This is a genomic window from Phormidium sp. FACHB-1136 (genome assembly GCF_014697375.1).
Taxonomy (GTDB): Bacteria; Cyanobacteriota; Cyanobacteriia; order Phormidesmidales; family Phormidesmidaceae; genus Nodosilinea.
The window spans coordinates 1-57,671 of sequence record NZ_JACJRS010000024.1 but is presented as its reverse complement, the minus strand read 5'-3'; the positions used below and the strand labels follow the sequence as shown (position 1 = coordinate 57,671).

Here is a 57,671-nt window from a genome sequence, read left to right as displayed (position 1 = left end):
CCGTGTTAACCTGCAACACCTGTGGTCAGCACTACTTTTCCCACACCGTCGCCGACTTTAAGCTCACGGAGAAACATCCCTCCGGGGGCCAAGCCCACGGCGACCTCACCCTCTGGGAACCCCTCTCCGCCGAACTAGGGGGTGATCGCGTCCTGCTGGTGGATGGCCTCATCACCCAAGACGACAGCGACGATGGCGACGATAGCCCCCGCCCCTATCCGCGCTCGGTCTATCCGATCCAGTTTTGTCGAGCCTGTGGCACCCTCCACTCCGACCCGGTGGAACGCTGCGGGGGCTGTGGTCGGCTGGGGGGGCTGGTGCCGTTGCTGGCGGTGCGCCAAAAGCCTAAACATCCCGGACAGTTAACCGCCTGTGTGGCCTGCCAAGCCACGGGCCGCAACGTCTTTGGCCGCTACCGAGAACCCGCCCGCCCCATCCGCGCCACCACCGTGGCCGATGTCCATGTGTTGGCCCAGAACATGCTGCACCATGCCGAGCGGCGGCGGCTGTTGGTGTTTGCCGACAACCGCCAGGATGCGGCCTTCCAAGCGGGCTGGATGCAAGACCACGCCCGTCGCTATCGCCTGCGGGGCCTCATGTACGACTACATCAGCGCTGGCCCCCTCTCCATCGGCGACCTCACCGCCCACCTCGATAAACGCCTAGAGGCCGACGACGACCTCAGCCGATCCCTCATTCCTGAGGTGTGGCAAGTTCACCGCAAAGAGGCCGAGGGCACCCAACACGCCGAAGAACGCAAGCGCTTTCTCCGCATCCAAGTGCTGCGCGAAATTACCACTGGGGTCAAACAACGCATTGGCCTAGAACCCTGGGGCCGCCTCCACATCGACTATGGCGGCCTCACCCCCGACCTCGCCGTTATCCAGCACTGGGCACCCCGGCTGGGCCTCTCCCCCACCGACCTGGTCAATGGCGTGGCCGCCCTGCTCGACATCGCCCGCCGCAACACCATCCTGCTAGATCGCGAAGGGCGAATTTTCTCGAAAAAATGGAAAGACGGCGACTTTGAGATCCAGCGGGGCTATCTGCCCCTGTTGGAAGGGGTACCCAAGGGCCTCAAGCTCACCCGCGAGGCAGGCGATGTGACCCGTGTCCAGCAATGGCTGAGTGCCAAGGGCGACACCGTGGCCCGTCAGGCCGCCCGTCGGTGGGGGGTTCCCCCAGAGCACATGGAGGACTTTTTCACCGACCTGTGGCACTGCCTCATCAACGAGACCCAGCTATTGGTGCCCAGCGTCCTCAAAAATGCCTGGAACAAGACCCTAAAGGGCTGCGAAGGGGTGTATCAAATTGATGCCGATAGGCTGAGAATTGCCCCCGGTCGAGGCGTATACCGCTGTGGCGTTTGCCGCCGTGCCCATCCTCGGCCCACACCGCGCTTGGCCTGCACCACCTGGCGCTGCGGGGGCACCCTCGCCTTTGAAGCCGAAAACCCTGATGATTACGACCTACGGGTGCTGGATGACCAGTTTGCCATGCTGCGCCCCGAAGAACACTCGGCCCAGGTGCCCCAAGATAAGCGGGATCGCATCGAGCGCATCTTTAAGGGCGAGGGCGAGCTGATCAACGCCCTCGTCTGCACCCCCACCCTCGAAATGGGCATCGACATTGGCTCCCTCGATTCGGTGCTGATGCGAAACGTGCCGCCGCTTCCGGCCAACTATTGGCAGCGGGCCGGACGGGCGGGCCGTCGTCATCGCATGGCCGTCAACCTCACCTATGCCCGAGGGGCCAGCCACGACCGATCCTACTTTGCCGAACCCCTGCGCCTGCTGGATGGCGCGATTGAACCGCCCAAGCTCAACCTCCGCAATACCCTGATGGTGGGCAAGCACGTCCGGGCCACCGTGCTCACCCTATTGCACCAAATGGCCCGTACCGGGCAGGGGCTCCCCCAGGGCGACCGCGACGAAATTCAGGCCGTCCTAGCCACATGTTTCCCCCACCAGGTGAAAGACTACCTCTTCAACGACAACGGCCTGATCCGCGATCAGCCCCTAGAGGTCAGCGCCCTCACCCAACTCATCCAAAAACACGCCCCCGCTCTCTATGCCCAGGTCGATCTCGCCTTTGCCCAGGCTTGGCCCACCGAGGATGCCATGGCCGTTAAGGAAGAGGAACTCAAGGGCCACATTGCCGCCATGGGCGACCAACTCACCAAAGTTATCCATATCCTGTGGAAACGCCTTCAGTGGGCCATGGGCCAACTCCGCCGACTGAGCGAAGAACGTATCCTAAAGGGCACCCTAGAACCCGAAGATGACGCCCTGTTTCGCCGCTGCGATCGCCTTGTCAAACGCCTGAAAGGACAAACCTACCGCAAGGGCAACGAAGCCGAAGGTCTTGATGACACCATCACCTACAGCGTCTTAGCCGCTGAGGGGTTTCTCCCCGGCTATGGTCTAGAGGGAGGCCAGGTGAAAGGGACGGCCCAAATGCCCCGCAGCATTACCTGGATGGCTGACTTTGACCTGCCCCGGCCCCCCAGCGTGGCCCTGCGGGAATATGTGCCCGGTAATTTGATCTACGCCAACGGCCAGCGCTTTGTACCCCGCTACTTTCACCTAGAGTCGGAGAAAGAACCCATCTATTTCGAGGTTGATGCTGCCAGCGCCGCCATTAAGGAAATCGGCAGTGGGCGGCAGCTTTTGTCGGGGTTAACAAAAACGGCCATCAAAGCCGTCCCCATGGACGATGTGGATCTGTCCCACCAGTCCAATATCTCCGACGAAGAAGATAACCGCTTCCAAATGCCCGTCACCATCCTGGGCTACGAACAAGGACGACACAGCGGTGGCCTTGCTTTTCAATGGCATGATCAGGTCGTTCACCTGCGTCGGGGGGTGCATCTGCGCCTGGTTAACGTTGGCCCCGCCAACCTGGTACGCACCGGAGACCTGGGCTACACCGTTTGTCTGGTCTGTGGCCGCAGCCGTTCCCCCTTCACCTCCGAGCAAGATTTGGAAGCCTTCACGAAGGATCATGAAGATCGCTGCCGCACCAAAATCACCCCCGTCGGCTTCTTTGCCGATGTCATCGCCGATGCCCTCAGCCTTCAGGATTGCGAAAACCGAGAAGTGGCCTACAGCGTCATGGAGGCCATCCGCCATGGGGCCAGCAACGTTCTAGAAATGGAGCTAGAGGATTTGCAGATTCTCACCCTGGGCCATTCCGGCAGCGAACGGGTAGACGTACTGCTCTACGACCCCATGCCCGGTGGGTCTGGCCTCCTAGAACAACTCTTGGCCAAGTGGCCCACGGTGGTTGCAGCGGCCCTTTCCGTCGTCAACGATTGCAAATCCCGCTGTCAAACTGCCTGTATCGACTGCCTGTTTAACTTCCGAAACGCCTACTACCACCGCCACCTCAATCGCCATACGGCCCTGAAAAAACTGCTGGAGTGGGGCGATATCCTCACCCAAAGCCACTCCATCCCCGCCAACTTGCCCAAAGCCGAGAACGATGACGATCATCGCCCCGTCAACCAAGCCGAAGCTCGGCTCCAAACGATGCTGCGGCGAGCCGGATTCCCTGACCCCATCTGCCAACAGGCCATCGACCTAGGTCGTCCCCTAGGCACCACCACCCCAGACTTTTTCTACCTCGATCCCACCGAAATCAAAGAAGGCATCTGTATCTACCTCGATGGCATGAGCCGCGCTATCCACGGCAACGCGGATCGCCAAGCCAAAGATCAGGCCATTCGCGATGAACTGAGCAACGAAGGCTATGAGGTCATGGCCATCCCCGCAGGCGACTTAGAGGATCGCGACCGTATGGCCAAGCATTTCTTCCGTCTGGGCCGCATCCTCCTCGGCAAACCCAAAGCCGCCGCCATTCGGGACTCCTCCGATTGGTTTGTGGCCCAGGCCGAAGTGTAGGTGGAGAATGACTTTGGCTAGCCTTGACATTTTGGGTAGCCTGAAGCTAATCATAGTTTAGTTCCCACTCCTCTGGGTTGGTCGCCCAGGGAGAGTGAAGCGGTCATCGACCGAGAATAAGGAGGACCACCCAATATGACGACCCAAGATCGGGGTGCCCAAATTCAGGCACCTTCAGCACGGCCATCGGTAGATTTAGCCAAACTGATTGAGCTTTTGGCAGAGTCCATCACGGTAAGCCAAGATCCATCCGAATCCCCTGATCCCAAGCAGCGATCGCTGTTTCTTTTCCAGGCTAACCCCGATACGCAGAAAACTCGGCTCCGGCTTTGTACCTCAGGGGTGCTGCTCCGGCTGTTTTCCCATCCCAAGTTTCGGGAGATGTTCAAAGCTTCCGAAGGCAGTGGATTGGTTCGAGACTTCCAGGCTCCACCCTTTGGGTTCATAGCCAAGCTCGGTGGGGAGTTACCGGAGGGCAGCGCCGCTAGGTTGCCAGGGCACCTCGACAACCTAATGGCGGCCATAGATCGGGCTTTGGATGCGATGCTGGGTGAGGACTCAGACCTCGCTCAACTGCTGCTAGCCCATCCAGCCCAACAGCTCCAAGCCCTAGCTTCGGCGGTGAAGGTGCCGTTCAAAGATCAGGCTTACCGGGCGAATCTTCAGGCCCTTGCCTTTGACACGAGCGATCAGAGCACCGCAGCGGTGGCCAAAGTGCTGGTGGCGGTTGAGCAGGTGGAAGCTGAGGACTATTTTGGCCGGATGAAGGCGGCGATTGCGTCCCGATTGGAGCAACGGGGCTGCGATGACGACGACATCGATACCGCCATCGACAGTCTTGAGGCTGAACAAGAGCGTGCCGATAGCCAAATTCAGCGATTCCTGAACTTTTTAGATGATGCGGCGCTGTCCCGCGTGCGGCTGAACGTTACCTTTAGGATTATGGAGGCTGTGGCGGATCAGGCTCGCGCCAGCATTCAACGCGAGAACCAATGTCTGGTGGAGTACATCGACCGAGTTCTCGCGCTAACGGCCTTGGTGAAGCAGGAAGGCTTTGCCGTTGATCTCACGGCCCACTATGGCCAGAGTGCCGATTTCGACCTCTCTGCTTACCTGAACAAGGCCACCTTCTATACCTGTCTAGCGGTATGGCCCGAATGGGAAACTCAAATTTTTGAGGAAAAGGTGGGGAATCAAAATAGCTATGGCGTCCAGCGAGGGGTGAGCTACCGCTTTCGCATCAATGGCCAGAATCCTGAGAAAAAGAAGCCTGCCTTTGATGCCCGCCTTGAGTTTATTCATGAAACCCTGTTGGCAGAAGACCTGCTCAGCGTTTCGCCTGCCAAACGACTGGCTGAACTCGTGGTGTTGGATGCCGTGGTACCTAGGCTATCGGGTGAGGTGGTAGACATCTCGCCAACAACGATGCGCCAAACCCTGCAAACCTGCCTAGCCACCCTGCAACGGGATGGACGCGAGGGCATTCAAACCCTGATCCAAGACCTGAAAGATCGGGCGGGGGCTATGAAGATGGTGGCGCGGGCGTTAATTAAACTGCTGCAAGACAAAAGCCGCAAGATTGTATCCCAGACCCAGCGCCGCACGGCTCAGCAGTTTATTTGCGTCAAGCGAGACATTGTGGCTTGGAATCGATTAGAAGGGGCAGAACGTGGGGTGAAGGATCTGCTGGTCAGTGCTCCCAATCCGGCCCAAGAATCGGTGGCGTGGTTCGAGCAGATCGACATTTCGGGTACGCCGGATGTGCCTCAACTGCTGTTTTCCGCCAAAGTCACCACCGAACTGACCGAGCATACGCTGGTTCTCAAGGAGGACGCGCCTCAGGTGATGCAGGCCCAGCGGCTCTTTCCAGAGCAGATGCTTCAGGTGGTTTGGGTGCCTTTCGAGTCGGGCCGAGCACCATCCAACCAAACCCCGTTCTATCGACCGACCCCAACGGCAAAAGAGGCGAACGTCTGGGCATTGTCGGCGGCGGTGCTGGTGGAATACGAGCTACGCACGTTAACCCGCAATGAGAAACAAAAGGGACAAGCCGACGCCCAGCAGTGGTATGCCGCCGCCGTAGCCGCTTTTCCGGTGCTGGTCTACTGCGGTCTGTGGCGCATCCTGCAACGGTTGCGTGAGGGGGCGGCAACCGATTTAGAGGCCTCCCAAAACTTTACGACCCTGATGGTACGGCTCCAACAGGCGGGTAAAAGTCGCGATTCTGAGGCTGAAGCCTATGTGTATGGTGCCGCCCAAACTATCGAGACCCTGCTAGCCCAAGATGGCCCCGTCCGAATGCAGGGCATTACTCTGGATAATCTGGCCTCTGATTCCAGGAAGTATGTGAAGTCCGGCGCGTTTGATGCCTTGCTCAGTGCCTTTCCCCTGGCGATGACCACCCCGACCCCGCCTGCTCTTGAGAAAATTGGCCTGATTTCCTATGCTACCCGCCCCTGTGACGAGACACCGGGCCTCACGGTTAGCCATCAAAATCACCTGTTCTCCACCCAAAGCTACGTCGCCTCAGCGATTACTCAGCCCTTTTGCGGCTATGCCCTCCGGCCAGAACGCACCCAGTCTGACATAGTTAAATCCGCAGAGGAGATGCAGAAACAGCGTCTTGTGCGGGAGGAAATTGGTCATCTAAGACAGCTTGGTTGTCAGCACATCATTTTGCTGTCCCATGCCTATGGGGGGCGACATCTCAACCGCGTGGCCGACCACAATGCACCGCTAACCCCAGTCACCTTCCTCGAAGAGGTCTTTCAATCCTTTCCAGATCTGACCCTTTATCCCCTACTTCGGGATGTGTTTCCGGCTACCCGACTGCGGAATCGGACACAAACCGAAGCCGCTTTTGAAATTTCAACCGTTGGCGACCATGTCAATTTTCTTCGCAATACGGCCATGGAGCAGGTACGAGACATCATCCCGGCCTACACCTTTGCCACGCTGCATGTCGTTGATGCCGCCAACCGCCCCCAGTCTGGGTTTTGTGCCTACTTCCTCGTATCAGAACAGCGAGTCAGTAACCTGAGCTGGACAGAGCGGGCTCGCCAGCACTTGCTTAACCCAGAGGGTAATTCCCCCATTCATCCCTGCCTAACGGCGGTATTGCGTGGGTTGCACTTTATTGAAGCGGAGCGTGGGGTCAAGGCTGGACAACTGATTCCTGTGCTAGATCCCTTTCGCTGGATTTCTCCCACGACCAGGGAGGCGGCTGGGGAGGTGGAAATTTTGCATTCTCGCCGCCGAGGTCGGGTGTATCTCAGCTATCCGGCTCTGCTCACCCATGTGTCTCAAACGCTGCACCGGAGGCAACCCTGATGGAACCCGATATTCTGTTACAGGCATCAACCTGGGGACGGGTCTTTGAGATTGCGGTTCAGCGCGGTGTCATCGCTTACTTGGTGCAGCATAACCATCTGTCTTTGGGGCATCCTGCTCTGGTCGGGTGGCAGTCCCACAGGGTCGCTGATGTCACCCAAGGCGTTTTGCGGCAGCTTAATATTGCGGATCAAAATCTCAAGGAGTGGGTAGAATCCCATATCCGGCACCTGTTGGTCTTTGGCTATGGGCTGGGGTGGAGCACCCTGCGCGAATACCTCACACGCAACGCCACTAAAGACCACCAACTTGAGGCGCTTTGGGTGCCGTTAACCTTGCCCGAAGTTGAAAAAAACTCGGTGGAAGCCAATGAAGCGACCGCCCGCGCCTTCAATCAAGCCTTTAACCTACCCGGCCTAGTGGATCCAGCCTTACTACAACGTGGACAACCGGGACGCGCTGACTTTCTGCTGTGGTTAAAGGCGAATCCGGCGACCCCTCGACGCAGGCGCAAACATCCCGAAAATCTCATCCTTTGCCTTGAGTTTTCCTATAACGCCCCCCCTAAGCTGGCCGACTTCAGAACCGAATCCCCCCACTGTCGGGAGGTTCATCGCTATGCCCGCTATATCGAATCACGGGGTGTCTTTGCCCGCGTCTGTGCTGAGGTAGAGGGCAGCGGCTTCACCCTCAGCCAACGGTTGTCGGATCACCTCATGGTCTTTAGCGGCAAGGACAAGCCCCTGTTTAAGCTCTGTCAGGCTTCCTCCTACATGGAGCGACTCGTCAACCTGCTCACCCAACAGGGACGACTCACCGGAGCCTGTCGGGCCAGTGCCATGGCCATCACCTCCAACGGGTTGGAAAGCCTTACCGCCGAATTTGATTCTGGGAACCCAAGGGACGATCCTCGCGGGCAATTGATGGTCTCCCTTGGCAAAGCCTACCGCAAAGTTCACAAGCTCGAAGAGGGTAGCCAGGACGACCTGAATCACGAAATTCGGCTGGTGTTCAAGAAGCTAGTACAAGCCCTGCCCTCCGGCCTCCGCCAGCAGGCCAAAGTCATCCGCGAAGCCCCTGGTATCGGGCAATCCCTTCACCTGTCGCTGACGGAAACGGTCGAAGATTTTTTCACCCCCACCCAACCCTTGACGGTAGAAGAGGCTCTTGCCGCCATCGAACCGACGGAGGCCCTAGAGGACTTTTTTGGCGGTGCGCCCCAACCTGCCCTGGCCACTGAGCTGCAACAGCGGCTCTTGGCCACAGGAGAGATAAACCTGAGGGATGCCCATGGGGCGGCGGTGGTGGCAGGGCTTCAGGCAGCCCAACCCGGCAGGCTGAATGTAATCGCCCTAGAGGGAAATCCCGGCATCGGCAAAACCACGGCAGTCACCCGATTCCTGGGCCAACAGCAGGAGGGTTATGCCTTCCTCTACGTCAGCCCTCGCGTGGTGATTAACCGCGATGTGACCGCCAAACTAGCCCACGATGAGGAGGGGCAGCCCAGCGGCATTCTCACCCTCACCTCCAACGCCAAGCTCATCAGCGCCGCCGCCCCTTGGTATGCCCAAAAGGTAGCCCAAACGGGCGACCCGTCCCCTCCCCAGAAACAACACATTGACAGCGCTGTGGTGGCCGATGGGGTGGAGAATCTACGCCATCCCCCCTGCAATATCCTCTTTGTCACCCCCCAGGAAGAGCAGGCCATTGACACCGAAATTGTCACCTCCAGGCGCTACAAACGTGCCCGTACAGAACGGGAAGATAGTATGCAGGCCAAGACTCAGCCGGGTGTGCTGCGTACCCTGGCCAGTGCGGCCCGCAAGCTACTGGATGCCAACCCTAAGGTCAACCGTTTGGTGCTCACCGCTGCGATTCAGGGCTATCGCTTGCTCCGTAACCAAACCACGGTGGATGCCCTCAGCCAGCTTTTTCGGCACAGGGCCAACACGGTGCAAGGGAAGCAGGAGCGGCGCACCTTTGCCCAACGAATCCCAACCATCATCGCCATGGTGGATGAGGTAGCTGGGGATGGGGCGGGGGCGCTCTTTTGCCATCGGCTGGCGGAATGGCTGACTCAGCAGTTCATCGAACCCTTTGAGGGAGAACCCTGTCCCTTCCGGGTGGTGCTGATGATTTCCGATGCGTCGCTGAGCAATGACGTGGTGCTCAACCGCTATCTCAATGCGGGCGACCGTGCCCCCGACAAGGTGTTGATTAGCCCCACCACAGGCCGTAGCGCTTTTCGAGTGACAGGGACGAGGATGCGGGTCAGCCCTGGCCTCCATCCCACCCTGCACATCATGACTAACAGCTACCCAGCCTCTACCCTGGATATCCGCTACAGCCTGCGACTAGCTTCCATCACCCCCGGTCTCACCAGCGATGGCCAGCCCCAGCCCATTCGACAGGCCGTGCGCGAACAGTCTGCCGATGAGTTGATTAGAAATGCCCAACTCGAAATTGAAGCGGCGCTGAACCAGGGGGCAGAGCAGGTGATCTTTTTCGCCCAAGATAAGGCATTCCTGCGGCAACTACGGCACACCCTCACGGCTGGGGAATCGCCTCTACTCGGTCTGAATGACGTGAAAATTTTGGATCAAAGTGTGCGGGAAGACCAGCGCCTCCAGCTCGTGCAAGCACCCCAGCGGGATCAGGTTCGGGTTTTCCTGATGACCTCCTCCGGGGCCAGGGGTGTTTCCTTTCCAAAAACCGACTGGATTATTGCCGCTATCCCTCGGTTTAACATCGAAGCCGCCCTCATGGAAGTGGCCCAGCTCATCTATCGCGGGCGAGGCTCCTACCCCGACCCCACCACAGGCCAACCCGTATCGGGGGACGACAAAGCCCGTCACTTGGTTATGCTAATTAACGACTTCTTGATCGTCGATGACGCGGAAGATCGGGAGCGTCGTTGGCTACGACAATCGACTGACCTGCTGACCCTTTTGCTCATGCTCCGATCCACCATCCACACCCGTATCAAGGGTGATGCTGGACTGCGGCGGCAGCGCATTGCCTTTGTCCCGGTAGGGTTTGTGGGAGATGAAGAACTCCTCAGCCTGATGTCAGACGACCTCCGCAACTTTCTGCGGGAGGCCCAGGTGTTTCTGTGCGATGACCACAGCCCGGACGACAAAGCCCTGGTGAAAAAAGCCCAGCAACTGGTGGAACAGCTCTTTGCCCATTTCCACCTTAAGGGGAGTTCCCCAGCCATTGGTACCCCCTCCTACGTGGACTACACCACCGTTGAGGCCCTGGCGAAAACTATCTCACGTCCCACCAGTCATCTCCTCGGAGCCTTGACCGAACCACCCTTAGCGATTCCCCCAGAACTGACTTGCATTGGCCCATTTTGGCTAGAAGATTGGCGAGGACGAACCGCTGAAGAACGGTTTAGCTTCGAGACCTGGCGAACGGAGGTGGGCGAGGGTAGCTCTAACCTGCTGGGGATCCTCAACACCATTGCCAATGACACCCGCCTCCCTCCAAAACTGCGACAACCTGCTAAGGAACTTCACCGCCTTCTGATTCGAGAAAAAGAAGCAGCGGCTAGGGAGTATTCCACCTTGCAAGACACCAAAACCGACAACATCATGGTGGCTTTGCCGCTGGATTATCCCCATTTTTGGAAACCCCAATCGGTCGAAGGCAGAACACAACAGCTTGAAGACCCCACCACCTGGCGCGATGCCTTAGGGACGGCACTCACCTCCCATGGACTGGTGATGCCCGTTTTGCCACGGTACCAAGCGTTCCCCTGGGCAGCAGTGGTGGGGCAACGAGCGATCCACCAGCTAGAACCCGTGTTTGATAACCGCTATTTCATGGCCTCAAGTGAACTGAATCTGCTGAACACGATTCTCCTGGAGGATCACGATGAGGTGGACTAGCTAAGTTGTGAAGCAGTCTGCTGAGAACTAGTTGCGGCGGTTGTCACTGAGCAGTAAGTGGTTTAAATCCCTTCAAACCTTGAGGCAAGCTGCTTGGCTTTGCGGCGATGTTCTTGAACCCATGCGTCAGGGGCGAGAAATTGAGCCTGATCGAGGTGCTTGTATACCCAGAAACTAAATTCAGGTAAAGACCGGGAAGGCAGATCGACATGGTAGTCCACATAGGAGGGTGGCTGTCCTCGCGGTTTGGGTTCTGGCTCAAGGCGTTGGGTGGGATGCCTCAATTCTCCTTCCACAATAAAGGGAACCACCTCTGCGAAAAAACGCACCGTGACATGGGTCAAGGCTTGCTTGCCAGCGCGTTCTAGCTTTTGTTCTTCCGCCGTTCCTAGGGCCAGACCCCACCCTCGGCGGCGGAGGGTATGGGCGGCTTCCATACTTTGATATTGCAAGTCAAGGCTGCGTTTGTGGTTGGGGAGAAGCCTAAAATGGCCACTGAATCGATCTAGGCGACGGAAGGCCAGCCTGCCACTGTCAATGTCTTCGCATAGTAAATACCAGGCGATATCTGAATAGACTAATTGCAGGGGCCAAACCTTGAAATAGCCCAGTTCGCTGGTGGCAAAGGCTTGCCGATCCCGGTGAATTTCAATACCTTGTCCATTTAGAATGGCCGCTTCAATCTGTTCCAAATGCTCAAAGAGGGTGCGGCGGTAGCAGCGTTTGTGCATCATTTCGGCGGGGTCGGTATACACCACCGACTGATTGATGTGGGAGCGCACGGGATAAATAAAATTCTCTGAGTCGGGCTGTAGCCCCAAGCGGCGCACAATCTTGTCGTAGAGGTTGCTAATCAGAGGATCTTGCTGGTATATCGCCAAAGACCGGAGGGCATTGAGGGCGGTTTTGAGTTCGGGCCAGGTCAGCCCCCCTGTGCCGAGGTAGTAGCCCCACTGGTAGCGCCGTTCTGCCATCACCCCATAGCGTTTGAGGGTTTTGAGATCTTTCCGCAGGGTATGGACAGAATCATATTTGAGGGGAATGCCCTGCTCCTGGGCGGTTTCCTGGAGGCGCTGCCGCACCTGCTCCATGGTGTCGTGGGCTTCATCGTCGGCAGACAGGGGATCAGAGGCTCCAACCCCAGGATGACGCAGCAAGGTAGCGACCAACAGAATCAATCGGTCGAAGGCGGACTGAGCCGCGTAGCCGTGGTCTGGTTTACGGGCAGGCATCGCAACTTAAAATATTTTTCAGCAAAACTTTATGGTTCTAAATCCTTGCAATACAAAGCTTAACTCGCTTTTGGCTCTGTCCTTATCAATACCATAACTTCTTAGGAGAGAGTGGGGTGTTGAGGCTATAGTGCCTAGGCGCTAGGGCGATGGTGATGACAGAGCGGGGGCAACCTTTTATGCAGCGGTGTTTAGTACTTCAGGTTTTAGGGAACAGCGACGTTCAAGGAGACTGGAACAGGAAGCCCCACGAAAAAGGCTCAGAGCTATTGGGGGCCATCGGGAGCTACAGCCTGTCGGAACTCAAGGAGGCCATGGGGTTAATGGAGGGGTAGTCCTATTTCGTACAGGCTAGAGAATAATCAGGCGACCCTAGAGACCTTACGGCAGTAGATTGCTGTTTTTGGCTGTTTTTTTCTCTGACCCGTAGATTAATGCACTACCAATGGAGGAAACCGTCAGCAATGGCAGTAGCTCCATCAACTTTCCGCTCATTGACCGCCTACGCACCACCCTGGGGCAGCAACTCCAGGGCGATTGGGAGATCCATTGGGCCATTATTTTGACCGATCAGATCACCTGGATGGAGCAACAGACGGATCGCGATGCCGAGGGATGGAAGGACATTGTGGCATCGGATGGGGCTTGGTGGAAAAACCTCCTGGCAGACTGGCTCACCCAACGGCAAATCCCGTATACCTTTATTCCGTTGGTGGTGGATCCCCAGATCAAGGATGGAGCCGCAGATTGGGATGGGATCGCTGAAGTCCTTGCGCCGCTGCTGAATCAGTTTTTTCCTGGATCGGGCAAATCGGTTCACTTCAACCCCGCCCCCTCCCTCAATCCGTCTGCCACCGAGGCATTCGACCGGGTGGTGATTCAACACAGCAGTGGCACCCCCGCCTTGAGCAGTGCCCTGTACCTCTGGGGGATTGAGCAAAAGCTGGCGGGTCGGGCCTTTGATTTTGCCTACCTGTCTATCAATGAATCCAACGCCCAGCCGGAGACGTTTTCCCACGAAGGGAAGCATTGGCAGTGGCGGTTAAAGAAGCCCCAGGTGCTGAAGCTGCTGGGACTACAAGACTTTAGCGGCGCACTGCAACTCTTGGGGGACGATTGCCCCGACCAGGCGTTGGTGCAGCGGCTTCAACGGTTAGATAAGGCGGCGGCTTTTAATATCAACGCGCTTCAACTAGATCTAACCCCCAAGGAGGACGTAATTGAGCGCATTACCATCGCCCTTTGGACAGAAAAAGCGCTGCGGTGCAATGGGCAGTGGATGAACTGGTATCTCAGGGTGGCGGGGGCGATGGAGCTAACCCTGCTGTGTTTGGTGGAAAAGCAGGGGGAGATCTACTTTTCAGCGAAGCAAGAGGCAAATCGCTATGAGTGGAGAACGACGCCCCTAAAAACGATTCTGCATCATCCAGATAATCCCCATACTCACTTGGGTTTTACGGTTTCCATCAAGGATGTTGTGGAAAACCTACTGAGTGAAGGAAGCGTTAGCCAATACAACAAGAAAAGACAGGGAAACGTCACTTTCAAGGTGCAGCAACTCTATAGGACAGGGCAAGAGTCTGAGCAATGGAAACGGTTCAAGGAATTTTACTGCGGTAATCGCTGGAGGCTCAGCGATCAGTACTCCGATAGCTTTGTGTTTATTCGCAATAACCTTTACCACTCCTTGTCGGGGGATCGGTTGGATACGGTACTTGATGAGCAAACGAAAGTTTTGAAGTCAGTCGATCATCCTGACCATCCTGCATTTATTGCGATTGGGCACCTGCGATTTCTGCTCGATTTAGCTGACTTAACCGAGTCGGTCAAAGACCGGATGGCTTTTTATCGTTCCGAAATGGAACACGTTCACCATGATTTGGAGGCTCTAGCATGAGTCAGCACGATTGGTTGATGGCCCAACGCCAGCTCTATCCCACCCTGCCCGAAGACACCCCGGCCAATGTGGCTATCCATCCGGTGAGTGGAACCTGGCAGGAGGGAACGCCCCATCTGCAAAGCCAGTTTTGGTGGGGCGGTGGGGCCAGCCAAGAAGCCCTGCGCCAGTTGCCGGATGCCTTGCCCCAAAATGCATCCTTGGCGGTGATGACCTTTGGCCCCGTCCAGACTTTTTTGGGGGCGGGGCAGCGGCTGCGCGATTGGGCGGTGGCCTCTTGGTTGTGCCATTACCTGGCGGCGGTGGTCATGCACCATTGGGAGGAAAACGGGGGGCGGGTGCTGCTGCCGTGGCATCAATTGTCGCCGTTGATGGTGTGGCTGAGGACGGGGCAATGCCCGGATAATGAGCGCTTCTGGCGGGCGGAACTGCCCAATGTGTTGACGGGGCTGGTTCCGGCCCAGGGGGAACAGGCGGATCGGTGGATGGCTGATCTGGATCAAACCGTGACCCGCGAATGGAGCCGCCTGGTAGCAACCCTGGAATATGCCGTCATTGCCCATGAGGCAGACAAGCTGAACAAGCGCGGGGGCGGCAAAAAGCTGCTGGACGGTGTGGGCTGGCGGGTGATTCACCGAGATCACCAATCGCTGTGGTCGGTCTATAGCGAACATCAGCCCCTGGAACCGGAACGGGTGATGGAGATTAGCCGCGACCTCCATCAACGGATTGAGGGCCGCAAGGTGGGGCGCGATTGGGCTGGCCCTTGGTGGGGCGGCAAAACCAGCCCAACGGCAGGCAGTTTATCCATTTGGCAGCCCGGTCTGCGTCCGATTGATCAGGGCGGCACCTGGGGAATACCGGAGGATCAGCTCGATAACTGGTGGAAACGGGCGGCCCAAAGCAGCGTTTTTCAGGGGTTGTTTGGCACCGAAGAACGGCTGAACAGCCTGGAATTGGTGAAGCGGCTGGCCTCGGTGCCGGAGATTATCGAGGCGACGTTGCAGAGTCTATGGGGCTATTCCGCCCCAACTTGCCCCTGGGAGCGGTTTCCCGATCAGACGGCGGTGGCCGCTGCTTGGGTGCCGTCTAAAGTGGAAGCTACCCTCTGGAATCAAACGATTTCAGGGATCAGCAAGGAATTTCAGCGGGATGGTCGTAAGCCGTGGGGCATTCCCCTGGTGGACGACAACGCCTCCTATGCCCACCCAGAAATCCTCGAACGGCGCAACCTCAAAGCCTGGAACCCTGGGGCCGACGACAGCGAGATCCAGGGCTTGGAGGAATACTGGGAACTCGCGGTGCCTGCCACCTGGACAACCCCCATTCAGTGGCTGGTGGGCTGGCGAGGGGATGGCGACAACATGGGCCAGTGGCTATCGGGGGAACAGTACCACAGGCAAAATCTTCCCTGGAGTCGGTGGCACCCGGATGCGGAACAAATTGCCGCCCGTGGCCTAGGGATTGACCCGCCCCAAGCGCCCCCTGGCCAACCTCGGCGGCTGGAGTTGCCCCACATGCTGGATTTGTCGGTGTTGTTTGACCGTTGGAATCAGCTTCTTGATCCCCTAGTGGAGCAGCAGCATAGCGGCAAGGTGATTTTTGCGGGGGGCGATGATTTTCTGTTGCTGGGGCCATTGCCGGAGGCCGTTCCCCTGACCACGCGCCTCCATCAGCTTTGGTCGGGGGAGGCATCGCCCCTGACGCAGCCGCTGGATCCTCCGGTGGATGGCTGGGTGCAATACCAGGGCACCCCCTACCCGGTACCCGGAAAACGGATGCAGTTTAGCCTGGGGCTGGTGATTGCCCAGCGTCGGGTGCCCCAGTCGCTCTGGCATCGGGGGCTGAACCAAGCCTACAAGGCGGCTAAGGCGGCGGGTAGAAACCGGGTCTGTGTGCGGGTCATCTTTAACAGTGGCCAAACCCTGGACTGGATCTGTCCTTGGCCCCTCTGGGAACGGCTGATGACTTGCAATCCTTGGGTGTTGGCCCCTGGCACAGACCCAGACCACCCTCCCCAGCGCAACCCCGCCGATGGCAAAACCGCCCTCAACCGTTGGGAAAAGCTGCTGGGCTACCTGGAGCGGGTGCGCCAGAACCAGCCCGATCTCACCACGGCGGAGAAGTTGCTGACCACCCTTTGGCAGAGCGTGGGCCTGGATCTGACCTGGGCAGAGGTTTACGCCATTGCCAAGTTCGACTTTCGGGACGAAATCCGAGATTGGGATTGGTGGCTGGGCTGGGTGAGCCTACGCGGTTTTCTGGCCCGCCAAGACCGAGATCGGGAACAGTGGCTATCCCAATGGACGACTCAATCGGGAGGTGAACGATGACCGGATGGTATAGCATCACGCCAACGGGGCCAATTACCCTGGGCAATTTGGTGGCGACGGGGCAAAACAGTGGCCAGGTGGGATGTCGTTGGCCGCCCAATGGGCATCACTTGGCGGCGGCCTTAGATCTTCCGTCCCATTGCCAGTTGTGGGGGCCATTTTGGTTTGACGACCGGAACCTGCATGTGCCCATACCCCATACGGTGTATACCGATCAGGCCGTAAAGGGGAACGACACACCGAAGGCCATCTACCGGATGCAGTGGCAGGCGGGGCAGTGGCAGGTGCAGGAGGCGCACCAGGGCAAATCCATCGAGCAACTGGCGGATCGGTTTTTGCTGCGTACCCAGGATTTAGAGCAGCTTTGGTCGGCCCAAAAGCTGACGAGTACCAGTAATCTTCAGCCCATCCCCTGGGAGACCCTCACCCTCAACCACAACCAGCGGAAGGATTACCAGGTGACGGAGGAGGGGGGCTTCTTTGCCGAAATGACCACGCTGATGAATCCGGGCTGGTCAATTTTGGTGCGAATCCTGGGCAGTTTTACGCCACCCACCCACAGCCGTTTGGGGGCTGGGGGCACTCCGGTGGTGATTCAGCCAGTAGCCCCTGGGCTAAGCCAGCGCTGGGATAGCCTAGGGGCCGATTGCCCTGGGGCGACGGGGGCCGTGTTGTTGACGGGGGCACTCTGGAGTGACCCGACGACGAAGCAATCGTTGCCCTATCCCCCGCACCCAAAACCCTGGGCCTATGGGGCTGGGCTGGGGGTGCCGTGGCAATCGTTTAAGTTCATCCGCCATCCCAAGTCTGGGGAGCCGCGCCGTGTTCTCACGCCGGGAGAATGGCTGACTCCGGCGGGGGCGGTGTATCTCTGGGATGACCTCGCCCCCAGCCAACGGTCGGGGCCACTGACTGACCCCTTCCATCGACATGTTTTAGGCTACGGCCACCTATGGTTATTTAAGGAGACAACGCTATGAGCACTGCAACTGCATCCCTGGCCGGAAATGCCTGGTTGGTAGCCCGCGAACCCATTCACATTGGCGGGGCCGATAGTGAGAACCGGGGGAACAATAATCCCATTTTTCGCCTGCCGGATCGAACCCCCGTTTTGCCGGGAAGTTCGTTGCGGGGGGCGCTGCGAGAACACGCGGAGGCCGATCCGACCTATAAGGGCGATGTGCAAAATTGGTTTGGCGGCAACCCCACTGAGTCGGCCCCTGGTCGGATTTCGTTGGGTTGGGGTTGGCCGGTGTGGTGGCCCGTGCATGTGTTGGGCTATGGCAACTGGTGGGTAAGCTGCCCCACTTGGCTCCGTCGCTATGGCAAGCTAACGGGCCAGTCGGTGTCTTTTGCGGCCAATCCGGTGTTGATTACTGACCCGGAGATGGCAGGGCAGACGGTCTTTTTGCGCTGGGTGAAGCTGGAAAATGTGACCTACCAAGACCCGGCCCCTCTGCCCCTGCCCCCGGAGTTGAACGACTATCGCCAGCGGTTGCTGGTGGTGCCCGATGACAGCATTACGGTGCTGGTGGATATGGGCCTGGTGCGACAGCCGAGGGTGAGCCTGAAGAGTGTTGAGGAGTTTGATCAGGAGAATGAGAAAGATCCCGATAAGGCAGACAAGAACACCCTGGTACGAAATCTGTTTGCGGTGGAGGCAATTCCGCCCGGAGCGGCGTTTTTGCTGAGCTGGTCTAGCCGCACGGAGGTGAAGAATCTCCCGGCCTGGGAGCAGTTTTTGCACCAGGAGCACTATGTGGGGGGCCTGTGGAGTGTGGGCTATGGCCGAGTGATTGTTGAGGGGATTTAGGGAGGTATTTTGCGATGGCGATTAAACATTACGAGCTAGACCGTTGGGTCTTTGAAGGGTTGATTGCGGGGGCCACCAGCAAGGATCAACTCAAAAATTGGCAGGGGGCCGCTAGTGGCATTGCGGAGTTTGTGTCGAGTTGGGGGATGGAGCGGTTTTGGGCGATGTCGTTGTCTCCGGTGGTGTTGGGGGGTGGTTTGCCCGATCCGAATGCGGGAACGGAGGATCAACGGCGATATTTTGCGTGGCAGGTGGCCCGTGTGGTGTTGTGCCGCATTGTGGGCCAAGATTTACAAATTCGAGCGAATATGACGACTCTGGAGTTTCAGGATCGGTTTCAGGCGCTGAATTTTAATCAGCAAATGCTGCTGACGGATTTGTTGCTGGAAATTGGCGATACGATTCAATTCTGGACGATGCGCCTGAAGGATACGCTGGAGGCTGGCCAACCCGCCACCCAGGTTTGAAATCGGGTTCTTCCAACCCACGTCACGACCTTCTCCGGAAGGTACAGGTGCTGCGACTTAGTGCAGTTGTGTCTGCGTAGCTTTAGCCCAGTTTGGGCATATTGAGCGAGTAGTTTCATGGTTGTGCCATGCTTCGTTTTACCGTTTCGCTAATCATCCTGGGGTTGGTTGGTTGTGCCACTAGTCCCGACACTGCTTCTATCCCAACACCGCCCCCAACCCCAACACCTACGCCAACCCCTCAGGCCGTTGCCACTCCAGAACCACCCCCTACTCCCGTCTGGAAGCCCACGGGGGATGGTTGGCGAAGTCAGAGTGACCAAGACGGACGCCCTGTCTACTTTCGCAAAATCACGACGGGGGATTGTGGGATCTACGACTACTGCCTTAACTATGAGGTCACGACTGAGCAAGGCTGTAGCACACTCTACGTGCAGGCCAGTTTGACCAATGAGGCAGGGCAGAATGTGGATTGGACGAATGATACAGTTCAGGGGTTGAGGCCCAAAGAAACAGGGGTGATTTCCCTTGGGGCGACCGAGTCGGGCAGTTTTCGCCTAGACGAGGTAAATTGTCGGTGAGCACTCCCAGTCACGACCTTCTCCGGAAGGTATAGGGGCTGCGACATCAGTTCCAACTGAGCGATGAAGTGACGGAACCACGTCACGACCTTCTCCGGAAGGTACAGGGGCTGCGACAGACGTGCAGTCATTTTACCGTTGTTACCTTTTTTGGTCACGACCTTCTCCGGAAGGTACAGGTGCTGCGACTCTTCTGCAAACACCCGAAGCTCGAGCATTTCTGCCAGTCACGACCTTCTCCGGAAGGTACAGGTGCTGCGACCATATGTTGTGTATCTAAGAGTCATTAGATTACTAGTCACGACCTTCTCCGGAAGGTACAGGTGCTGCGACTTAATAGGAGTCATCGTTTCGACTCCCTTAACTTTCTTAGTCACGACCTTCTCCGGAAGGTACAGGGGCTGAGACAGGTTAGATGCAACGTTGTTCCAGCCGATGTTCTTAGGTCACGACCTTCTCCGGAAGGTACAGGTGCTGCGACCTAGCTTCCATTGCTACAGCTACAGCGTGAGTCTGGTCACGACCTTCTCCGGAAGGTACAGGTGCTGCGACTTATCACAGAACTTTTTCGTATCTTCAGCGAAGATGTCACGACCTTCTCCGGAAGGTACAGGTGCTGAGACTTGCCTGTCCCCGCGTACCCTTGCAGCCGAAAAAAGGGAGTCACGACCTTCTCCGGAAGGTACAGGTGCTGCGACACCGTACGACTCACGTTGTACTGCTCGACCGCAGTAAGTCACGACCTTCTCCGGAAGGTACAGGGGCTGCGACATGATGTCGAAAGTTAGCATCCACGCCCATACCTCGTCACGACCTTCTCCGGAAGGTACAGGGGCTGCGACAGGATTGCCTGCTGAACCTTGACGGCCTTGTTGATGGGGTCACGACCTTCTCCGGAAGGTACAGGTGCTGCGACCATTCGTATCCGGCCTTGAAGCACTCGGCGGTGAATGTGTCACGACCTTCTCCGGAAGGTACAGGTGCTGCGATCCTATGGCGTCGGGGTCTAGTTGGTTGGGGTATTCATCAGTCACGACCTTCTCCAGAAGGTATAGGTACTGCGACGGCAGATCGATCTGTTCAGCGACTTTTTCGGCGCGTTGGCCACGACCTTCTCACGAAAGTACAGGGGCTGCGACATACCAAGCTCAGGGTCTTGAACCTTAATGTCGTACAGCGTTTATTCACACATCACTGAAAATATTGGAGACATCCCATGGCCTCACTCCCCACAACCCAACCCCTCTGGTATCAAATTGATCCAGACCGCCCAGAAAGAGGTTGGATCCCCAAAACAGAACACATCATCATCAGCCCCCAAAAGCCCGAAAACAAAGTCATCCGAGAAGCCTGGTACGCCAAAAACCAACTCGCCTACGCCCCACCCTCCAAAAAAGCCACCCTCACCGCCCAAATCCTCACCCCCATCCAAGTCGGCGGCATCAGAGTCACCAACGAAATGACCCTCCCCGCCCAAATCGGCGGCTATCCCTGCATCCCCGGCTCCAGCCTCAAAGGCGCACTTCTCTCCTGGCTGCGCCGCCAACACCCCACCATGCCCCCCGAAGAACAAGCCTTCTGGCAAAGCCTCATCGAACCCAACGGGCAAGGCTGGAAACCCCGCGCCATCCGCTTTGAAAGCACCCCCCTCAAAAACCTAGAACCCTACCCCCTCAACCCCCAACAATCCTGGCAGGTCTTAAACAACCAAGAAGACCGCACCAGACTCGCCATCCAATGGCAAGCTGGCCCCCAAGAGCCCCCCAGCACCAACCCCGACAAAATCGCCTTCCAAGTCAACCTGCGCCACAGCCCACCCCCCCAACAAAAAACCTGGCTCACCCAACGCCTACAAGAAACCCTCCTACATCAAGGCATTGGCCGTGGCAAAGCCTCCGGCTTCGGACGCCTCGGCAAAACCTCCCAAGGCACATGGACAATCAAACTCGAAGGCATGAAACCCGCCATCCAAACCCGAAACCTCAAAGACGGCATCAACGGCCAATATCGCTGGTCTCCCCAAGTGCTGCGGGCACACCTGCGGGGCTGGTTCACCCGCATCGCCCTCTCCCAAATGAACCAAGCCAACGCCATCAACCTCACCAATCAAGTCTTCGGTGGCCTGGGGCGTCCGGCCCGCCTCAACCTCACCAGCTTTAGGGCCTACGCCGGACGAACCCTCGGCACCAACGGTCAGACATCGAAAACCTCAGACAACAACGGCTACGCCAACATCCTGCGCCAAGACGCCGAAGAAACCTGGAAAATCGAAGCCCTCTGCAACAGCGACTTCATTCCCCTCGTCGATGCCCTGCTAGAACTCAGTCAACGCCTCGGCGGCATGGGGCCAGGTTGGCGACGCCCACCCCACAGCTTCCGCAACGGCACCGTCTATCGCGGTAGCCAATTCACCACCACCACCCAAAACAGCCACCAATCCCTCCCCGACCTCATCGCCAGCCTCCAAGCCCAAATTCAGTACCTCGCCCGTCAATACCACCTGCCCATCGCCCCACCCAACCCCCTCCCCCAGGGCAGCATCCACAGCATCTGGCAAAGCACCAACCCTGACCAGTGGCGCGACATCGTCCACGGCGTCTGTAGCAGTAGTGCCCCAGACCGACCCGCCTGGTGTGGCAGCTCCCAAACTCGTCCCTCCGGCTACACCGTCCGCCAACACAAAGGCGACCAGCCCCAAGATAACTACTGCCTCATCACCCTCTTCGAGGCCACCATCGCACCAACCCTAGGGAGACAGGGGTTTACCCAAATCTGGCCAGTCTAGCCTCCTGCCACTAACCCAAAACAGCTAGGACATCCCCACGGCTCAACCCCAGATCGGGCCGTGGGGTGTTTTCTGCCCATACCCAAAACAGTGCAGCAGAGTCAGCATCAGGTTGCTTTTCCGAAAATTTATTAGTACTCTAGAACTATATTGCGATCAAGGTATCCTATGGCTCAAAAAACGATTCAATGCCGCCTGGTCGCCCCTGCTGAGACCCGTCAATACCTGTGGACACTCGCCGCCGAAAAAAACACGCCGCTGATTAACGCCCTCATCCAAGGCATCGTCACCCACGAAGACTTTGAAACCTGGCGGATTAAGGGCCGACATCCCGCCGATGTTGTGACCCAGCTCTGCAAAAGCCTGAAAACAGAAGCCCCCTTCTCCGGTCAGCCCTCCCGGTTCTATGCCTCCGCCGAAAAAGCCGTCAACTACATCTTCAAATCCTGGTTTACCCTGCAACGCCGCCTCCAGCAGCAAATCTCTGGCAAACAAACCTGGCTCACCATCCTCAAAAGCGATGACGAACTGGTTGAGCTATGTGGCCATGATCTAGAAGACATCCAAGATAAAGCCGCCCAGATTTTGGATGACGCTGAAACGGCCATTGAGGATGCAGGGAACTCAGGCCAATCTAAGCCAGCCGCCATCAGGGCACATCTGTTCAAAAAGCACGACCAGGCCAAACAACCCCTGATCCGTTGTGCCACCGCCTATCTCCTCAAAAACGGGGTCAAGATTCCCGACCACCCCGAAGACCCCGACAAATTTGCCCACCGCCGCCGCAAAGCCGAAATTCAGGTGCAGCGCCTCCAAGACCAGCTCGAAGCCCGCCTTCCCAAAGGCCGAGACCTCACCGGACAAGCGTGGCTCTCCACCCTGCTCACCGCCACCACCACCGTCCCCAAAGACAACCGCGAACATAAGCAGTGGCAAGACAGACTGTTGGCCCAGCCCCGCACCATCCCCTTCCCCATCCTGTTTGAAACCAACGAAGACCTCGTCTGGTCGCGGAATGCCTCCGGTCGTCTCTGTGTGCGCTTCAACGGCCTGAGCGAACATCGGTTTCAAATCTACTGTGACCAACGACAACTGCCCTGGTTTCAGCGCTTCCTCGACGACCAAGAAACCAAGCGGGCCAGCAAAAACCAGCACTCCAGTGCCCTCTTTGCCCTGCGTTCCGCCCGCCTCTCCTGGCAAGAATGCGATGACCACCAAGGCCACCCCTGGGATGTCCACACCCTTACCCTCTCCTGCACCGTCGATACCCGCCTCTGGAGCGCCGAGGGCACCGACGACGTGCGCCAGGAAAAAGCTGCCGATGTCGCCCAGATACTAGACTTAATCGGAATTAAAAAAGCAGTCAATTCTTCATCTGGAATCGAATGTTCCTGCCGTTAATGCGTGTATTTACATGAAGAACAATTTATTACCGATAAGGTCTACTCACCCGCCTCAACGAGAAAGGTGACTTATCCAAAACCCAGGCAGGCTATGCCAAACGCCTCACCTCCACCCTAGAGCGCCTCGATAGCTCCTTCCATCGCCCCAGCCGCCCCCGCGACCAAGGACAAGCCCACATCATCGCTGGCCTCAGCCTGGGCTGGGATGTCCCGCTTACCCTAGCGATTTGGAACGCTAGCACCCAGGAAGTCCTGACCTATCGCAGCCTCCGGCAACTCCTGGGTGAAGACTACAGCCTCTTCCTCAAACACCGCCGAGACCAACAGCAGCAGTCCCATCGCCGCCACAAGGCCCAGCGCCAGGGCAAAGATAACCGCTTTGGCACCTCCAACCTGGGAGAACATCTTGATCGCCTACTGGCCAAGGCCGTCGTCGCTGTGGCCCAGCAGTATGGAGCCGGGAGCATCGCCATTCCCACGCTAGACAACATTCGCGAAACCCTTCAGGCCGAAATTCAGACCAAAGCCGAGCAAAAAGCGCCCGGTTCCATCGAAGGCCAGAAACGCTACGCCAAGCAATACAAAATCAGCATCCACCAATGGAGCTACAGCAGACTACTCGATCAAGTAGCCAGCAAAGCCGCCCAGCAAGGACTCGTCATCGAAACCGTCAAACAACCCTGGCGGCAAAATCCCCAGGAGCGAGCAAAAGCCGTAGCCATAGCCGCCTACGAGGCCCGACAAACGGTAGTACCTTAGAACCAAAAGACCAGGCTATAATGGGCAAACAGCTTTGAACCCGACCGTTGAACCTAGACAACCGAATGCCTCAATCGCGCCGCGACTCATGCGTTAGCCTCTGAGTCGTGTGAAATAAGGGTTAGTTTGGCTGTTGGAAAACAGCCGTGCTTTCTGGCCCTGGTAGCTACTCGCCCTGATGCTGTCGGACGAGGGGCTTCGGCCTCTCCGAAGAGATTAAGTCGTAGTTGGTGGGCTTGCAACTCCAATTATGGCGTAGGTGCGCTCCCAGCAATAAGGGTGCGGATGTACTGCTGTAGTGGCTACCGAATCACCCCCGACCAAGGGGGAACTCGCTCCAATACTGGGGTTGAGGGTCTTCGGAAGGATGAAATACGCCTTCTCGATCCGCGCTAAGGCCAAACGACCCGTCACACGGTTGTTTCGAGTCTTTGCCCAAGTCAAAAGGCCCCCAACCTCACCAGTACCGCCAGGATGGATGAGGCGATCCGCGCAAACACCTTCTGAAAGCCTTATCTTGAGCTCCTTTCAGAAGCCTGCGTCACAATCAACCACCCTGCACCGCTTAGTGATGCCCGAGCGTTACTACGAGATTCTTTATCAACTCTTCTCGTCACAATCAACCACCCTGCACCGCTTAGTGATGCCCTTTTTGAAGAATATAAGGGGCGCTTCACGCGATTGTCACAATCAACCACCCTGCACCGCTTAGTGATGCCCGGCCAGGTCATGCTACGCCTGCAAGCCCCAGACGTCACAATCAACCACCCTGCACCGCTTAGTGATGCCAACGTATGTTCCAGGGTCAATAAGCTTTGGATTTGTCACAATCAACCACCCTGCACCGCTTAGTGATGCCCGAGTCGGGCGGGGTCATTGACGCTAACAGGATTGGTCACAATCAACCACCCTGCACCGCTTAGTGATGCCCTTCTTGCTGAGTAGCGTGGACGGCTTCAGGGGTGGTCACAATCAACCACCCTGCACCGCTTAGTGATGCCCGATCAGCCCCACCCAATACCGCAAGGTGGCGGCGGGAGTCACAATCAACCACCCTGCACCGCTTAGTGATGCCCGAGCGGTTCGGCTTTGATGTGACTGCGGCTGAAATCACAATCAACCACCCTGCACCGCTTAGTGATGCCCATCACAATGGGCCGTAACTCCATGCCCTGCACGATGTCACAATCAACCACCCTGCACCGCTTAGTGATGCCCGACGGGTGCTGACCCCCTCACCATTGCAACAAGCCGGTCACAATCAACCACCCTGCACCGCTTAGTGATGCCCGCAATAAGAATATGGGATTCATATGCATCCCGATATCACAATCAACCACCCTGCACCGCTTAGTGATGCCCGTAGCCCAGGACGGGCTGGGCACTCTAGTAGTGCGTCACAATCAACCACCCTGCACCGCTTAGTGATGCCCCGGGGACGCCTCCACGGGCCGCACAGGGGCCGCAGGTCACAATCAACCACCCTGCACCGCTTAGTGATGCCCTTGAAAAATTGGGCATTGTCTGAGCATCCCCTCGATATCACAATCAACCACCCTGCACCGCTTAGTGATGCCCTCTTAGGGTGCCCTATCGGAGGGGCTGTGTATCGTCACAATCAACCACCCTGCACCGCTTAGTGATGCCGGATGAGGCCAGAAAGCGTAAAGATACCAACGAACGTCACAATCAACCACCCTGCACCGCTTAGTGATGCCGGAGGATTCGAGTAGCTGTCGGTAGCATTTCAGCACTCACAATCAACCACCCTGCACCGCTTAGTGATGCCGGGTTTCTTCTTGGATTTCGATCACGTTGCTGGTGGTCACAATCAACCACCCTGCACCGCTTAGTGATGCCGATTGGGGACGGCATTTTCAATTAAAGGGAAGATCGTCACAATCAACCACCCTGCACCGCTTAGTGATGCCGGAGGCCTGGGTATTTTTGCCCGATTGGTGCGATTGTCACAATCAACCACCCTGCACCGCTTAGTGATGCCGGGGTAGAAATCAAGCCAGATGGCGAGGTGCCAGCCCTCACAATCAACCACCCTGCACCGCTTAGTGATGCCGGTCCAAGGGCGTCCATCAGCAGTAGGCGACGTTGAAGTCACAATCAACCACCCTGCACCGCTTAGTGATGCCGGAGCAGTTGAGCCTATGGGCTTAGGGAACCCTACCACGTCACAATCAACCACCCTGCACCGCTTAGTGATGCCGGACAGGAATTGTTTAGGGAAGCGGCCCGAACAGGCGAGTCACAATCAACCACCCTGCACCGCTTAGTGATGCCGTTGACGTATCCCAGGCGTTTATCTCGCTATCCATGTCACAATCAACCACCCTGCACCGCTTAGTGATGCCGCCTAGAAGATCTAATTGATGCCCTGTGGGAGTGGGAAGTCACAATCAACCACCCTGCACCGCTTAGTGATGCCGCTGATGTGGTAGGTCACAATCAACCACCCTGCACAGGGGAGGTTGAAAGAGGAGGGAGTGTGCCCAGTTCACCATCAATGGTCGTCACAATCAACCACCCTGCACAGGGGAGGTTGAAAGTTTTCATCGGTGAAGTTGTAGCGCGAACAATTCAAGTCACAATCAACCACCCTGCACAGGGGAGGTTGAAAGATCCCGGAATTTTAAGCAATCCGTAATATAAGGCTAGTCACAATCAACCACCCTGCACAGGGGAGGTTGAAAGTACGCCCTACTGGGCAGTCCTCTCACGGTCTACGGAGTCACAATCAACCACCCTGCACAGGGGAGGTTGAAAGAAATCTCGTAAGCTTTAGTAGGCGATGGAGGCCTAGTCACAATCAACCACCCTGCACAGGGGAGGTTGAAAGAACGACGATCTTCTTTTTATTGGTTGGTATGCCGTGTCACAATCAACCACCCTGCACAGGGGAGGTTGGCGGGAATTGTCTGGGTATTATGCCGACCAACCAGACGCAATGAGTTACTCTGTCTATCGCTGAAGACTTCAGCGGGGAAAATTATTTAGCGAGTTGAAAGGTAGAACGTCAGCTTCCTTTGCATGAGTTGATCTCAATACTGGCCCTAAGAAGCTAAACGACATTCAATGTGTCACCAGTCGTTTGACGACAAGATTTTGGCCCGATGACACTAATATGGCCTCGACGACACCAATCTGTCACTGATGACAAATAACGTGTCACTGTACATAGGAAAAGCGGGTGATGAGACTCGAACTCACGACATTCAGCTTGGGAAGCTGACGTTCTACCACTGAACTACACCCGCAAGGTGCGCTGGCCTGTAACCAACGGATACCTATTATAGGGCTATTTGCGAGCTATTTACTCAGCGTGTACTCCTTGGGGGGGATTTCCTGGGGGGTGGGGGGTGTCGGGGTGGAGTCGCCCCCGGTGAGGCGTTGGATCAGGTTGCTGATCATGCTGTTGAGGCGGTCGATGTAGGTGTAGAGGACGGGCACCACGACCAGGGTAAGCAGGGTGGAGGTGGTGAAGCCGCCGATGACGGCGATGGCCATGGGGCTGCGGGTTTCGCCGCCTGCACCGAGTTCTAGGGCGATGGGTACCATCCCGGCCATGGTGGAGATGGAGGTCATCAGGATGGGGCGAAAACGGGTGACGCCCGCTTCCACGACGGCATCGCGGCGAGGTTTACCGCGTTCCTTGGCCATCAGGGCGTAGTCCACCAGCAGGATGGCGTTTTTGGTCACCAGGCCCATCAGCAGTACGATGCCGATCAGGGCGAAGAGGCCGAGGGGTTTTTGGAAAATCAGCAGGCCCAGCAGTGCGCCGCCGACGGAGAGGGGCAGGGAGGCCATCACCGCTACGGGGTAGATGAAGCTGTTGTAGAGCAGCACCAGCACGGCGAAGATCATCAGCACGGCGGTGGCCAGGGCTAGGCCAAAGCGGGTGAAGATGTCGCGCATGATTTCGGCGTCGCCAGCGGGTTGCTGGGTGACGGTGGGAGGCAGGGCTTGTAGGGTGGGCAGTTCGTCCACGAGGGCCAGCCCTTGGCCGAGGGTGAGCCCTTGCAGGTTGCCGCCGATGGTGACTTGGCGGGATCGATCAAAGCGGTCGATCTGGGCGGGGCCGCTGCCAAAGCGCACTTCGGCGACGGCGGAGAGCGGTACCAAGGCTCCGGTTTGGCTGGGGACGCGCAGGGTTTGTAGCAGGATGGGGTCGTCGCGGAATTCCGGGGCGATTTGGACGCGGATGGGGATTTGGCGGTCGCCCAGGTTGAAGTCGGCCAGGTTGGCGTCGGTGTCGCCGAGGGTGGCCAGGGAGGCGGTTCCGGCGATGGCTTGGACGGTGACACCCAAGTCGGCGGCGCGTTCCCGGTCGGGGATAATCTGCACCTCAGGCCGCACCAAGCTGGCGCTGGAACTGACATCCACAAAGCCGGGGAGGGCGCGCATTTCGCGGGTGAGGGCGTCGGAGGTTTCCCGCAGGGCGATGGGGTCGTCGCTTTTCAGCACCACCGTCAGGTCTTTGCTTTCGCCCCCGGCCCCCTGGCTTTGGAAGGTGACGCGGGCACCGGGGACTTGTTCAAACAGAGGGCGGATGTCCTGTTCAAACTGGCGTTGGGAGACATCGCGCTCGTTTTTGGGCAGCAAACGCACGTAGAGGGTGGCTTGGTTAACGCCATTTTCACCGCCCTCGGTGGCTAGCACGGCAGAGACAGCGGGGTTCTCCAGCAGTCCATTGGTAACTTGGGCCGTGGCACGCTGGGTGTCGGCTAGGGTGGCACCGGGGGGCAGTTCCACGGTGATGGTGGAGAGGCCGGAGTCGCTGGCATCGAACAGGTTGGTGGGAATGTAGGGCACCAGGCGCAGGCTACCGATGAAGAAAATCAGGGCTAGGGCCAGGGTGAGGACACGGTGGCGCAAGGCCCAGCGCAGCAGCCGTTGATAGAGGCCGGGGCGGCGGCGGGTGCCGTTGCTGTCGAAGCTTTCCAGGGGATCGTCGCCGAAGACGGTCTGGGGTTTGGATTTCAGCAGGTAAGCGGCCATCATCGGCGTGACGGTGCGGGCCACGACGGTGGAAAACACCGTTGCTGTGGCCACCGTCACCCCAAAGGGCTGGAAGAACTGCCCCGGAATGCCGCCCATGAAGGCCACGGGCAGGAACACCGCCACAATCGTCGCCGTGGTCGTTACCACCGCTAGGCCCACCTCAGCGGTGGAATCTAGTGCCGCCTGGAAGGGGCGTTTGCCCATGCGGATATGGCGTTCCACGTTTTCGATTTCCACGATGGCATCGTCCACCAGGTTGCCCACCGCCAGGGTGAGGCCCAGCAGGGTCATGCTGTTGAGGGTGTAGCCAAACCACTCCAGCACCAGGAAGGTGGGAATGATCGACAGGGGCAGGGCGGTGGCGGTAATGAGGGTGGCCCGCCAGTCTCGCAGGAACACGCCGACGACGACCACCGCCAAAATGCAGCCGAGGATTAGGGAATCAATGGAGGCTTGGTAGGAATCGCGGATTTCCGTGGCGCGAGTGAAGATCAGTTCTAGGCTGACATCCTCCGGCAGGGGTTGCCGCAGCCGTTCCACCGCCGCCGTCACGCCATCCTCCACCGACACCAGCACGCTGCCTGTGCTGCGGTAAATCTGGAACGCCACCACGGGTTCGCCGCTAAGCTGCGCCGCCTGCCGCACCTCGCCATAGTCCAGCGACACTTGGCCCAGGCTGGTGAGGGGCACCGTGGCACCATTGGGCAGCATGATTCTGGCGGACTGAATTTCCTCCACCGTCGCCGCACTGCCCAGGGTGCGGAAGCTCTGCTCTTGGCCGCCCAGGGTGGCCCGTCCGCTAGGCAAGTTGATGTTGAGGGCGCGGATTTGGTCGTTGACCTGGGTGGCGGTAATGCCGAGGGCGTCCAGTTGTTGGGGGTCGAGATCCACCCGAATTTCCGGATCAACACCCCCCACCCGGTCTACCCGTGCCACTCCCGGCACCGTCAAAATTTCCTGGCTGATGGTGCGATCCACTAGGTCGCTGAGTTCTTCCACCGAGCGCTGGGCGGAGTTCACGGCATAGGTCACCATGGCGCTGCCGCCAAACTCCAGTCGCCGAATTACGGGCTCCTGAATATTCCCCGGCATATCACCGCGAATCCGCGTTACCGCATCCCGCACGTCGTTGGTGGCCCGATCCACATCGGTACCGAGGATAAAGGAAATCACCGTCGTCGAAGCCCCATCCCGCACGGTGGAACGAATTTCATCAATGTCGCCCAATCCGGCAACAGCGTCCTCAACCTTGCGCGTCACCTGGGTTTCCAGTTCCTCTGGCCCCGCCCCCACCTGGGTCACGGTGACGGTGATAGCAGGAAACTCGATATTCGGGTTTTCGTCAATGCCCAGTCGCCCAAAGGACAGCATCCCCGCCAGGGTCAGTACCAGGAAGGCAACGATGATGGGAATCGGGCGACGAATGGACCAGCCGGAGACGTTCATGGGCGGATGGGGGAGAGAGGGTTTCGTAGGGTGCATTCGCGAAGCAATGCACCTCTTGGGAATCAAATATTATTGGTGCATTACTACGGCTGTTCTGCGATGCGTACAATGTCGCCATCTTGCAAGAAACCGACGCCGGAGGTGACTACCTGTTCCCCGGATTGCAGCCCTTGGACGACTTCCACCTGGGCGGGTTGGTCGCCGTTGGTGGGCAGGCGGTTGCCCAATTCGACAGGGCGGGCGGTGACTTGGTTGCCTTCACCCAGAACGAATACGAGGGAACTACCGTCGGGCTGGGGTTGCAGGGCGGTGGCGGGGATGACCAGACCTTGGCGGCTGTTGGTGCTGATGTCGCCGCGCAGAAACAGGCCGGGTCGCAGCAAATCGCTGCCGGGGAGGGAGATATTGACCTGGGCGGTGCGGCTGGTGGCGTTGACCAGGGGATCGATGGACTGTACGGTGCCCTGGAGGCGGAGGCGGCTGTCGGCAGTGGAAGACACCGCCACGGGGGCACCCACCACCACCCGATTAAGCTGGGTTTGGGGCACCTCCGCCACCAGTTTGAGCTGGTTGTTTTGAATCAGCGTCACAATCGGGTTGCCGGGGGAGGCCACATCGCCCACGTTGGCCCGCCGTTCCGCCACAATGCCCGCCACTGGGGAACGCACCGAGGTTTGGCCAAGCTGGGTTTGCAGTCGATCAATCACCGCCTGCTGGGAGCGCACCCCGGCCTGGGCGCTTTCTATCTCGGCCCTAGCCAACCCTACGGACTGCTGCGCGGTGGTGGCTTGGGTTTGCTGGCGAGTCAGTTCTTGCTGGCTGATGGCCCCTTGCCCTGCCAGAGTCCGCAACCGTTGCAGGTTTTGCTGGGCTTCGGCCAAATTGGCTTGGGCCTGGGAGAGGGAAGCCTGTCGCTGGGTGACTTGGGCCTGGGAGACAGAAAGCTGAGCCTGGGCCTGCCGCAAATCTGCTTGCAGGGTGGCATCGTCCAAAACCGCTAACACCTGCCCCGCCGCCACCGCATCCCCTTCGCGGACGAGCAACTGCTGAATTTGCAATCCGCTGGCCTGGGGCGAAATGGACAGCAGATCCACCGCCTGCACCGTGCCGTTCACCGCCAGGGTATCTGCCACCGAGGCCGGAACCACCGGGGCCACTGTGACGGTTTGCGACGCCTGGGCAGGGGCGGGGGTGGGTTCCTGGGCGGGTGGGGCGGCATCTTGGCCACCTAGGATGCGCGTGCCCAGCAGGGTCAGCAAAATCCCAGCCCCCAACCCCAACAGTACGGGCTTCCAGGGACGATCCTTTGATAACGGAGCCAGATCGCTGTAGGCCATTCCGTCGGTCGTTGATGGGGCAGCGGACTCTAGCGGTTGAGGCGAATGGAGATTCTGCACAGCGTTATCCTTCAGGGCACAGCTTAGTCCAATCGTTACGACCCAATCGTTGCGAAATGTATAGTCTCCATTATGCCTGATTCATTCCCATCCTTGGGAACGGGCAAACCGGATTAGCTCGGCATCAGGTCGATTGGAACTGGTTGATCAGCCAATCCCCCACCTGGGGCTAAGTGCCGTCTCCCAGGGTTGCTACTGACCTAAATCACACGCCTAGTGGGGGCGATTTGGTGTAATAGCAGTAGGTACAAACAAAAGAAACCTGGTACCTTTACACATCAAAGCCCGTGAGTCGAGTTCCCAGCCATCGTCACCGTCCACCCTCCAGGCTCACAGCAGCGGCTCGTTCCGGTTTCACCGTTCACTCAGGCTAACGAAGGCAGGTTTTGGGAATGTTTAACGCCACCGAACTCCTCATCAGCGACTTTGTCACTAAGCTAAGGGCGGGCTACCACCGCACCTATGGTGGCCAAAACCCCACCTACGAAGACATCATTGCCTGGGCGGGCAGCATGGCGCTAGAAAATATCGCCAACAGCGATGCCCTCTACCACAACGTCGAACACACCATTTTGGTGGCCCTGGTGGGGCAGGAAATTCTGCGCGGCAAACATATTCGCGAGGGCGGCGTCACCTGCGAAGATTGGATGCACTTCATCATTTCCCTGGTCTGCCACGATATCGGCTATGTGAAGGGCGTTTGCCGCCACGACCAAGACCGCAACCACCTCTATTCCACGGGGCAAGGGGACGAAATGGTGATGCTGCAACCGGGATCCTCCGATGCCTCCCTCACCCCCTACCACGTAGACCGGGGCAAGCGCTTCATTGAAGAACGCTTTGGCGGCAACAAACTGATCAACGCCGACGTGATCAAGCGCAACATCGAACTCACCCGCTTCCCGGTGCCCAAGGAGGAAGACCACCAAGACACCCAGCATTTCCCTGGCCTAGTGCGGGCGGCGGATTTGATCGGCCAGCTTAGCGATCCTCGCTACCTAAAGAAAATCGGTGCCCTCTTCTACGAATTTGAAGAAACGGGACAAAACCAAAAACTGGGCTATGAACACCCTGCCGACCTCCGGGCCAACTACCCCGGCTTCTATTGGAACGTGGTGCATCCCTACATTCAAGACGGTCTGCGCTACCTCTCGCTGACCCAGGAAGGCAAGCAAATCATTGCGAACCTTTACTCAAATGTGTTTATGGTGGAGAACGAGAAAACCGTGATTCACACGTAAATTCATACAGGACAATTCACTCGGAACGGCTATGACCTGGTGGCGCAAACTTAAAACCAATCGCCTAGCCCAACTGGGGGCTGTGCTGCTGATCGTGCTCTACACGGTCGCCCTTGGGGCCGACTTCTTCGCGCCCTACAGCCCCTACGCCACCCAGGCTAACGGTTCCCTGCTGCCGCCCACCCAAATCTACTGGCGCGACGCCGAAACCGGGCGATTCTTTCCCCACGTCTACCCCACCACCCAAGGCCCGGTAGACTTGGAAACCGGAAATCGGGAACTGATCGTAGACCGCAGCCAGCCCTCCGCCCTGCGTATTCTGCACCGCAACGACGCGGGCCAACTCAAGCTCCTAGACACCACTGGCCCCGGCTACCTCAACCTCCTCGGCACCGACGAACAGGCCCGCGACCAATTCAGCCGCCTCATCCACGGCAGCCGCGTTAGCCTTGCCGTCGGACTCATTGGCATCATCATTTCCTTCCCCTTGGGCCTGCTAGTGGGCGGCATCGCCGGATACTTTGGCGGCATGGTCGATGCCGTCCTCATGCGCTTTGTAGAAGTGCTGATGACCATCCCCAGCATTTACCTGCTGGTGGCCCTTGCCGCCGTCCTTCCCGCTGGCCTCAGCAGCATTCAGCGCTTCTTCCTGATTGTGCTGATCACTTCCCTGGTGGGCTGGGCCGGATTGGCACGGGTCATCCGGGGCCAAGTCCTCTCCATCAAAGAGCAAGACTTTGTTCAGGCCAGCCGTGTCATGGGCGGACGCCCCCTCTACATCATCACCCGCCACGTTTTGCCCCAAACCGCCACCTACGGCATCATCGCCGCCACCCTGGCCATCCCCGGCTTCATCCTGGCGGAAGCAGTGCTGAGCTTCATCGGCCTCGGCATCCAACAACCCGACGCCTCCTGGGGCAACATGCTCACCCTTGCCACCAATGCCTCGATTCTGGTGCTGCAACCCTGGCTCGTGTGGCCTCCCGCTATTTTGATTGTGGTCACCTCCCTTGCCTTTAACCTGCTGGGCGATGGTCTGCGGGATGCCTTAGATCCAAGAACCTTGAAGCAGTAGTGACGTGAAAAGCGCCTTATCCAAAATAAGAGGTAGCCCGTTAGCGGTAAATCTATGAAATTGAATCTTCATGTAAAGTCGATGTCCTGCCTTGCCTATAGCCAACGGCGAGAACTACCGTCCTTGCCTGGGATTTACTTTGTTGGCAACGCAGACGAACCCGTGATGTATGTTGGCCTCTCAAGAAATTTAAAAGCAAGGCATATCAGCCACCATCGGAAGAGTCAATTTGAGTCGATTAACAATGTAGAGATTCGCTTTAGAACGTTGCCCCCAGATATGGTAGGGAAACTTCAAGATATCGAGCCATCTCTGAGAAACCTTGAGAAGCAGGCGATGGATTTCTACAAGCCACCCATTAATAACACATCCGTCCCCTGTGAGCCTGAAATCAAGACCTTACATGGCCCAGTATATGTCCAGACTCATAATGCAAAGCAAGCTGGGTACTGCACTCATTTCGATGCCGAAGACGGTGATGAATTATGCGTGAATACAAGCAAACGGTCTATGATCACCAAGGCCATTAATGACTCAAGACCAATCTTTTTGATCGCCTCCGGCCTGTTTGAAGATTACGAAAACGAAGAATATCCTAATCTGTCATGCCTGAAAGAATTCAAACGAGACAGAATTTATATGTTAATCAGTTGCTTTATTCCTTATGGCTATGAGGAAAGCGATGATTATGCTTCGGAATTCATTGTTTATGGAGGAAATTCAAGGATTTTCAAAGGTGATTACGTGGTTCTTAATGCCATGCCAGGTTTTTCAGAATTCAAAAAAAGCTACCTGAGTTTAGGTTTCACAAATTGCGAGCGTTCAGACTTTGCAAAAATACTGCTTCAGTTGGGAGGCTTCAAGCAGCTTCAGGACGTGTAGGATTGGTAGGTCTCGGCATACCAAAAAACGCCTCCTCCTGGGGCAATATGCTCACCCTCGCCACCAACGCCTCCATTCTGGTGCTGCAACCCTGGCTGGTGTGGCCCCCGGTATCAGCAGGCGAGGAGACCTCGTCCCTAAGGTTTACTGGGCTGGGAATTCGGAGTTATCCCACTAGGATTGGTATCAGACCTCGGCCTAGCCTCGATCCCTTGGCCCCACCTAAGGATCGGTTATTGCGACTTACCTTGGGTACTGGGCGGCGGTACGCTAGCCAAGTTAGCACTCGGCTATGGAGAGTGCTAAGTTTGTCTCTGAAGAGCTGAAAGACAGGACATGGCAAAAAGAGTTTCCTTTGATGAGGCATCGCGGCAGTCCCTAGAGAAGGGCGTTAATGCCCTAGCCGATGCTGTTAAGATTACCCTCGGCCCCCGAGGGCGCAACGTGGTGCTAGAGAAGAAGTACGGCGCACCCCAGATTGTTAACGATGGCATCACCATCGCCAAAGAAATTGAACTGGAAGACCCCTTCGAGAACCTGGGCGCTCGCCTGATGCAGGAAGTGGCTTCCAAAACCAAGGACTTGGCTGGGGATGGCACCACCACCGCCACCGTGCTAGCCCAGGCCATGGTGAAGGAAGGCTTGAAGAATGTGGCCGCTGGCACCAACCCCGTCAGCCTGCGTCGCGGCATTGAGAAGGCCGTGGCCGCCCTGGTGAGCGAAATTGCCGCCGTGGCCAAGCCCGTGGAAGGCAACGCCACCATCGCCCAAGTGGCCACCGTATCGGCGGGCAGCGACGAGGAAATTGGCCAAATGATCGCCGAAGCCATGGACAAGGTGACCAAGGACGGCGTCATTACCGTGGAAGAGTCCAAGTCCCTCTACACCGAGCTGGACGTGGTGGAAGGGATGCAGTTCGACCGGGGCTACATTTCCCCCTACTTCGTCACCGACCAAGAGCGCATGGTGGTAGAACTGGACAACGCCCGCATCCTGATCACCGACAAGAAAATCGGCTCCATCCAAGACCTAGTGCCCGTGCTGGAGCGCATTGCCCGTGAGGGTGCGCCCCTATTGATCATTGCCGAAGACCTGGAAGGCGAAGCCCTGGCCACCCTGGTGGTGAACAAGGCCCGTGGGGTGCTGAGCGTGGCGGCAGTGAAGGCTCCCAGCTTTGGCGACCGCCGCAAGGCCATGCTGCAAGACATTGCGGTGCTCACCGGGGGCCAGGTGATTTCCGAGGAAGTGGGCCTGAGCCTGGATACCGCTGATTTGTCGATGCTGGGGACGGCCCAAAAGGTGACCATCACCAAGGACACCACCACCCTGGTTTCCGAAGCGGGCAACAAGGCCGACATCGACAAGCGCATCGCCCAGATTCGCCAGGAACTCGACCGTACCGATTCCGACTACGACAAAGAGAAGCTCTCCGAGCGGCTGGCTAAGCTGGCGGGGGGGGTCGCGGTGATCAAGGTTGGGGCCGCCACCGAAACCGAACTGAAGGATCGCAAGTTGCGCATCGAAGACGCCCTCAGCGCTACCAAGGCCGCAGTGGAAGAGGGCATCGTCCCCGGTGGTGGGGCCACCCTGCTGCACCTAGCTCCCAAGCTGGAAGCCTTAAAAGCTTCCCTCACCGCCGAGGAAGCGATTGGGGTGGATATTGTGATGCGGGCCGTGGAAGCGCCCCTGCGTCAGATTGCCGACAACGCGGGCCAAGAGGGTTCTGTGGTGGTGGAGAAGGTGAAGGCCCAGGGCTTCCCCACGGGCTACAACGCTCTCACCGGAGCCTACGAAGACCTGATCCAGTCCGGGATTGTGGACCCCGCCAAGGTGGTGCGTTCCGGCCTGCAAGATGCGGCGTCCATCGCTGGCTTGGTGCTCACTACCGAAGCCCTGGTGGCCGAAATTCCTGAGCCTCCTGCCCCCGCTGGCGACCCCGGCATGGGTGGCATGGGCGGTATGGGTGGCATGGGCGGCATGGGTGGCATGGGCGGTATGGGCGGCATGGGCATGATGTAGTCTGCCATACCTTTCCCAGACCTTTTCCTAAATAACCGCTAACGTCTAAGGGCACAGTTTTGGCTGTGCCCTTATGCTTTATTAGGCCTTGTCCAACGGGGCCGGGTTGGCCGCATCCATATGTTTTGGGAGAGGGTTATGGCGCGCAAACGCAAATTTTCTAAGGTTCCTAAAACGGCCCAAGACCACACGACGGATCGGCGGTCTGCCCTGGTGTTAGACGCCAACCAATTTTTGGTGGAATCCCCAACCGCCACCGAGGCCCGGATTGCCGACAACGAGACCGATGAAGATGATGATCTCGACGAGCTTGTGGAATTTAACTACAGCGCCCCCGGCACCCTCCCCGGCACCCTGAACATCCCCGAAGATGCTCTGCCCACGGAAATAATGCTGATGGCCTATGGCCCCAACGGTGCGCTCACCCAGCCCATTGATCGGATGGAGGATTGTCGAACCATTGCGCGGCAGCATCCCGTAAGCTGGCTGGATGCCCGTGGACTAGGCAGCGAAGGGCTGCTGAAGCAGTTGAGTCAGTCTTTTTACCTGCATCCGCTGATGCTAGAGGACGTGGTCAACGTGCCCCACCGTCCCAAGATTGACTTTTACGATGACCAGATTCTCGTGATCATGCAGATGGTGCGGTCGAAGGAAACGGGCACCGGGGTGGCCAGCGAACAGGTGAGCTTTGTGCTGGGCAGAACTTTCCTCGTTACCTTCCAGGAAGAGCCGGAATGGGACTCCTTCGAGCCCGTGCGGGATCGCATCCGCCGAGGGGTGGGTTCCATCCGCAACCAGGGATCCGACTATCTCGCCTACGCCCTGCTCGACACCATCGTAGACAGCTTTTTCCCCGTCCTAGAAGCCATTGGCGACGAACTGGAAGCCCTGGAGGAAGAGGTGGTGGATAACCCCAGCCGCGAAACCATTGAAAATATCCACCGGATGCGCCGAGGCTTGATGAAACTGCGCCGCTACATTTGGCCCCAGCGCAGCGTCATCAATAGCCTGATCCGCGACAGCGAAGACCTCATCAGCCAGGAGGTGAAACTCTACCTTCAGGATGTCTACGACCACATTGTGCAGGTGGTGGATATTATCGAAAACTACCGAGAAATTGCCTCTAGCTTGATGGATGTGTACCTATCCGCCATCAATAACCGCATGAATGAAGTGATGAAGCTGCTGACGGTGATTTCCTCCATTTTTATTCCCCTTACCTTCATTGCTGGGGTCTACGGCATGAACTTCAACCCCGCCAGTTCTCCGTTTAATATGCCGGAACTGGACTGGTTTTGGGGTTATATCATCTGCCTGGGGGTGATGGCCCTGATTGCGGGGTTGCAAATCTACTTTTTCTGGAAACGGGGCTGGTTTGACAACTTCTCCACCACCCGCCGCTAGGTTCCCCAGCCCCTCACCCCGGATCCACACCCCGGATCCATCTCACCCCCACAGTCCCGCCAGATCACCGCTGGATCCCCCTCAGGATCACGATCTCAGCCTCGGTCTATCACCGCCGGGGCCACAACCGCTGGGTAGGCTAGGAGCATCCTGATGTAGGCTCTTCCATGCCCTCTCTGACTAGCGCTCTGGCTTTGCCCTGGCCGCTCTGCCCCTGGTTTTTTTCACCGCAGCCGCGCCCCCAGGTGCCACCCAGCCAGCGGGTGGCCCACAAAAATCCCCATGCCCTGGCTACCCTTCAGGCCCAGGCCCAATCCCAGGATCGGGCCGAGGCCAGTGCCCTATGGGAAGTGATGATGCGCCCCGCCTAGGCCACCACCTGCCGCAAAAAGTGGAGCCGTTCGTTCAGACCCATCGTCCCCAACCGCGACCGCAGGAGATAGGTATCCGCCTGCTGATTGGCCCGTTCCACCACCGCTTCCCAGGGTAGGTTGCGCCCCCGGCTAAACAAACGATGCCAAAAGGCCAGCTTCATATTGGGGTTCAACGCCTGATAGGCCTGGGCAAAGCGGGTGTCGGTGTGGCCCAGAATATCCCGACAAATATCGAGTTGCTCCTCCCGACTCATTTGCTGCATCTGCTGCACCAACTGCTGCACCGCCTGGGAAAACAGGGCCAAAGGAGCCACAGTACCAAAGGCTTGGCCCAGGGTATCGTAGGCTTGCCACAGGGTCACCAACTGGCAATCCGTCGGAGCCTGGTGAAAGAGACGAACGGCGTCTTCGGTGACCGTCGGTGAAACGTGGGGACGAAAATTAGCAACCGTCATTGGAGTATCCCTCATGGTGATTTGTTATGGGTGACCGAGATGGTCGGACGTTGAGCTGAGGGGCAGCGCCTCTTCTCCAGCGCTGGTGTCAAGCCCAAAAATCTAAAGTCCTAAAAAACAGGCTTGTTTATCCTCTGTTTATATTGATCCCCGTATTTTTTAAATCCAGGCGATTTCTTCCAAGTTTCTTCGGATTTGCGGATTACGGTACACTGACGTTGACCTAATGCCCTAGCGGAATACCACCCTGCAAGGCTAGCGGTCGTCCTAGCCGTCGTGTTCCCTGCCGGGAGAAGGCCATCTATGTTCAAACGTAAACCCACGCCGCTGCTCACCTATCTGAGCCAAAAAACCGAGTTTGAAGGGGTGCTCCACGCCGAGGGCATGTTGCGGGTGGATGGCATTATCCACGGCACCGTTGAGGTCAATGGCGATTTAGAAATTTCCACCTCCGGTCTGGTGGAGGGGCCAGAGGTGAAGGCTAAAAATATTGTGGTACAGGGTGTTTTGAAGGCCAAGGTGTGGGCCGAGGGCAAGCTCACCCTCAGCCGCACCGCCCGCCTAGAGGGGGACGTGGTGGCCGGATCCCTGGAAATAGAACCCGGAGCCTACTACACCGGATACATCGAAACCCGCGATGCCAAATCCCTCCCCCCCGCCCGCGAACTGCCCGAACTCTACGGCACCACCGAGGTCTAGGGCCAGCATCCCGATGCGGCGTTCGCTAGTCCTCGTGAAGCAGCCACGCCGCCAACCCCAGCCCCAGGATCAGCCAGACTCCTTTAGACGGCACAAAGAACTGCCCCAGGCTGGGCAACAAGTCCACGGTGGTGCCCACCACCCAGGCCACCGCCCCGCAAATCAACAGCCAAAGAACTTCCATCGCGCTATCCTGCCTAGACTGCCGCTCACCGCTCCAAGGTCAAACTGGACGCCGCCAGATCCCTCAGCCAGTTTAACTTCTGTCCACAGCGGGGATCACGGCGGGATGGGGTGACGCATCGTAGAAGTAGGTTTTGTCATGAAGGGAGATCGCCATGGGTATTCGGCATCAGCAATACGGATTTGTTGCCCTCACCCTGTTGGCCCTGGGGAGCGTCGGGACGGCAGCCCTCGCCCAGGCCGCTAACTTTGCGTCCATCTCCCTATCGACCAACCAGCCCACCGCCACCGTAAATGGCACGACTGCGGGCATTTTTGCCCTGTCCAACATCGCTATGCGCGATCATCAGGGCCTCATTTGCACGGGTTTTGCCGATACCGCCCCCGACCACATCCTCACCCTGCAAGACCCTATGGCCCAACTCACCCTCCAAGTGAACAGCGGCGGCGACGACACCACCCTACTGATGCAAGGCCCCAACGATAGTCTCGTGCACTGTGGCGAAGATATCAGCCGTCGCAACCCCGACGCCCAAATTCAGGCCCAAGACCTGCCAGCGGGCACCTACCGCCTTTGGGTGGGATCCCACAACCAAGGCCAGCGGATCAATTACTCCCTCACCGTTAGCCCCGTTAGCCCCTAACCCTATCGGGTAACACCAATCCCACGCTCACCGTTAGCCCCTAACCCTATCGGGTAACACCAATCCCACGCTAGGATATTAGTGCCCTTGCTCATTCTTCTGGAAACCTGTGCTTAAAACTCTGGTTGCAGACTTTCGTGTGGTCTTCGAGCGTGATCCCGCCGCCCGCAACTGGCTAGAGGTGATCACGTCCTATCCCGGCTTCCATGCCCTGGCCATGCATCGGTTTAGCCACTGGCTGTGGACTCTTGGCATTCCCGTCCTGCCTCGGATGCTGTCTCATCTGGCGCGGTTCCTCACCGGAATTGAAATTCACCCAGGGGCCACCATTGGCCGGGGCGTATTTATCGACCACGGCATGGGGGTGGTGATTGGCGAAACCGCCATCGTCGGTGACTATGCCCTGATTTACCAAGGCGTGACCCTGGGCGGCACGGGCAAGGAAAGCGGCAAGCGCCACCCCACCCTGGGCGAAAACGTCGTCGTCGGTGCCGGAGCCAAGGTGCTGGGCAACATCCAAATTGGTAACAATGTCCGCATTGGGGCGGGTTCCGTGGTGCTGCGCGAAGTGCCCTCCGACTGCACCGTGGTGGGAGTGCCCGGTCGGGTCGTCTATCGCTCTGGAGAACGGGTAGAGCCCCTCGATCATGGTCGCCTCCCCGACTCCGAGGCCCAGGTGATTCGCGCCCTGGTAGACCGCATTGAGGCTCTAGAGCAACAGGTGCAGGCCATCGGCCAAGCCACCCCGCCTACCCTAGAGCACGAACTGGCCAATATGGTCGCCGCTGGTCGGGGAGATCGTGTTCTCTGCCGCATCCAAGACCGCACCATTGACGAATTCTTCGACGGATCCGGAATCTAAGGCTCAACGGCAAGCTATCCCTCCGTGACCTTCAGGGGCCGGAGGGGTAGGTGGTGCCTGTGTTTCAGTAGGATGATACGCCCTAGGATGGGCGGCGCTTGCCCGTAGCCAAGGCCAGCATACCCAAACTGGCAAAACCAAGGAGCATAGAAGGCTCTGGCACCGCCTGAAGTTCGCCCCTAAAGGCCATTCCATCGTTGATGCATTCAGCCCAGAAATGGGCGAGGAAGCGGCCCCCAGGCAGACTATCCAAGCTGAAGCTAAGGCCATGGGTATAGGCCCCGGTTTGGGCGAGGTTATCCCCAAAGCCAAAGTCGCTGGCGAAGCCCAGGGTGGTCAGGTCTTGGATGTATTCCACGTCGGTGGATAAAAGATGGCCAGAGGCAATAACATTATTGCTTTTGGTGCGGTTGAGGTAGTTGAAGCTACTATCCATGACCGTCGTGCCAAAGTAAGGGGTTTGCCCAGCCGCAGTGACGTGATTGATATAAGCATTCACCGAGGCAAACCCTTGGTTAACACTGGCTACACTGGCCGTACCCGTCACCTGATAAACCCCTAGAGCCACCGGGGAGTCATTAAACGGATTGAAGCGTACCCCATAAACTTTGCCCGCTGCCAAGGCGGTTTCAAAGTCATCGTCTGGCGAGAAATTGAGAAACAGATCGCCCCAAGTAATGCTCCCGCCCTGCACCCCTGTGCTAGAAAAGCCGCCAAAGGGCATATGGCTGCTGATACCTACGATGAGGCGATTCCCTTGCTGCACGTGGCCCGCGCCAAACAGCTCGAATCCTGGGGCTGCACCATTGCCAACGATGCCGTTAGTCACCCCATCCCGGAAGCCATCAGAAGTGTATTGAATCTGGGCGAGGGCGGGGAAGGCCGTTAGGGCAGCGATGGCCCCGGAGAGTAGCACGGTCGGCAAGGTGCGTAATGTCTGCATCGTAGACTCCCGGTATGTTAAGAAGATTCAAAATCAAAAAGACAAACCATTCCAGTGTTTTTCCTGGGGTTGATGGTAAATCTTTTGGCGATTATACCCGTAGTAACACTTAAATGGCTAGGGCTGGAGATGGCTTAAGGATAAGTTGTGACGTATCTTCACAGAGATCTCCCTAGCCCTGGGTTGGAGTTCCCTTGGGCTGAGATGGGGGCCTGTCTAGCGGAGGCGTGAACGGGGTGTTGTCCAGCAGATCGGCATTGGGGTGCCTTGTCAACGGCGAACCCTACCAAGTGGTGCCTTGTCAACGGCGAACCCTACCAAGTCTGGAATCGTGATCGGGTTCCTTGAAATGTCGGGGGGGCTTCGGCGGCTTCAGCTAAGGCGGTGGCCACCTTGGCCGCGTAGGGTCGCAAGAGAGACCAAGCCAGGGGAGATAGCCAGCCCTGGAGCGTGACTGAATAGGAAATTTGGGTGCCGCCCAGGGTCGATTTCAGTTCGTAGGTTACCCGTTCCTCTAGGCCGGGGACGGGCAGGACCCGAATGCTGATCATCTCCTGGGGCAGCACCCGCTCCACAAAAATCGACACCGGAATGGGGCAAAAGCGGGTGAAAGCGCGGTAGATCAGCCCCGGTTTAGGACTCAACCCCTGGGGTGCGTTGGTGCTGGTGAGGAGGGGATGCCAGGAGACATCGGCCAGGTTGTTAATGGTTTGCCACAGGGTCTCTACCGGGGCAGTGCTGACAATGCGGTAGGACTTTTCCAGCCGTTGCTGCACCTGCACCCAGCGCTGAATGATCTGCATCAACGACAAAAAGGGCCGAGGAAACGACCAATCCTGAGGTGACCAGGTCCTAAACATGGCAGCAATCATAAGCGGTCTCCACAGACAGCAACGGTCGGGTTGCAGCACCCGCATGGACAATCGGCGATAGAGCCGTACCCCTTAACCTATTCTTACCAGGTTAACCTGCGGCCTCAGTCTTCCCGATCCTGGGCTAACGCTAGGGGGCGCGACATCCCCCCGTAGTTCAAAATTAACCGTTTTTCGCTGGAGGATCGATCCAGCCCCGCAAATCGCCTGTTTTGGAACTTCTGCCCACCCTGCCCTAGATCGGTTGATCTGCAAACGGCCTCCGTATTTGAACGTTAGACTTAAACTTCGGTTCGCAAAATGTTGAGTTTCGCAACATTATCCCTAGAGCCTTTAGCGCTGGGGGAAGGTTTCACGGTAGCGTGATGAAACAACGGATAGCTGATATCGTTACTTCCGGTTTAACCTTGCACGCTCAGTATTTATGACCCTTTCCTCAGCACCCAACCCAACTGCCCCCAACAAAACCGCGCCCCCTCCCGCCGATTCGCGGGAACGGGCCAGCGCCATGCTCAAGCAACTTCAGGACAACATTTGCCAAGGGCTAGAGGCTCTCGATGGCGAGGCTAAATTCCAGGAAGAAAGCTGGGAACGGCCCGAAGGCGGCGGCGGTCGGTCGCGGGTGATCAAACAGGGCGGCGTGTTCGAGCAGGGCGGCGTCAACTTCTCTGAAGTGTGGGGCGATCATCTGCCTCCCTCGATTTTGGTGCAGCGTCCCGAAGCCGCCGGACATCGCTTCTACGCCACGGGCACGTCCATGGTGCTGCATCCCCGCAACCCCTACATTCCCACCGTTCACCTCAACTATCGCTACTTCGAGGCTGGCCCGGTGTGGTGGTTTGGCGGCGGCATCGACCTCACCCCCTACTATCCCTTCGAGGCCGATGTGGTGCAGTTTCATCGGACGATTCAGGAAACCTGTGATCGCCACAATCCCGCCTACTACCAAGTCTTCAAACCCTGGTGCGACGAGTACTTTTACCTCAAGCACCGCCAAGAAACCCGTGGCGTAGGCGGCATCTTCTTCGACTACCAAGACGGCCAAGGGCTGCTCTACCGTGGCCCTGACCAAGGCAAGGGTGCCGACCAAGTGAGCCAGTCCATCGGCGAACTGCCCCAGCGATCCTGGGAAGAACTGTTTGCCTTCTCCCAGGCCTGCGGCAATTCCTTCCTACCCGCCTACGTACCCATTGCCGAACGCCACAAAAACGACGAATACGGCGACCGAGAGCGGCAGTTCCAGCTCTATCGCCGGGGTCGCTACGTGGAATTTAACCTGGTCTACGACCGAGGCACCATTTTTGGTCTCCAAACCAATGGCCGCACCGAGTCGATTCTGATGTCGCTGCCGCCCCTGGTGCGCTGGGAATATGGCTACACCCCCGAACCGGGCAGCATCGAGGCTAAGCTCTACGACACCTTCCTGAAGCCCCAGGATTGGGTAAACTGGCCCACCGCCTAAGGGCTTAGTCGTTACGGTTCGTGGGCAACCAAGGTCTAGGGCGGTGGTGATCCGTTAAAATCCTGGGAAATCTCCCCTGGGGGTCTCCCTGGAGATGGCCCTACTCGTCCCCAATGCCCTATGACCACCAAAAACATTGTTTCCTACGGTTTGCTGTTATTTATCCCCATTGCCATTGTGGCCGAGCGGTTGGAGTGGGGTGCGTTGACGGTATTTGGGCTCTCGGCGGTGGCGATTTTGCCCCTAGCCATCTGGCTCAGCACCGCCACCGAGGAATTGGCCCTGGTGACTGGCCCCACCATTGGTGGTTTGGTGAATGCCGTGTTTGGCAACGCCACGGAGTTGATTATTGCCCTAGTGGCCCTCAAGTCTGGCCTGATCGACATTGTGAAGGCCAGTATTACCGGGTCGATTTTGGCCAATACCCTGCTGGTGCTGGGGTTGTCGATGTTTGTGGGCGGGCTGCGCTACAAAGAGCAAACCTTTAACCAAAAGGTGGCGGGCATCAACGGATCGACCATGGGCCTAGCGGTGACGGCGGTGCTGATTCCAGCCCTGGTGATCAACACCTCCAACATTGTGGAGCCAGGGGTGATTCGGCAGTTGTCTGTCGTTGTAGCGGTGGTGATGATTGCGGTCTATGCCCTGACCCTACTGTTTTCCCTCAAAACCCATAGCTATCTCTACGATGTGGGTGTGAGCGATCATCCCCATGGAGAAGGTGAAAGCGAGGACAAGCCGAACCTGTGGCTGTGGGTGGGGGTGCTGCTGCTGGCCACCCTGGGCGTGGCGGTGATGTCAGAAATTTTTGTGGGTGCTGTCGAAGAAGCCGCCGAAAGTCTAGGGCTAACGCCGCTGTTTACCGGGGTGATTTTGCTGCCCCTGGTGGGCGGTGCGGCGGAATACGTCACCGCTGTACGCATGGCCACTAAGGATAATATGGATCTCGCGGTTTCGGTGGCCATGGGGTCGAGCTTGCTGGTGGCGCTGCTGGTGGCCCCAGTGTTGGTGATTGTGGGGGAAATCATCGATCAGCCGATGGATTTGAACTTCGGCCTATTTGAAGTAGTGGCGGTGGCGGTGGCGGTGGCGACCGTGAATCTCATTAGCCAGGATGGCCGCTCCAACTGGCTAGAAGGAGTGCTGCTACTGTCTACCTTTGCCCTGCTAGGTGCAGCCTTTTTCTTCCATCCCGTCTAGAAAAATTCTGGCTAGGGAAGTCTCGGCTTAGAATCCCTGGTCTAGCCGTAAGAAAATCCTAGTCTGGACGTTTTGTGTTGGGCGCACCATGCACATTCTGCTTGTGGATGACGAAGTTGAACTCACCGATCCCCTCAGCCGATTGCTCACCCGCGAAGGTTACCAGGTGGATGTGGCCACCGATGGCGACATGGGCCTCACCATGGCCGAACAGGGGGGCTACGACCTGCTGATTTTAGACTGGATGCTACCGGGACTGAGTGGGCTGGAGATTTGTCGGCGGCTGCGAACGCGCCAAGATCCGACTCCGGTGCTGTTCCTCACCGCCAAGGACACCCTCGACGACCGGGTAGACGGCCTCGATGCCGGGGCTGATGACTATCTGATCAAACCCTTCGAGCTACGGGAACTGCTGGCCAGGGTGCGGGCCTTGGGGCGACGGTCTGCGGTCATTGAAGGGCCAGCTCCCAGCCCCCGGCTTACCTTTGGCGACCTCGACCTCGACCCAGCTAACCAGTTGGCCTATCGCCAGGGGCAGACTATCGAGCTATCGGAAAAGGAAACCGCCTTGCTGGCCTACCTGCTACGCCACCCCAACCAGGTGCTCCTCCATGAGCAGATCTATCAGGCCGTATGGGGCGACCAAGACCTGCCCAGCAGCAATGTACTCGCCGCCCAAATGCGGCTACTACGGCGCAAAATTGAACCCAAGGGCACGGCCCCCCTCATCCACACCATTTACGGCAAGGGCTACCGCCTGGGGGACTGAACTATCCAGACTCAGAAGGTTGCCAACCTAATGTAACCTCAGTTCGGGGTAAGCTCAGCGGCCCTATGCCCTGGTAGCCCACGACAGGCAGCAAGCTACACCCCCAGCCCCTCTCCCCGTAGGAGAGGGGCGCTAGAAAGGCCGATCAAAGTCCCTCTCCCCATGGGAGAATGACGAGCTTTTCCCAATCGCTATGGGTCATGCGGGTTAGGCTCGTAACAAGCGACGTAGCCCTGTCCAACCAATGACGGAATACCCAACGGCGAGCAGCAGACTATTGATCGAGGTGCGAATCGCGGACTTCCGGGCTTCGGTTTTTACCCGTCGCTCCGCATCGGATCGGCGAGTACCAATTTCGGTTTGAATTTGCTGACGGGCTTGATCGGCCCGCTGTTGTAGAAATTGATTGAGCCCCTCTGGGTTGTTCTGGTATTGCTGAATTTCGGGGGGTAACTGACCGCTTTGAATCGCCTGGGACAACAGGTTCGGATTTTCTAGCAGTGCCCCAAGCTGGGTTTGCTGCTGGCCCAATTCGGCAGACAGCCGTTGCTCTAGCTCCGTTGTCGCCTGGGTGGCTTCTGCGTTCACCTGCTCTAGGGCCGTACGACTGGAGAGGCGCACCGCATTGAGATGCAGCAGCGACAGTAGCAGGTACACCAAGCCCAATAGGCTGGCTAAGGCACAGACCCAAAACCGCAAGTCTGCAAATAAACTCTTGGCCCCAGGATTGCGCCCCACCTGGCTGTCTATCCAAAAGCCCGCTAGCAGCATCGCCATACCCACCAGGGGCACAATGCCTCGGTCTACCAATTGGGTGGTGGTGGCCAATTGCCACTGGGTATTGGTGAGATTAAGGGGAAACAGGAGAATCAGATAGTCGAGCAATGCGGACAGAATGGCCACCAATCCAACGGCTTTGAGGGCTAGGGCCGCTAGGGGAGAGGCCGTTGCGCCAAAGGTTCCTTGTTCAGATGTCATAAATTTTGACTAGTTTCTACAGATCACCATTCTGCCTTGGACGCATCAGAAAACGACAGAATCGCTACAAAATATTTGACGGCAACCATTCTAGTCGCTGTTCATCATCAAGTATGGCACTCTCTAGCGCTGATCGAGCTAGTGATCATCAAGCATGGCACTCTCTAGGCTAGGCCCGTTAGCTAGGCCCGTTGCCGTTGGCGACGTTCGCTGCTGTAGCGGACATATTCTGCTAACCCCGATATCAGGGCCGACCCGGTAATGAGGACGACGCTGAGGGCATTAATGTCGGGCTTAACCCCGGTGCGTACCCGGCTAAAAATTTCCAGCGGCAAAGGATTGACGCCGCCCCCTGCCGTAAAGCTGGAGATCAGCAGGTCGTCCATACTGAGCACAAAGGCCAGGAGACAGCCCGCAAAAATGCCCGGTGCCAACTGGGGAATCAACACCTTAGTCATCGCCTGGAAGGGGGTTGCTCCTAGGTCTAAGGCCGCTTCCTCTAAATTAGGATCGAGGTTTTGCAGGCGGCTAGAGACCACCACCGCAATATAGGCTAAGCAAAAGACGATGTGGGCCGCAATAATCGTCCACAGGCTGAGGGGAATAGCCACGGAGGTGAGAAACACCAGGGTGGCCACCGCAATGGCAATGTCGGGAATAATCAACGGCAGGTAGGAAATACCTCGGTAAATGCCTTTCCCCCAAAAGCGATACTTCGCCAGCCCAATCGCCATCAGTGTGCCCAACACTGCCGATACCGCCACCGCCACCAAGGCGATGGTGAGGCTATCCATCAGCGCCGCAAAAATCCGTCGATCCTGAAACAAGGCTCGATACCATTCCAAACTAAACCCCTCCCAGGTGGTGCTGTAGCGGGAACCGTTGAAACTGTACACCGCCAGCACAATGATCGGGAAATACATGAAGCCATACATGATGGCCGTGAAGAGGCTTTGCCAGGTGGGTTTGGAGAACATGGGGGAGTTCAAAGTTCAAAGTTCAAAATTTTGCCTTTTGCCTTTTGCCTTTTGCCTTCACTGCGATGTCTCTGTAACGGTGCTGCGGTCACCGTATTTCAACAGCAGGGCAATGGCAAGGCTGACAGCGAGGATCAGCACCATACTGAGGGCAGATCCAAACCCCCAGGCGCGGGTAGGGCCAAGGAATTGGTTATAGATAAGGCGGCTGATATTCATCGAAGATGCACCGCCGAGCAGAGTAGGAACGACGAAATCTCCTAGGGCAGCAATAAATACCAGCAGACAACCCGCCGCAATTCCCGGCAGGGTTTGGGGCACGGTAATTTTCCAAAATTGTTGCCGGGGGTTAGCTCCGAGGTCAGCGGCGGCTTCTAACAGGCGAATATCCAGTTTTTCGAGGGAGGCGTAGAGAATCAGCACCATGTAGGGCAAAAAGCTGTAGGTGAGGCCAATCAGTACCGCTGTGGGGGTGTTCAGCCAGTTCTGACTGGGGAGGCCAAAGACGCCAAAGATTGTATTGAGAACACCGCTGGGCCGCAGAATGGTAATCCAGGCGTAGGCTCGCAACAGGGAGGAAGTCCACAGGGGCAGAATAAACGCCACCACCAGCAGGTTACGCCAGCGTTTGGGCGACATCAGCGCCAGCCAGTAGGCCACCGGAAAGCCCAGTCCTAAGCACAGGAGGGTGGATCCTAGGGCAAAGGCAAGGGATCGTCCAATTACCCGTAGGTAGACGGGCTGCAAAATTTGGAGGTAGTTGCCCAGGCCATAGCCCCCCGCTGGTTGGCCTAGGCGTAGCCCTGGGACTAGGCTAATTTCGAGGATCAACACCGTGGGAAAAACCAGCAGCAGCACCAGCCACAGCCCCGCTGGCCCCAGCATCGCCACTGGCCCCAGCCAGCGTCGGGGGGCGAGGGTTTGGGAAAGGTGCGATTCCTGGCCAGAGGGGGGGGATGACGGAAGGGGGGACTCAGCCATGGCAACGACTCTTCAGGATAGGTCTTGGTGGGGGATCGTCAGAATGGTGGGCCTTGCCCTACGGGGATCTAGGCACTGGTGATCTCGGTCCAGAAGCGATCAAACAGGTCGTTGCTGGCGGTGTCGATGGACTGAATCCCCTCACTGTTGGCGAGTACAGCCTCTGGTGGATATAGGTGGGGATTGCTGCGAAGGGCATCGGGCAACAAGTTAAAGGCAGCCTGGTTGGCAGTGGCGAAAAACAGGCGCTCCACAGCCGCCTGGGCCACTTCTGGTTCTAGCAAAAAGTTCATCCACTGGTAAGCGGCATCCACATTGGGGGCCGAACTGGGGATAGCTAGGGTATCCGTCCACAGGGAGGTGCCGCTGGCGGGAATCACGTAATCTAAACGATCATCCTCCAGGGTGAGGGCGATGGCATCGCTGGAGTAGGTCATCGCTACCGAGAGGTCGCCCGCCAAAATTTCGTTCTCAAAGCCCGTAGTTTTGAAGGCGGCAATGTGGGGCTGGAGTTCCCTCAGTTGGGCGTAGGCGGCTTCAATCTGGGCGGGGTCGGTGGTGTTGTAGGAGTAGCCCAGGGTCTTGAGGGCCACCCCTAGGGTTTCACGCATGTCGTCCAGCATGGTGATGCGGCGAGAGAGAGCTTCTTTGTTGTCCCACAAAAAGATCCAGTCTTCGGGGCGACCGGGGGTAACATCACGGTTGTAGAGCAGGCCCGTGGTGCCCCAGTTAAAGGGAATACTGTGGGCATTACCGGGGTCGTAGGCGGGATTTTGCCATTGATCCTTCAGATTCTCCAAGCCCACCAGCCGCGACCGATCCAGCTTGGCCAGCAGCCCCGTATCCACCATTTCCGACACCACATAATCGGAGGGATAGAGGATGCTATAGGCTCCACCGCCCCCAGCCTGCATCTTGGTGAGCATAATTTCGTTGGAGTCGAAGATATCCACCACTACCCGAATGCCCGTACGCTCTGTAAACGCAGCCGTGAGGCTATCATCAACATAATTGGCCCAGGTGTAGATGTGTAGGGTGCTAGGGTCGCCACCGCTGCCGCCCGCCCCTGGCTGGGTTAGGTTTTGCCGACAATTGGCCATCGAAACTCCCGCTACCATGGCCGCTGAACTTTGCAAAAATCGGCGGCGCGTTACGGCACTGCAACGCTGACGGCGGGGAGGAGGAGGGTAGGGCACGGAATTCTCCTGATAGATACCGGGAAACAGCGGTAAAACAATCCTGACGGGAAGGACTGGACTATCCCAGAATTTTAACCACTGGGGGTGCCTTTGGGGGTGTCTTGGGTTGCCGCAGGTCAACCGGGATCTGGGGACAGCAGACGAGCATCGGCAGCTGCCCAGTAGACATACACCGGGGTATCAATGGCCCAGAGCCCCTTACCACGATTGGCCTGAAGCACCGTCAGGGTTTCCCCAGACGCCAACCGAACACCGCAATGCCCATGGGTGCCCAGATACATCACATGGCTAATCTGGCCGTGATAGCAATTGTCCGCGAGGGGATAGTCGGTGCCGAGGCGGATTTTCTCGGGTCGCACACTAAGTACCACGGGGCAAGGGGCTGGGCCTAGGGCCATGGCTTGGGAACGCAGTACCTGCACCTTCAATCCGCTGGGGGTGACCACCTGCATGGTGTCCCCGTCACCCCCTTCAAGGGTGCCGTTCAGAAGGTTAGTATCGCCGATAAAATCTGCCACGAAGGGGGTGTTCGGTCGGTCGTAGATGTCGCTAGGGGTGCCAATTTGGTCAATCTGCCCTGCATTCATTACCGCAATCCGATCTGAGAGGGAGAGCGCCTCCTCCTGGTCGTGGGTGACCATAATAAAGGTGATCCCCAACTGGCGGTGCAGAGTCGAAAGTTCCACCTGCATTTGCTTGCGTAGCTTTAGGTCTAGGGCTCCTAGGGGTTCATCCAGCAACATCACCGCCGGACGGTTCACCAAAGCCCGCGCCAGGGCCACCCGTTGCTTTTGCCCGCCGGAAAGCTGGTTGGGTAACCGATCCGCAAAGCCCTCCATGCGCACTAGTCGCAGCGCCTCCAGCACACGATCTCGCACTTGGTTGGAGGGCAATCGCTTAATTTTTAAGCCAAAGGCAATGTTGTCTCGCACGGTCATGTGGTCGAACAGGGCATAGCTCTGAAACACCGTGTTTACCGGGCGACGATGGGCCGGAATGCGGCTCATATTCACCCCCTGGATTCGCACCTCGCCAGCAGTGGGGATCTCAAAGCCCGCAATCAGCCTTAGGGTGGTGGTTTTACCACAGCCTGAAGGACCCAGAATACTAAAAAACTCGCCCCGGCGGATGCTTAAATCCAGCCCCTGCACCGCTGGTTCGTCGTTAAAAAGCTTGACCACCTGTCGAAGTTCCACATCAACCTGGCCCTCGGTGACCGTGGCCGGGGTGGTGGAGTGAACCGTTTGTGCCATGGCTATGCATCCCCGTTGTCAACCCAACTCTAGCGATCAAATCGCAGATAAACAAGTCAATCCCCCAAATTCCCTCGTCCGTCCTGATCCCTACGGTATACCGTCCCACCCCATCCCATTTTTTCTAGTAAAATGTATATGTAGGCACAGTTTTCGGGCACCCTGTTAGCATGGGCAGAGACGCCCCCAATCCATGGAGGTCAACATGATGACAACTGCTTTCATCAACGGGTTAGAAATTATCGCCATTATGACTGCGATGACTCTAGTGGTATGCCCCATGCTGCTCTGGGTGCTGCCAAATCGTCGAGTTGCGCCTTAGGAACTCCCTCGGGGTCGCCTGCACTGTTGCGGCTCTTTGTCCCCCGTTCTAGTGGGCAAGAAACTCGGATGTAGCTCCGCTGCTGTCATCCCAGCCCTGGGAAAGTAGACGGGTAGCTTCCTCACTGGCATGGTCATCATCGTCAAAATCCGTGTCAAAATCCGTTTCCCCGCCAGGACTCTCCTCGGGATGATCAGGCTGGGGTAGGATGTCTTGGCCTAGGGGGTGATCTGCCTGGGTAACCTGGAGGTTGGGTTCCACCGTTTCCAGATCTCGCAGCACGTCCCAGGCGGACTGGTAGCGGTCGGTAAAGTCGTAGCGAACTAGCCGCGCCAGCACATCGGCTAGGGCCGGGTGGATCTCTGGAACGGCGTAGCGCCAGAGGATTTCGCCCCTGGAGTCGCGTTTGAGGGCGTAGGCGGGAATACCTGTCAGGGCTTCGATGGCGGTGATGCCCAGGGCATAGAGGTCGCTGGCGAACTTAGGCATTCCGGTGGCCTGTTCGCTGGGCATATACCCCTGAGTGCCCACGCTCACCGTACCCGTGGGGGAGTCCTCCCTATCGGCCAGTGGATTAGAAACGGCCTTGACCGCCCCAAAGTCGATCAACACCAGCCGCCGATCCCTGTGGCGACGAATGATGTTAGCGGGCTTGATATCGCGGTGAATTACCCCCTGGCTATGGACGAACCCCACCACAGGCAGCAAATCCTTCAGCAACTGGAGCACATAGATGGGTGACTGGGGCCGACGTAAGGCGAGCTCCTCCCGCAAGAGGTGGCCCGCGATCATTTCCTCCACCAGGTAGAACGCATTGGGGGACTCAAAGTAGGCCAGCAGCCGAGGAATTTGGTCGTGGTGGCCCAGGCGCTCCAGGGTTTCCGCCTCGCTGAGAAAAAAGCGATGCCCGAGCTGATGGGCCTTGGGATCGTCGCTCAGAATCCGCAGTTCTTTAACCACGCAAATGGGATCACCGGGTCGCTGGGTGTCCTGGGCCACATAGGTTTCGCCAAACCCCCCAGAGCCTAGCAACCGGGTAATGCGATAGCGGTTGCCCAGCATTAACCCAATTACCTCGGCCTCCCGCAGCCGAACCAGATCTTGGAGGTCATCCTGCTGGCTAATAATCTCCTGCACAATGGGCGAGGTGACGTACTGCTCTAGGGTTTGGCGGAGGCGTTGTTTCCGCAGTTGCTCGGTGACGATATCCGCCACCACGTAGGTGCTGCCAATCACCATAAAGCTGAGGATCGGAGCCGCAGCGGGCAGCAAATATCCCCCCAGGGTAAAGGCTCCATAGCTCAGCCAAAACCAAGCACCGCTGATGGCCACCGTCCATCCCAGGCGGGCGACCGGACGATTGAACCGCCACAGCAAGACCCCAAATCCGGCCCCCGTCGTAAATACCAGCAGTGCCCGTAGCCCCGGATGGGGAAGTTGGCGCAGAGCCACGCCCCGGCGTAGGTTCGCCAGATCATTGGCCAAAATTTCTACCCCTGCCATGGGCTCCGGGTGAAACAGGGTTTTGGAAAAGGGGGCCGCGTGGAAATCTTGCAGTGACCGGGCGGTGGCCCCAATCAGCACAATTTTGTCCTGAAAGAACTGGCCATTGGCCAAATGGTTCACCCAGGGATCAGCATCCAGCACATACCAAAAGGGCAAATGCTGGAACGTGTAGGCTGGGCCGTAGAACGGCACAAAGTCGCCACGCCGGGGGGGATGGCTGACCTGAGCGGCCTGGAGGGTGGCCTCGGTAAAGGATAGAATCCCTTGGGTGTCCAGTTCGATTTGACTGGTGATCTCCGTGGCTGCCATCCGCGCCTGCCGATCCTCCAGGTAGGCCCGTCCGTGGCGGTGGATACGACCATCGGCCTCCACTGGGGAGTTAATGGTGCCTACCCGCACAGGGGTCTCCAAAAACCGAGGCAGGGGTAACAGCAGTCGATCCATTGATCCCTGGCGTAGGTCGGTATCGTCAAAACTCGCCGCCAGCACCACCCGATCCCCCCAGCGGTTCAGCACCTCAAGCAGTGACTCATCGTCCGCTGGGCCATAGCCGCTGTCCACCAAAAACAACACATCTACCGCCACCGCCTTGGCCCCCGCCGCTAGCAGTCGATCAATGGCCTGGGCATAGGCCCGCCGCTCCCAGGGAATATTGGCGATGGGCGCTAAATCGGCGTACTGGTCAGGATCGCTGCGGTAGTATTCCGCCTGGGCAAAGGATTCGTCATCCATGGCCAGAATCACAATGTCCGATGGGGCTAGACGGGGGCCGCGCATGTCAAAGAAGAGGGTCTGAAGCTGCCGATCTAGCAGTTGAGCCGGAGGGGAATCTGCCGCCACATGGGCCACCACAAAGCCCAGCCACAGACTTGCCAACGACACCTTCAGCCAACTTTTTTTCACCTGCCGTTGGAGCCATCCCCCCACCTGGGTTTGAATTTGGGAAATTGAAGACGATGCAGTAAGGGGCGGGGGCATAGGATGACTCTCTCAGCAGACGCTCTCAGTAAAAGACACAGCCTCGGGCCATGTCACGGTTTGGAAAGGCCGAGGGGGCAAGGCCAGGATGATCGGCCCCTGGTTTTGGGCTGATCAACGTCCAGAATAGCGAAAACTCACTGGATTCCAGGCTGTCATAAATCCGCTAGGCTGGACATAGCCGTCACCGCAGTAGGCCATAGCCATGTCCCTACCCCTGCCAGTTCTCAAGGAGTCGCAGATTAAAGCCCTCGCCGCCGATCAGAGTTTTGAGCGGGGTCAGCGCTACTACCGCAATGGGGCGATTTATAACCCTGTGCTGCAAGGCCAAACCCTGTGGGCCGATTGTGAGGGAACAGAGACCTACCAGCCCCGCGTTACCCTGGGGCCGGAGGGGGTGGAAGATAGCGACTGCACCTGTCCCTACGACTGGGGCGGGCTGTGTAAGCATCTGGTGGCCCTGCTGCTAACCTACATTCACGACCGCGATAGTATCCGTTCGGTTCCTCCCATTCCAGAACTGCTGGCCCAGCGGAGCCGAGAGGATCTGATTGCCCTGGTTGAACGCATGGTGCAGCGCCATCCCGATCTGCTGGACTGGGTAGATATGCCAACCACCACAGGCGGCCATACTCCCAACCTGGACAACTACCGCCGAGCCGTGGAGCGGGTGTTTCGGGGCAGCGATATGGATACGATGGCCGCCGCCCTGGCCGCCCTGGCCGAACAAGGGCATCACTTTGCAGATCACGGTGATTGGGTGAATGCGGGCGACATCTATCAACTGCTCCTGGAAGAGGCCAATGACCATTACGACGACACCGTACTAGAGGTGGACTACGACGGAGCCGTGGCCATGGTGATTCAGGACATCGCTGAAGGGCTGAGCGACAGCCTGGGTGAGGCTAAGGGGCTGGATACGGGTCGCCATTGCCTCTGGATTGAAACCTGTTTAGCCGCCGTGCTGAAGGATCTCCAACTGGGCGGCATAGACTATGCCTATCCCGCCCGTGATGCCCTGCTGAAGCATAGCACCGATGAGGATTGGGCCTGGGTGGAAGGGCAAATTCGCCAGGTCATTCAGGGGACAGGGCTGCGCAAAGTCAGCGAGTGGGGGCAAGAGTCCCTGGTTGATCTGCTGGTGAAGCGGGCTAAAACGCGGGGGCAATCCGCCGACACTCTGGTGCTAGAACTGGGCACGTCTCGCCAAAAAGCCTTTTACCACCTGCGACAGGGTAATGTTGACGCAGCGCTATCCCTAGCCCGATCACACTTTATGGAACTGCCAGGGCTAGTGAAGCAATTTGCCGATGCCCTGCTAGAGGCCAATCAACCTGCCCTAGCCCTCGACTTCATCCAGACTTGCCAACAAGAACGAGACTATTACGGCTATGGGGAGTGGTTAGTGCAGTTTTTCGCCCAGCACGGCTCGCCGGAACAGATGGTCGCCGCCCAGTTCGACCACCTCAAGCTCCGGTTCACCCTAGAGGGCTATCGCGATCTCAAGGCCAAGGCCGAATCCCTCGGTCAATGGGACACCCTGCGCCCGCAGATTATCACCCCGTTGCAGGAGGGGAAGCGCTTCTCGTCGCTGGTGGACATTGCCCTTCTAGAGCAGGACTGGGAATCTGCCCTCGCCTACCTAGAGCATTTGAACCGCTTTGAGAGGCCGAAGTATTCTATCTTGGCCGCCAAAGCCCTAGAGGCCGACCAGCCCCAGATCGCCATCGCCCTGTATCGACAGGTCATTGAAACCGCCATTGCCAATCGGGGCCGCGACAACTACCGCCAAGCCGCTGAGCATTTGAAGGCAGTGCAACGGTTATCCCAGTCCCTGAGCCAAGAGGCTGAATTTAGCCAGTACGTGCAAACCCTGCGCACCCAAAACAAAAACCTACCTGCCCTCAAGCAAGAACTAGACCGGGCCAAGCTGTAGGCTTTGCCATGGCATCTACGTAAAAAGCGCCCCCCTTGCGGAGAGCGCTCTTTTTTCCCTAGTCAACTATGGCTAGCTGACCCATGGACTGGTCAATCAAGACTAGCCGATGATTTCAGGAGCCTCGGCGGTAGCCAGGTCGAGGGGGAAGTTGTGAGCATTGCGCTCGTGCATCACTTCCATACCCAGGTTGGCACGGTTGATCA

Annotated in this window: 37 protein-coding genes, 1 tRNA gene, 1 pseudogene and 3 CRISPR repeat arrays (1 of these 42 running past the window's edge); of the genes and pseudogenes, 24 read left to right on the top strand and 15 right to left on the bottom strand. The window is 57.8% G+C overall.

The genetic code is table 11. From position 1 onward, the window contains the following. From H6G62_RS09575 to H6G62_RS09565, 3 genes are all read left to right on the top strand, one after another. Positions 1 to 3,902 carry the 3' portion of a DEAD/DEAH box helicase gene (locus H6G62_RS09575; protein WP_190494465.1) on the top strand. 1,528 nt of this gene lie to the left of the window's left edge, so 3,902 of the gene's 5,430 nt are visible here — the last part of the coding sequence; its start codon lies off the left edge, out of view; its stop codon occupies positions 3,900 to 3,902. 135 nt (positions 3,903 to 4,037) lie between these two features. Continuing rightward, positions 4,038 to 7,232, top strand: coding sequence for a hypothetical protein (locus tag H6G62_RS09570; RefSeq protein ID WP_190494463.1), 3,195 nt, complete (start codon positions 4,038 to 4,040; stop codon positions 7,230 to 7,232). Next, positions 7,232 to 11,125, top strand: coding sequence for a helicase (locus tag H6G62_RS09565; RefSeq protein WP_190494462.1), 3,894 nt, complete (start codon positions 7,232 to 7,234; stop codon positions 11,123 to 11,125). The genes H6G62_RS09570 and H6G62_RS09565 overlap by 1 nt, the downstream gene beginning before the upstream one ends. 62 nt (positions 11,126 to 11,187) lie before the next feature. Here the strand turns inward: H6G62_RS09565 and H6G62_RS09560 are convergent, their stop codons facing one another. Continuing rightward, positions 11,188 to 12,357, bottom strand: coding sequence for a WYL domain-containing protein (locus H6G62_RS09560; RefSeq protein ID WP_190494460.1), 1,170 nt, complete (start codon positions 12,355 to 12,357; stop codon positions 11,188 to 11,190). Between the two features lie 445 nt (positions 12,358 to 12,802). Here H6G62_RS09560 and H6G62_RS09555 point away from each other — a divergent pair, with 445 nt between their 5' ends. The 8 genes and pseudogenes from H6G62_RS09555 to cas12k (H6G62_RS27335) all read left to right on the top strand — a co-directional run. Next, positions 12,803 to 14,254: a hypothetical protein gene (locus H6G62_RS09555; protein WP_190494458.1), complete on the top strand. Its 1,452-nt coding sequence runs from the start codon at positions 12,803 to 12,805 to the stop codon at positions 14,252 to 14,254. Then, positions 14,251 to 16,587, top strand: coding sequence for a type III-B CRISPR-associated protein Cas10/Cmr2 (locus H6G62_RS09550; protein ID WP_190494456.1), 2,337 nt, complete (start codon positions 14,251 to 14,253; stop codon positions 16,585 to 16,587). The genes H6G62_RS09555 and H6G62_RS09550 overlap by 4 nt, the downstream gene beginning before the upstream one ends. Further along, positions 16,584 to 17,567 carry a hypothetical protein gene (locus H6G62_RS09545; RefSeq protein WP_190494454.1) on the top strand — a complete coding sequence of 328 codons (984 nt, stop codon included), beginning with the start codon at positions 16,584 to 16,586 and terminating at the stop codon, positions 17,565 to 17,567. Before H6G62_RS09550 ends, H6G62_RS09545 begins: the two co-directional genes overlap by 4 nt. Beyond that, positions 17,564 to 18,400 (top strand): RAMP superfamily CRISPR-associated protein, encoded by an 837-nt coding sequence (locus H6G62_RS09540; protein WP_190494452.1) that lies wholly within the window; start codon positions 17,564 to 17,566, stop codon positions 18,398 to 18,400. Before H6G62_RS09545 ends, H6G62_RS09540 begins: the two co-directional genes overlap by 4 nt. Positions 18,401 to 18,414: 14 nt before the next feature. Continuing rightward, positions 18,415 to 18,867, top strand: coding sequence for a hypothetical protein (locus H6G62_RS09535; protein ID WP_190494450.1), 453 nt, complete (start codon positions 18,415 to 18,417; stop codon positions 18,865 to 18,867). Between the two features lie 590 nt (positions 18,868 to 19,457). Next, a CRISPR array of direct repeats spans positions 19,458 to 20,578; the repeat unit is 27 nt; unit sequence GTCACGACCTTCTCCGGAAGGTACAGG. Positions 20,579 to 20,664: 86 nt separating this feature from the next. After that, positions 20,665 to 22,233: an RAMP superfamily CRISPR-associated protein gene (locus H6G62_RS09530; protein WP_190494449.1), complete on the top strand. Its 1,569-nt coding sequence runs from the start codon at positions 20,665 to 20,667 to the stop codon at positions 22,231 to 22,233. Positions 22,234 to 22,401: 168 nt separating this feature from the next. Beyond that, a complete protein-coding gene (gene cas12k, locus H6G62_RS09525; RefSeq protein WP_190494448.1) occupies positions 22,402 to 23,634 on the top strand; it encodes a type V CRISPR-associated protein Cas12k in 1,233 nt (410 codons plus the stop codon). A gap of 104 nt (positions 23,635 to 23,738) precedes the next feature. Then, positions 23,739 to 24,395, top strand: a pseudogene (gene cas12k, locus H6G62_RS27335) (type V CRISPR-associated protein Cas12k); the annotation flags it as partial. A gap of 540 nt (positions 24,396 to 24,935) precedes the next feature. Further along, positions 24,936 to 26,835: a CRISPR direct-repeat array (repeat unit 35 nt; unit sequence TCACAATCAACCACCCTGCACCGCTTAGTGATGCC). Between the two features lie 13 nt (positions 26,836 to 26,848). Then, positions 26,849 to 27,318: direct repeats of the CRISPR family, unit length 37 nt; unit sequence GTCACAATCAACCACCCTGCACAGGGGAGGTTGAAAG. A 274-nt stretch (positions 27,319 to 27,592) separates the two neighbouring features. Here the strand turns inward: cas12k (H6G62_RS27335) and H6G62_RS09510 are convergent. The 3 genes from H6G62_RS09510 to H6G62_RS09500 all read right to left on the bottom strand — a co-directional run bounded on the left by H6G62_RS09510 (position 27,593) and on the right by H6G62_RS09500 (position 32,251). Then, positions 27,593 to 27,664: transfer RNA gene (locus H6G62_RS09510), tRNA-Gly, on the bottom strand. Positions 27,665 to 27,716: 52 nt separating this feature from the next. Continuing rightward, positions 27,717 to 30,890 carry an efflux RND transporter permease subunit gene (locus H6G62_RS09505; protein ID WP_242051911.1) on the bottom strand — a complete coding sequence of 1,058 codons (3,174 nt, stop codon included), beginning with the start codon at positions 30,888 to 30,890 and terminating at the stop codon, positions 27,717 to 27,719. Positions 30,891 to 30,937: 47 nt separating this feature from the next. Continuing rightward, positions 30,938 to 32,251, bottom strand: a complete 1,314-nt coding sequence (locus H6G62_RS09500; RefSeq protein WP_199324870.1) for an efflux RND transporter periplasmic adaptor subunit — start codon at positions 32,249 to 32,251, stop codon at positions 30,938 to 30,940. A gap of 392 nt (positions 32,252 to 32,643) precedes the next feature. Between H6G62_RS09500 and H6G62_RS09495 the strand changes: the two genes are divergently transcribed. The 6 genes from H6G62_RS09495 to H6G62_RS09470 all read left to right on the top strand — a co-directional run bounded on the left by H6G62_RS09495 (position 32,644) and on the right by H6G62_RS09470 (position 39,243). Further along, on the top strand, positions 32,644 to 33,492 hold the full coding sequence (locus H6G62_RS09495) for an Npun_R2479 family HD domain-containing metalloprotein (RefSeq protein ID WP_190494442.1): 849 nt from the start codon (positions 32,644 to 32,646) through the stop codon (positions 33,490 to 33,492). Between the two features lie 31 nt (positions 33,493 to 33,523). After that, positions 33,524 to 34,567, top strand: a complete 1,044-nt coding sequence (locus tag H6G62_RS09490; protein WP_190494439.1) for an ABC transporter permease — start codon at positions 33,524 to 33,526, stop codon at positions 34,565 to 34,567. 54 nt (positions 34,568 to 34,621) lie between these two features. Then, on the top strand, positions 34,622 to 35,449 hold the full coding sequence (locus H6G62_RS09485; RefSeq protein WP_190494437.1) for a GIY-YIG nuclease family protein: 828 nt from the start codon (positions 34,622 to 34,624) through the stop codon (positions 35,447 to 35,449). A 336-nt stretch (positions 35,450 to 35,785) separates the two neighbouring features. Then, positions 35,786 to 37,468 (top strand): chaperonin GroEL, encoded by a 1,683-nt coding sequence (gene groL / locus H6G62_RS09480; protein WP_190494435.1) that lies wholly within the window; start codon positions 35,786 to 35,788, stop codon positions 37,466 to 37,468. A gap of 138 nt (positions 37,469 to 37,606) precedes the next feature. Continuing rightward, positions 37,607 to 38,872: a magnesium/cobalt transporter CorA gene (corA, locus tag H6G62_RS09475; RefSeq protein ID WP_190494433.1), complete on the top strand. Its 1,266-nt coding sequence runs from the start codon at positions 37,607 to 37,609 to the stop codon at positions 38,870 to 38,872. A gap of 167 nt (positions 38,873 to 39,039) precedes the next feature. Then, positions 39,040 to 39,243 carry a hypothetical protein gene (locus H6G62_RS09470; protein WP_190494430.1) on the top strand — a complete coding sequence of 68 codons (204 nt, stop codon included), beginning with the start codon at positions 39,040 to 39,042 and terminating at the stop codon, positions 39,241 to 39,243. On the opposite strand, the gene H6G62_RS09465 is transcribed toward H6G62_RS09470, so the two are convergent. Then, a complete protein-coding gene (locus H6G62_RS09465; RefSeq protein ID WP_190494429.1) occupies positions 39,240 to 39,701 on the bottom strand; it encodes an orange carotenoid protein N-terminal domain-containing protein in 462 nt (153 codons plus the stop codon). The two genes, H6G62_RS09470 and H6G62_RS09465, sit on opposite strands and share 4 nt — an antisense overlap. Positions 39,702 to 40,004: 303 nt before the next feature. On the opposite strand from H6G62_RS09465, the gene H6G62_RS09460 reads away from it, so the two are divergent. Continuing rightward, positions 40,005 to 40,400 carry a polymer-forming cytoskeletal protein gene (locus H6G62_RS09460; protein ID WP_190494427.1) on the top strand — a complete coding sequence of 132 codons (396 nt, stop codon included), beginning with the start codon at positions 40,005 to 40,007 and terminating at the stop codon, positions 40,398 to 40,400. 25 nt (positions 40,401 to 40,425) lie between these two features. Here the strand turns inward: H6G62_RS09460 and H6G62_RS09455 are convergent, their stop codons facing one another. Further along, positions 40,426 to 40,584: a hypothetical protein gene (locus tag H6G62_RS09455; RefSeq protein ID WP_190494425.1), complete on the bottom strand. Its 159-nt coding sequence runs from the start codon at positions 40,582 to 40,584 to the stop codon at positions 40,426 to 40,428. A gap of 154 nt (positions 40,585 to 40,738) precedes the next feature. On the opposite strand from H6G62_RS09455, the gene H6G62_RS09450 reads away from it, so the two are divergent. Both H6G62_RS09450 and cysE read left to right on the top strand, forming a co-directional pair. Continuing rightward, positions 40,739 to 41,227, top strand: a complete 489-nt coding sequence (locus H6G62_RS09450; RefSeq protein ID WP_190494423.1) for a hypothetical protein — start codon at positions 40,739 to 40,741, stop codon at positions 41,225 to 41,227. Positions 41,228 to 41,336: 109 nt separating this feature from the next. Further along, positions 41,337 to 42,089: a serine O-acetyltransferase gene (cysE, locus tag H6G62_RS09445; protein ID WP_190494421.1), complete on the top strand. Its 753-nt coding sequence runs from the start codon at positions 41,337 to 41,339 to the stop codon at positions 42,087 to 42,089. Positions 42,090 to 42,171: 82 nt separating this feature from the next. On the opposite strand, the gene H6G62_RS09440 is transcribed toward cysE, so the two are convergent. Further along, complete coding sequence (locus H6G62_RS09440; RefSeq protein WP_190494418.1) at positions 42,172 to 43,032, bottom strand: XDD3 family exosortase-dependent surface protein; 861 nt, start codon at positions 43,030 to 43,032, stop codon at positions 42,172 to 42,174. A gap of 314 nt (positions 43,033 to 43,346) precedes the next feature. Then, positions 43,347 to 43,904, bottom strand: coding sequence for an SRPBCC family protein (locus tag H6G62_RS09435; RefSeq protein WP_347239324.1), 558 nt, complete (start codon positions 43,902 to 43,904; stop codon positions 43,347 to 43,349). A gap of 424 nt (positions 43,905 to 44,328) precedes the next feature. Between H6G62_RS09435 and hemF the strand changes: the two genes are divergently transcribed. The 3 genes from hemF (at position 44,329) to rppA (ending at position 47,335) form a co-directional block, all read left to right on the top strand. Then, the gene (gene hemF / locus H6G62_RS09430; RefSeq protein ID WP_190494416.1) at positions 44,329 to 45,366 is read left to right on the top strand and encodes an oxygen-dependent coproporphyrinogen oxidase; all 1,038 of its coding nucleotides are present in this window, start codon (positions 44,329 to 44,331) and stop codon (positions 45,364 to 45,366) included. 120 nt (positions 45,367 to 45,486) lie between these two features. Further along, on the top strand, positions 45,487 to 46,566 hold the full coding sequence (cax, locus tag H6G62_RS09425; protein WP_190494414.1) for a calcium/proton exchanger: 1,080 nt from the start codon (positions 45,487 to 45,489) through the stop codon (positions 46,564 to 46,566). A gap of 88 nt (positions 46,567 to 46,654) precedes the next feature. Further along, positions 46,655 to 47,335, top strand: a complete 681-nt coding sequence (rppA, locus tag H6G62_RS09420) for a two-component system response regulator RppA (protein ID WP_190494412.1) — start codon at positions 46,655 to 46,657, stop codon at positions 47,333 to 47,335. 207 nt (positions 47,336 to 47,542) lie between these two features. On the opposite strand, the gene H6G62_RS09415 is transcribed toward rppA, so the two are convergent. The 6 genes from H6G62_RS09415 to H6G62_RS09390 form a co-directional block, all read right to left on the bottom strand. Then, the gene (locus H6G62_RS09415) at positions 47,543 to 48,313 is read right to left on the bottom strand and encodes an HpsJ family protein (RefSeq protein ID WP_190494410.1); all 771 of its coding nucleotides are present in this window, start codon (positions 48,311 to 48,313) and stop codon (positions 47,543 to 47,545) included. Between the two features lie 182 nt (positions 48,314 to 48,495). Then, on the bottom strand, positions 48,496 to 49,290 hold the full coding sequence (locus tag H6G62_RS09410) for an ABC transporter permease (protein WP_199324869.1): 795 nt from the start codon (positions 49,288 to 49,290) through the stop codon (positions 48,496 to 48,498). A 57-nt stretch (positions 49,291 to 49,347) separates the two neighbouring features. Beyond that, positions 49,348 to 50,271: an ABC transporter permease gene (locus H6G62_RS09405; RefSeq protein ID WP_190494408.1), complete on the bottom strand. Its 924-nt coding sequence runs from the start codon at positions 50,269 to 50,271 to the stop codon at positions 49,348 to 49,350. Between the two features lie 68 nt (positions 50,272 to 50,339). After that, a complete protein-coding gene (locus H6G62_RS09400; protein ID WP_347239323.1) occupies positions 50,340 to 51,467 on the bottom strand; it encodes a spermidine/putrescine ABC transporter substrate-binding protein in 1,128 nt (375 codons plus the stop codon). Positions 51,468 to 51,586: 119 nt separating this feature from the next. After that, positions 51,587 to 52,723: an ABC transporter ATP-binding protein gene (locus H6G62_RS09395; protein WP_190494406.1), complete on the bottom strand. Its 1,137-nt coding sequence runs from the start codon at positions 52,721 to 52,723 to the stop codon at positions 51,587 to 51,589. Positions 52,724 to 53,093: 370 nt separating this feature from the next. Then, positions 53,094 to 55,529: a serine/threonine-protein kinase gene (locus tag H6G62_RS09390; protein ID WP_190494404.1), complete on the bottom strand. Its 2,436-nt coding sequence runs from the start codon at positions 55,527 to 55,529 to the stop codon at positions 53,094 to 53,096. A gap of 205 nt (positions 55,530 to 55,734) precedes the next feature. On the opposite strand from H6G62_RS09390, the gene H6G62_RS09385 reads away from it, so the two are divergent. Further along, complete coding sequence (locus tag H6G62_RS09385; protein ID WP_190494402.1) at positions 55,735 to 57,465, top strand: DUF6880 family protein; 1,731 nt, start codon at positions 55,735 to 55,737, stop codon at positions 57,463 to 57,465. Between the two features lie 102 nt (positions 57,466 to 57,567). Here the strand turns inward: H6G62_RS09385 and H6G62_RS27775 are convergent. After that, a partial coding sequence (locus H6G62_RS27775; protein ID WP_199324857.1) for a photosystem II protein D1 occupies positions 57,568 to 57,671 on the bottom strand: 104 nt, incomplete at its 5' end.

Excerpts from the sequence above, each read along its gene's own strand:
- H6G62_RS09570 (WP_190494463.1), top strand. The coding sequence starts at position 4,038 with ATGACGACCCAAGATCGGGGTGCCCAAATTCAGGCACCTTCAGCACGG.
- H6G62_RS09565 (WP_190494462.1), top strand. The coding sequence starts at position 7,232 with ATGGAACCCGATATTCTGTTACAGGCATCAACCTGGGGACGGGTCTTT.
- H6G62_RS09560 (WP_190494460.1), bottom strand. The coding sequence starts at position 12,357 with ATGCCTGCCCGTAAACCAGACCACGGCTACGCGGCTCAGTCCGCCTTC.
- H6G62_RS09555 (WP_190494458.1), top strand. The coding sequence starts at position 12,803 with ATGGAGGAAACCGTCAGCAATGGCAGTAGCTCCATCAACTTTCCGCTC.
- H6G62_RS09550 (WP_190494456.1), top strand. The coding sequence starts at position 14,251 with ATGAGTCAGCACGATTGGTTGATGGCCCAACGCCAGCTCTATCCCACC.
- H6G62_RS09545 (WP_190494454.1), top strand. The coding sequence starts at position 16,584 with ATGACCGGATGGTATAGCATCACGCCAACGGGGCCAATTACCCTGGGC.
- H6G62_RS09540 (WP_190494452.1), top strand. The coding sequence starts at position 17,564 with ATGAGCACTGCAACTGCATCCCTGGCCGGAAATGCCTGGTTGGTAGCC.
- H6G62_RS09535 (WP_190494450.1), top strand. The coding sequence starts at position 18,415 with ATGGCGATTAAACATTACGAGCTAGACCGTTGGGTCTTTGAAGGGTTG.
- H6G62_RS09530 (WP_190494449.1), top strand. The coding sequence starts at position 20,665 with ATGGCCTCACTCCCCACAACCCAACCCCTCTGGTATCAAATTGATCCA.
- cas12k (WP_190494448.1), top strand. The coding sequence starts at position 22,402 with ATGGCTCAAAAAACGATTCAATGCCGCCTGGTCGCCCCTGCTGAGACC.
- H6G62_RS09505 (WP_242051911.1), bottom strand. The coding sequence starts at position 30,890 with ATGCACCCTACGAAACCCTCTCTCCCCCATCCGCCCATGAACGTCTCC.
- H6G62_RS09495 (WP_190494442.1), top strand. The coding sequence starts at position 32,644 with ATGTTTAACGCCACCGAACTCCTCATCAGCGACTTTGTCACTAAGCTA.
- H6G62_RS09490 (WP_190494439.1), top strand. The coding sequence starts at position 33,524 with ATGACCTGGTGGCGCAAACTTAAAACCAATCGCCTAGCCCAACTGGGG.
- H6G62_RS09485 (WP_190494437.1), top strand. The coding sequence starts at position 34,622 with ATGAAATTGAATCTTCATGTAAAGTCGATGTCCTGCCTTGCCTATAGC.
- groL (WP_190494435.1), top strand. The coding sequence starts at position 35,786 with ATGGCAAAAAGAGTTTCCTTTGATGAGGCATCGCGGCAGTCCCTAGAG.
- corA (WP_190494433.1), top strand. The coding sequence starts at position 37,607 with ATGGCGCGCAAACGCAAATTTTCTAAGGTTCCTAAAACGGCCCAAGAC.
- H6G62_RS09470 (WP_190494430.1), top strand. The coding sequence starts at position 39,040 with ATGCCCTCTCTGACTAGCGCTCTGGCTTTGCCCTGGCCGCTCTGCCCC.
- H6G62_RS09465 (WP_190494429.1), bottom strand. The coding sequence starts at position 39,701 with ATGACGGTTGCTAATTTTCGTCCCCACGTTTCACCGACGGTCACCGAA.
- H6G62_RS09460 (WP_190494427.1), top strand. The coding sequence starts at position 40,005 with ATGTTCAAACGTAAACCCACGCCGCTGCTCACCTATCTGAGCCAAAAA.
- H6G62_RS09455 (WP_190494425.1), bottom strand. The coding sequence starts at position 40,584 with ATGGAAGTTCTTTGGCTGTTGATTTGCGGGGCGGTGGCCTGGGTGGTG.
- H6G62_RS09450 (WP_190494423.1), top strand. The coding sequence starts at position 40,739 with ATGGGTATTCGGCATCAGCAATACGGATTTGTTGCCCTCACCCTGTTG.
- H6G62_RS09440 (WP_190494418.1), bottom strand. The coding sequence starts at position 43,032 with ATGCAGACATTACGCACCTTGCCGACCGTGCTACTCTCCGGGGCCATC.
- H6G62_RS09435 (WP_347239324.1), bottom strand. The coding sequence starts at position 43,904 with ATGATTGCTGCCATGTTTAGGACCTGGTCACCTCAGGATTGGTCGTTT.
- hemF (WP_190494416.1), top strand. The coding sequence starts at position 44,329 with ATGACCCTTTCCTCAGCACCCAACCCAACTGCCCCCAACAAAACCGCG.
- cax (WP_190494414.1), top strand. The coding sequence starts at position 45,487 with ATGACCACCAAAAACATTGTTTCCTACGGTTTGCTGTTATTTATCCCC.
- rppA (WP_190494412.1), top strand. The coding sequence starts at position 46,655 with ATGCACATTCTGCTTGTGGATGACGAAGTTGAACTCACCGATCCCCTC.
- H6G62_RS09415 (WP_190494410.1), bottom strand. The coding sequence starts at position 48,313 with ATGACATCTGAACAAGGAACCTTTGGCGCAACGGCCTCTCCCCTAGCG.
- H6G62_RS09410 (WP_199324869.1), bottom strand. The coding sequence starts at position 49,290 with ATGTTCTCCAAACCCACCTGGCAAAGCCTCTTCACGGCCATCATGTAT.
- H6G62_RS09405 (WP_190494408.1), bottom strand. The coding sequence starts at position 50,271 with ATGGCTGAGTCCCCCCTTCCGTCATCCCCCCCCTCTGGCCAGGAATCG.
- H6G62_RS09395 (WP_190494406.1), bottom strand. The coding sequence starts at position 52,723 with ATGGCACAAACGGTTCACTCCACCACCCCGGCCACGGTCACCGAGGGC.
- H6G62_RS09390 (WP_190494404.1), bottom strand. The coding sequence starts at position 55,529 with ATGCCCCCGCCCCTTACTGCATCGTCTTCAATTTCCCAAATTCAAACC.
- H6G62_RS09385 (WP_190494402.1), top strand. The coding sequence starts at position 55,735 with ATGTCCCTACCCCTGCCAGTTCTCAAGGAGTCGCAGATTAAAGCCCTC.